Genomic DNA, 52168 nt, shown 5'->3' on the forward strand with positions numbered 1-52168 from the left:
CATTGATGGGTGCGAAGAGGATGTTCATGGACTCTTACGCACACATCTTTACTTGTACATACAAGCATATGCAAGGTTGTTGCCAACTCGACGCGTCGTTGAACAGAGAGGCCTGTAAGGCGCTGAAACACCTGAGTTGCGCGGCCAGCCCTCCGCGAACCCATCGCGCGAATCAACCTTGGCGAGGAACTTGCGCACGGTATTGAGGCACAAAGTAACAATCTGCCAGAAGCTGGTGCGCGCACGAGTAACATCCCACGGCATTGACCAGCGCGCGTGCACCTGTGGTCACAACCCGTTACTGTCGACCCTGGAAAGATCCGGCCCGCGGCGAAAACACGCACTCAAGGCTTTTGAGATTTTCGTGCCAAACCACGGTTTTTCGTACCCAGCCCAGAAATTTGAGAGAAAATGCAAACCCAGCACACGGTCCGTTGTCATTTGCCCCATGCGTAAACTTCTTGGCTTTACCCTCATCATGGCCCTGGTCGCCGCCGTTTCCGCCTATCTGGTCTGGACCCAGGAGCGCCCCGTGGGCCATTACCTGTCCGACCTGCGGATCAACCTGGCCGTCGACCAGGGCGTGCCCGCCGACCGCGGCAACCTGTTGGGCATCCAGCCGGAACTGTTCCCCGCCGACTACCAGAGCCTGGAACGCCTGCACCTCAAGCTGGCGGCCTATCTGCAAAACGCCCGTGACCAGGGCCTGATCAACGACAAGACCATCGTGGTACTGCCGGAACATATCGGCACCTGGCTGATGGTCAGCGGCGAAAAGAACGAGCTGTACCAGGCCACCAACCTCAAGGAAGCGATGAACTGGTTGTCGGCGAGCAACCCGCTGCTGTTCCTGCGGGCCTTGATCAGCGCCAAGGGTGACGACCGTATCGACGACGCCTACCTGCGTATGAAGGCCCCGGCCATGGCCCGCGACTATCAAGTGCTGTTCGGTGGCCTGGCCAAGGAATTCGGCGTGACCCTGGTGGCCGGCTCCATTGCCCTGCCCAACCCGAGCGTCAACCAGGGCCAGCTGCAGATCGGCCATGGCGCGCTGTACAACACCAGTGTGGTCTTCGACCGCGATGGCTTGCCGCTGGGCCAGCCGCAACGCCAGCTGTATCCGATTTTTGACGAGCGCGGTTTTATTGAGCCGGGCGATGAAAACAGCGTCAGCGTGGTCGATACCCCGGCCGGGCGCCTGGGCATCCTGATCGGCAGCGACAGCTGGTACCCGGACAACTACCGCAAGCTCAACGAGCAAGGCGCCCAGTTGGTGGCGGTGCCGGCCTTCGTGATTGGCCGCGAGACCTGGGACAAGCCGTGGCGCGGCTTCAAAAGCGTGTCGACGCCAGCCGAGATCAGCCTCAAGCCCGAAGAGCTCAGCGAAGGCGAAGCCTGGCACCGCCTGACCCTGATCAGCCAGCAACCCATCAGCCAGGCCACCGCCGGCATGAGCGTGTTCCTGCGCGGGCAGTTCTTTGACATGGGCAGCGCCGGGCAAAGCTTCCTCAGCAGCAACGGCCAGGTGTTCGCCGACGGCAATGCCCGTGGCGCGCGCCTGCTGAACGTGTGGCTGTAACTCAATGAAGCCGGTGCGGCTTGGGGATTTGTCGGTGGGCTTCGTCCACACCTTGGCCGATGCGATCCACAGCCATGGCCTGGACCCGCAACCGTTGCTGCTGCAATACGGCCTTGACCCGGCACGCCTGGCCGAGGCGGGTGCACGCTTGTCGATCCCGCGCTATATGCGCCTGGGCTTTGCGGCCATCCAGTTGACCGGCGATGCCAGCCTGGGCCTGCGCATGGGCCAGCTCAGCCGCCTGAGCCAGGCCGGGCTCGCCGGGGTCACCGCCGCCCAGGCGCCCACCGTGCGCGAAGCCGCCCGTACCCTGACGCGCTTCGAAGCCTTGTACGGCTCCAACTATCGCGGCCAGTCGAGCTTTCACGAGGACACGGATGGCGCCTGGTTGCGCTTCTATTCCATTAGCCCCTACAACGCCTACAACCGCTTTGTGGTGGATTCGATCATCGCCGGGTGGCTGCATCAGTTGTCGAGCCTGAGCCTGCAACCGGTGCAGGCGCAACGCATCGAAATCGAATTCGAAGCACCGGACTACAGCGAGCGCTACAGCGTGCTGGGGGACTGCCCGATCCAGTTTGGCGCCGAGCACAACCAACTGCGCCTGAGCCAGAAAACCCTGGCCCTGCGCAACCCGGAACACTGCCCGAGTACCTGGCAATTACTGGTGCAGTTGTGTGAACGGGAACTGGAGCAGTTGACGCGCACCCGCAGCCTGCGCGAGCGCATTACCCGCTTGCTCGGGCCGATGCTCAATGGTGGCCGGGAACCCGACCTGGAAGAAGTGGCGTCACGCTTGAAACTGCCGACCTGGACCCTGCGGCGCAAGCTGGCGGAAGAAGGGACTCAGTTCCGGGCGATTCTCAACGACACTCGCCGCGACCTGGCCATGACCTACATTCGCGATACCGAACTGGCGTTCGGTGAAATTGCCTATTTGCTCGGTTTTGCTTCAGCGGAAGCCTTTCAACGGGCGTTCAAGCGCTGGAACAGCCAGACCCCAGGGGAATTTCGCCGCAGTCAGCGGCATTCCGCCTGACGTCTGTCTTACAGCTCGGTGGCATCATCGGCCGGATCCAGCGGATCCAGTTCAAAGGCGTGGTACTCGAGCAATTCTTCCTGGTAATCGTCCATGGTTGACTCCTTGTTTTATGAAAAGGGGTTGCTTAGTGACCTGCACAACCAGCCTAAAGTGCCGTCATGACGAAAAAATGTCCGTGGCATGACGTTCCTGCACTTCAGGATTAAACGTAGCAGGATTGCCTTGATTTAGCCGGATGAATTTTAGATGCAACTGCAATCATTGCAATTGCAATCGTAAGCCGAATTCCTTTAGGGTATGGGCACCCGTTGCCAAGCGACCCTGCTCATGACTGCCAGCACCGAACGCTCTGCCCTGATCTGCATCGACGCCCTGAATGCAACGCAGCAGCCCCGCTGCTCGCCCCTGTATAGCGTGATGACCATGGCCAACACCCTGGAGTCCAGCCGGCAGGCGTGGGTGATTCGCGGCCAGTCGCGCTCACGCCGAGTGGTGAGCTGGCCCACCTGGTTCGCGCGCAATACCGGGGAAAAACCCATGCTGTACCTGCACACGGCCGCGTCATCGGCGCAGTTGCGCGCGCTGTCCGGCGAGACCCGTCAGCGGGGCATCCTGTGCAACGACAATGCAACCCAGCCCTCCCCTTCACTGCCCTTATGGCTGGCCAGCAATCCTCACTGCACACCTTATGACCCGGCCTCCGGCGAGGAAGCCCGGGCGATTGTGCTGGCGGGTTTGCAGGCGCTGTATGTCGACGGCGAGCCGGGGTTCTACTACCTGGCACTGCACGATCAACACGAAGGGCCAGGGCTGAGCCCGCAGGATAGTGAGCATGCGCTCAGGGGCATGTACCGGGTCCGGCGCTCATACACCAGTGAATTGAGGGTGCGGTTGCTGGGTGCGGGTCGAGCGTTTGAAGAAGTCGTGCACGCCGCGCAGTTGCTCGAGACGGATTGGAACGTCGAGGCGCAACTGTGGAGTTGCCCCAGCTATACACGGCTGGCCCGCGAAGCGAATGCGGCGCAACGCTGGAACCGCCTGCACCCGTTGGAACCGAAGCGCAGTTGTCATCTAAGGGATTGCCTGGCTGGGGATGGCGCGCCGGTGGTCGCGGTCACCGGGTATCCGCAGCCTATCGTTGACCAGTTGGCAGGGCATGTGGATGCGCGTTTTGTAGCGTTGGGTGCGGGCTCCGTGGAAACGTCAGCACCCAGTCGATATTGGGTAGCGGTGCTGGCATTGAAGGCGTTGGCGGATGACGGCTGGATCGAAGCAGAACAGGTGGAGACCGCCCTGAATCGATATCACCTGAAATGACGATCTGCAATCCATCGCAGATCAAATGTGGGAGCGGGCTTGCTCGCGAAGACGGTGTGCCTGTTGATATTACTGTTGCTGACACACCGCTTTCGCGAGCAAGCCCGCTCCCACACGGAATCCGCGTCGTCTGGAATATTTGCTTCAGGGCTTACGCCGCCCACGGGTCTGCACGCCCGCCTCCATCGCCAGCCCCGCGGTACGTTCCAATGCCTCGGCAAAAACCCGGCGTTGCTCGCTGTCGAGCTGCGACAAAAACAATTCATCCACGCTGCTTTCGTAGATTTTCCACATCTTTTTACGCAATACCCGGCCCGCGTCGGTGATCGAGACAAAGGCAGCACGCCCGTCACCGTCGGAGCGCGAACGCACCACCAGGCCGTCCTTTTCCAGGCGGTCGACCAGGCGCGTCAGGTTGTAGCGTTCGATGGCCAGCACATCGGCCAATTCGTGCATGCGCCGGGTGCCATCGGGGCCACTTTCCAGGCCCCACAAAGCGTCGTACCAGGCATACGGCGGCAGACCGGCATCGGCCAGGCGCCGTTCGATTTCACGGATGACCGTCCTGTGGGCCCGAACAAAACGGAACCAGACATCAGGCTCTTTCGACGACATGCAACACCATCCGGGGAATTTCAAGAAGGTTGCAATAGTAGCTCATCCCGCGCTAGATTCAGCCATGTAGTTGCAATTGCAACTACATTCGCAAAGCTCCCACAAGGAGCCCACACGCTGAAACCCGTCCACCCTGGAGCCTGACATGACCCCGAACACTGCAGTACGCCTCGACGACGATCCACAGGAAACCCGCGAATGGCTGGAGTCCATCGAATCGGTGCTGTCCACCGAAGGCCGCCCGCGCGCGCATTACCTGATTGATCAGTTGCTGGATTTCGACGTGGCGCGGCATGGCGACTTCTACGGGCGGGTGACCACCCCGTACGTCAACACCATCCCGGTAGACCGCCAGTTGCCCTACCCCGGCAACCTGGCCACCGAGCGCCGGCTGAATGCGTTTATTCGCTGGAACGCCATGGCCATGGTGCTGCGCGCGGGCAAACATTCCGGCGTGGGCGGGCATATCGCAACCTATGCGTCGGCTGCGGTGCTGTATGACGTAGGCTTCGACCATTTCTTCCGTGGCCGAACTGAAAGCTTCGATGGCGACCTGGTGTACATCCAGGGCCACTCCGCGCCGGGCATTTACGGGCGGGCGTACCTCGAAGGCCGGATCAGCGAAGCGCAGCTGGACAACTTCCGCCGGGAAGCCGGTGGCGACGGTTTGTCATCCTATCCGCACCCTCGCCTGATGCCGGACTTCTGGCAGTTTCCTACGGTTTCCATGGGCCTCGGACCGATTACCGCCGCGTATCAGGCGCGCTTCATGCGCTACCTGGAGTTCCGCGACCTCAAGCAGCACCAGGGCCGCAAGGTGTGGGCGTTCCTCGGTGATGGCGAGATGGATCAGCCGGAATCCCTGGCAGCCATTTCCCTGGCCGGGCGCGAGAAGCTCGACAACCTGATCTTCGTGGTCAACTGCAACCTGCAACGCCTGGATGGGCCGGTGCGCGGCAATGCCAAGGTGATCCAGGAGTTCGAAAGCCTGTACCGCGCCGCCGGCTGGAACGTGATCAAGGTAATCTGGGGCGGCGGCTGGGATGCGCTGCTGGAAAAGGATAAAAGCGGCTTGCTGCGCCAGCGCATGATGGAGTGCGTGGACGGCGACTATCAAAACTACAAATCACAAAACGGCGCCTACGTGCGGGAACACTTCTTCGGCAAATACCCGGAGTTGCTGGCGCTGGTGGCAGACATGTCCGACGACGATATCTGGAAACTCTCACGGGGCGGCCATGACCCGGACAAGGTCTACAACGCCTATGCCGCCGCCGTGCGTCACAGCGGCCAGCCGACGGTGATCCTGGCGAAAACCGTCAAGGGCTTCGGCATGGGCGAGGCCGGCGAAGGCCAGAACATCAACCACCAGCTGAAAAAGATGGGCGCTGAAGCCGTCAAAGCCTTCCGCGATCGCTTCGGGCTGGAAGTGGCCGACGACCAACTGGCTGAAATCCCGTATCTCAAACCGGCCGCCGACAGCGAAGAGGCCCGCTATTTCGCCGCCCGCCGCCAGTCACTGGGCGGCTACGTGCCGGCTCGCCATAGCGCGGTCGAGTCGCTGAAGATCCCGGAACTGGATGCCTTCGCCACCCAGCTCAAGGACACCGGCGAACGCGCGATCTCCACCACCATGGCCTTTGTGCGCATCCTCGGCACCCTGCTCAAGGACCCGAACCTGGGCAAACTGATCGTGCCCATCGTGCCGGACGAGTCCCGCACCTTTGGCATGGAAAGCCTGTTCCGCCAGATCGGCATTCACTCCGCCGTCGGCCAGCTCTACACCCCACAAGATGCCGGCCAGCTGTCCTACTACAAGGAGAGCAAGGACGGACAGATCATGCAGGAAGGCCTGAATGAATCCGGCGCCATTTCCTCGTGGATCGCAGCAAGTACGTCCTACGCCAACCACGGCTTGATGACCGTACCGTTCTACATTTTCTATTCGATGTTCGGCTTCCAGCGGGTCGGCGACCTGGCCTGGGCCGCAGGTGATGCACGGGCGCGGGGCTTTCTGCTGGGGGCGACGGCCGGGCGCACCACGCTGATGGGCGAAGGCCTGCAGCATGACGATGGCCACAGCCATGTGCTGTCGTCGGTGATCCCGTGCTGCATTTCGTACGATCCGACGTTTGCCTTCGAGCTGGCGGTGATCATTCGCGAAGGCATGCGCCGGATGTACGTCGAGCAAGAGGACATCTACTACTACATCACCCTGCTCAACGAAAACTACCCGCACCCGGCGATGCCCGAAGGCGTCGAGGACGGGATTCTCAAGGGTATGTATCGGTTGAAGGCGGCTGAAGACACCACGCAACCACGGGTACAGCTGATGGGCAGCGGTTCGATCCTGCGGGAAGTCATCGCCGCCGCGGACCTGCTGCGCGATGATTTTGCCGTGGCCAGCGATGTGTGGAGTGTCACCAGCCTGACCGAGCTGCGCCGGGAAGGCCATGCCGTGGAGCGCTGGAACCTGCTGCATCCTGAAAGCGAACCGCGTACCAGCTATGTCGAGCAGTGCCTTGAGGGCCAGCCTGGGCCCGTGGTGGTCGCCACCGACTACATGAAAATCTTTGCCGATCAGATTCGCCCGTTTGTACCGGGCCGGCGCTTTGTGGCGCTGGGCACCGATGGCTTCGGGCAATCGGATACCCGCGAAACCTTGCGCGAGTTCTTCGAGGTGGACCGGTATTTCATTGCCCTGGCGGCCTTGAAGGCGCTGGCGGATGACGGCCTGATCAGCCGCGCCAGGGTGGCGGAGGCGATCAGCCGCTACGGGATCAACGTCGACAAGGCCAACCCCGTAGCGGTGTAGTTACTGTGCAGGCGTCGGCAGAGGCGGAATCGCTTCGGTCGGCGCCGGCGGCGCAGGAGTGGTGGCCTCTGGCGCAGGTGCCGGGGCTTCCTTTGGTGCAATCGGCGCAGGTTCCGCCGGTGGTACTACCGACTCCGATGCCGCTGGCACCACCGCCGGTGTCACTGGGGCTGCCGGTGTGGCTGGCGCTTCTTTTGGCACTTCTTTCGGCGCTTCAACCTTATCGGCCTTATCGGCCGCCGGAGCTGCCTTAGGTTCCGGGATGCCCAGGTCAGCCTTGGGTTTCTCTGGAATATGCGCTGCCTTTTTCACTTCCTGGGGCAGGAAAACGTCCACCAGGGCGAAATAACGCTCATAAAATTTCGGCGCAGACACCGTCTCGCTGGCCACCTTGACCATGGAGTCGTCGGTGGAGCCAATCGGCATCGACACCGAACCCAACACACCCACACCGAGGCTGGCGGAGTTGTTGACCTTCTTCAAGGCGTAGCGATCCTGCAAGGCGTTGGCGAACATCGTCGAGTGATGATTGCCGCTGCCATCGTCGGCACACACCACGTTGAAGCTGATCTGCAGGTGAGTTTCGCCGGTCTGCTGGAAGCTCTTGTTACCCGCCACCAGCTTTGGATCGCTGCTGGTGATGATGTAACCCTGGCTCAACAGCGCACGCCGCGCCGCTTCGCAGGCCGCCGTGTCACTGACCGGGTAATCACGGGAAAACGTGCCGGAGTCGTCGAAGTTCTCATGTTCATAAATAGCGGTCTTGGGTGACGAGCAGCCCGCAGCGCCCGCCAGCACCAGCGCCAACCCGAGGCTACGCAAGTGAAATGATGTCGACATCGAAAATCCTGAGGAAAACAGTCAGGGCGGTATTGTGCAACAGAACGTGGCCTCGGCGCGCGAATTCCTGTCGGTAAAACGTCACAGCCTTACGGGACGGTGTCCGCAGGAAAAAGCCGCTCGCCCATATGGTCGATAAACACGCGCAATTTCGCCGAGGCATGGCGACTTGATGGCCAGAGCATCCAGAAGCTGCCGCTGTGCTCCAGGTAATAGTCCAGCACCCGTTGCAGCCGGCCCTGCTCCACCGATTCGCGGACCATGAAGTCTGGCAGGCAGGCAATCCCCAGGCCTTCATGGGCCACGTGCATCAGTGATTCGATGGTGGTGGAGACCAGCGGCGCACGCAGGGTCGGCTCCGGCAGGCCCGGCTCCGGGCGCAGTGGCCAGGTTTCCAGCTTGCCGGTGGCGCAGAATTTGTGGCGCAGGCAGGCGTGGTCGCTCAAATCCCGGGGCTGGCGCGGCGTACCGTGCAGGCGCAGGTACTCTGGGGACGCCACCAGCACCAGGCGGTAATACCCGAGGTGGCGCGCCATCAAGCGTGAGTCCTCGGGTTTGCCGGTGCGGATCACCGCGTCGAAACCCTCCTCGATCACATCCACCATGCGGTCGGAGAAGTCCACGTCCAGCTCGATCTCGGGATAGGCGCGCATGAAATCCGTCAGTACCGGCATCAACAAGCCGCGCACTTGCGGCAGGCTGACGCGCAACTTGCCTCTGGGGGTGGCGGATGCCTGGCTCAGTTCCTGTTCTGCGGCTTCGACTTCCGCCAGGATGCGCCGGGAGCGTTCGAGAAACAGTGCGCCCTCGCTGGTCAACGTGATACTGCGGGTGCTGCGATGGAACAGCCGCACCCCCAGGCGCTCTTCGATGCGCGCGATGCTTTTGCCAATCGCCGAGGACGACACCCCCAGCATGCGCCCGGCCTCGGTAAAGCTGCGGGTTTCGGCCACCTGCACAAACACTGTAATACTGCCCAGGCTGTCCATCGTCTCGCTCCCGAGGATTGCGGACATTGGCGTCCGATAAGTTCGGAACCTTAGCCTGTTTTTCTCCACCGTGCAGCACCCTACTCTGGCTCCCTGCCCTTTCGTCTGAAAACCGGAGCCAAAAAACATGAGCGACAGCGCCCTATCTTCCACGACCCCCACGGTGAGCCGTGAACGACTGCCTCTGGGCGGTCTGTTGGCATTGGCTACCGCCGGTTTCATCACTATCCTCACCGAAGCCATGCCGGCGGGCTTGCTCCCGCAAATGGGCGCCGGCCTCGGGGTGCCCGAAGCGTTGGTGGGCCAGTTGGTGACCCTGTACGCCCTGGGCTCGCTGTTGGCCGCGATTCCCCTGACCATCGCCACCCGGGGCTGGCGCCGGCGGCCATTGCTGATGATTGCCATCGGCGGGTTTGCCTTGGTCAACAGTGTGACGGCGTTTTCCAGCGATTACCTGCTGACCCTGGTGGCCAGGTTCTTCGCCGGGGTGTTCGCGGGATTGCTCTGGGCGCTGCTGGCCGGTTATGCCAGCCGCATGGTTGCGCCGCACCTGCAAGGCAGGGCCATTGCCGTGGCCATGCTCGGCGCGCCATTGGCGCTGTCACTGGGTGTACCGGCCGGGACATTCCTGGGCACCACGGTGGGCTGGCGCCTGAGCTTCGCGATCATGTCCGGCCTGACGGTTGTGCTGCTGGCCTGGGTGCGCTGGCAGGTCCCGGACTTTGCCGGGCAACAGGCGGAAAAACGCCTGGGGCTGCGCCAGGTGCTGGCACTGCCAGGGATTCGTCCGGTGCTGTTTGTGACTTTCACCTACGTGCTGGCTCATAACATTCTCTACACCTATATCGCGCCGTTCCTGGTACCTGCCGGGATTGCAGCGGACATCGACCAGGTGCTGCTGGTGTTCGGCCTGGCGGCGCTGCTGGGTATCTGGATCGTCGGCGCGCTGATTGATCAGCGACTGCGCGCGTTATTGGTGATCAGCTGCGCAATGTTCGCGCTGTCGGCCCTGGCGCTGGCGTTCTGGATCACCTCGGCGACGGTGATCTACACCACGGTGGCCTTATGGGGGCTGGCGTTTGGCGGTTTGCCGGCATTGCTGCAAACGGCGCTGGCCAAGTCGGCCGGGGATTCAGCCGATGCCGCACAGTCGATGCTGGTGACGGTGTGGAACCTGGGCATCGCCGGTGGCGGACTACTCGGCGGCATGTTGTTGCAAGGGTGGGGAGTGACATCGTTTCCATGGGCGGTCGCCGCGTTGGTCGTACTGGCGCTGATCGCGACGCTGCGTTTAACCGATGTTTAAACGAAACGTGACGTGATGTTTCTTAACTCTTATGATCGCACCGGGTGCGCTGCTGCATACGGCACAGCGCAGGTTAAAGGATAAGCATTGGTCGGGCCGCCAATGGAGACTTGTCGTGCCTGATAAACACCCTGCTATTCCGCGCCCCCAGGTTCTGGTCGAAGGCGCCCTGTCCGCATTGGAGCGGTTTTCAAGGATCGAAGCAGTCAGCGGTATCGTGTTGCTGCTGGCAGCGATCGTCGCGCTGGTCTGGGCCAACAGCCCCGTCGCAGATTCCTACGAACACTTCTGGAACACCCCACTCACTATCGGGCTGGGAGACTTCACAGTCTCGCGCTCGTTGCACTTCCTGGTGAACGATGGGCTGATGACCATCTTCTTCCTGGTGGTGGGCGCCGAGATTCGCCAGGAGATCAGGGACGGCGCACTCGCCAACCTGAAACTGGCCACCCTGCCCCTCGGCGCGGCACTGGGTGGCGTGCTGATGCCGGCGCTGATTTACACCCTGCTCAACCATGGCACGGTCGCGGCCAGTGGCTGGGCAGTGCCCACTGCCACCGACATTGCATTTGCCGTGGGCGTGCTGGCGCTGTTGGGTAAATCCATCCCCGCCGGCGTGCGCATCCTGCTGCTGGCGCTGGCGATCATTGATGACATCGTCGCCATCCTGATCATCGCGATTTTCTATACCGCCAGCCTGGACTACATGGGCCTGGTGATCGCGGCCTGCGGGCTGGCGCTGGTGCTGGTTTTTCAGCGGATGGGAATTGGCAAGGCGGTGGTGTACCTGTTGCCGGGGGCGATTGTCTGGTTTGGGCTGCTCAAGACCGGCGTGCATCCTACGCTTGCCGGCGTGATGCTGGGCATGATGACACCCGTCACGTCCAGGCCCACCCGGGAACGCCCTCTGGACACCATCGGGCGCACGTTCAACGAGCTGATGGAGCGGCTTTCACAATCGGCTGAAAGTGCCCATCAAGTCGCCAAACCGTTGAAGCAATTGAGACAGGCCCAGCGGGAAATGCTGCCGCCGGTGCAACGTATTCAAGCGGGCTTGCACCCCTGGGTGGCCTTTGGCGTCATGCCACTGTTTGCCCTGGCCAACGCCGGAGTGAGCCTGCAAGGGTTCAACCTGGACGATCCACTGCCCCACGGCGTGTTCATGGGGGTCATCCTGGCCCTGGTGCTCGGCAAGCCGCTGGGCGTGATGCTGGCGAGCGTGGTGCTGGTCAAACTGAACATCTGCCAACTGCCGGAGGGCGTGACCTGGAACGGCGTCGCCCTGGTGGGCCTGCTGGCGGGAATTGGTTTCACCATGTCGATTTTCATCTCGTCGCTGGCCTTCTCCGATCCGACGCTGCTGTCGGCTGCCAAGCTGAGTGTGCTGAGCGCTTCGACCCTGGCGGCTGTGATTGGCCTGAGTTGGGGCAAGCTCAAGTTTGCGCGTTGAATCAAGACTGGTTGAGTCAGCTGATTAGTGGATAAAAAAAGACCCCGGCCTCTTCAGGCCGGGGTCTTTTTATTCAGGCTGTTACGAGATCAGAACTTCTTGATCTCAGCCTTGGTTTCCAACTGCTTGCGATAGGCGGCGAAGTCTTGCTGGCCGACACGGGACGCGAGGAAGCGGCGGTACTGAGCCTTCTCGTCATCGGTCGGTGCAGCGGCTTCATTGACCGCGTTCAAGCGCACGATCACCAGGCTACCGTCTGGCAGTGTCACGCTGGTGAAGGTCGGCTTGTCCTTGGCCGCAGGCTTTGGCATGCGGAACAGGGCTTGCAGCACGGCTGGCTCGACGCCTTCCTGGCCACGGGTGGCCGCTTCGGTGACTTTCCAGGCCTGGCCATCCACCGGCTGGTTCAGCGGGGTCTTGCCATCACGCAGGTTGGCAATCAGCTCGTCCGCGTGAGTCTTCGCCGCAGCGCTCGCGCGCTCCTTGGTCAACTGGGCACGGATGGCAGTGGCAACGCTTTCCAGCGGCAGCTGGGTAGGCTTCAGGTGCTCTTTGGCACGCAGTACCACGATGGTTTCCGGGTCCAGCTCGATGGCGGTGCTGTTGGCACCCTCATCCAGTACTTCAGGGCTGAATGCAGCGGTCACCACGGCACGGTTGGCAGCGATGCCTTCGCCACCTTCACGGCCAAACGGCGCGGAGGTGTGCACGGTCAGCTTCAGATCCGACGCCGGCTGGGCCAGGTCGGAAGCTTCGAATGCAGCGTCTTCCAGTTGCTTGGTCGCGTCGACGAAACGCTGTTCAACCTGCTGGGTCTTGAGCTCGCGGGTCAGCTTGTCTTTCAGGCTGGCGAACGATGGCACTTCAGGTGCTTCAACGCCCAACAGCTTGATCAGGTGCCAGCCGAAGCTGGAACGCACCGGTGCCGAGACCTGGTCCTTGTTCAGTGCATACAGCGCTGTTTCGAAGGCAGGGTCGTAGACGCCAGGGCCAGCGAAACCGAGGTCACCGCCGTTGTTCGCAGAACCCGGATCCTGGGAGAACTCCTTGGCCAGGGCTTCGAACTTCTCGCCCTTGGCCAGGCGCGCCTGGATTTCTTCGATCTTGGCCTTGGCCTGCTCGTCAGTGGTCTTGTCGTTGACTTCAATCAGGATGTGCGCCGCGCGACGCTGTTCAGCGAGGTTGGCGGTTTCTTTCTGATAGAGGGCTTGCAGCTCATCGTCCTTGACCGCGACCTGGTCGAAGAAGGAAGCCTTCTTCAGCTCCAGATAGTCGATGACCACCTGGTCCGGGGTCATGAACTCCTTGGCGTGCTGGTCGTAGTAAGCCTTGACCTCGTCGTCAGTGATCTTCACTGCTGCAGGGTCGGCCTTGACGCTGACGGTGGCAAAATCGCGGGTCTGTTTTTCCAGACGGGCGAACGCGAGCACTTCGGCATCAGTCACAAAACCGCTGCCGGCAATGCCTGCACGAACCTGGCCGATCAGCATTTCCTGGCTCAGCATCTGACGGAATTGCATACGGCTGTAGCCCAGCTGACGGATCACCTGGTCGAAACGCTCAGCGTTGAACTGGCCATCCACCTGGAATTCCGGCGTCTGCAGGATCACTTGATCCAGCGCAGCTTCGGAGAAAGCGAATTTCGAATCGGCCGCGCCTTGCAGCAGCAGCTTGCGATCGATCAGGCCCTTGAGGGCGGCGTCGCGCAGCAGCTTTTCGTCCAGCAAGGAAGCATCGAAGTCCTTGCCCAGCTGTTGCATCAGCTGGCGACGTTGCATGTCGACGGCCTGGCCCAGTTCGCTTTGGGTGATTTCTTCACCGTTGACCTTGGCCACGTCCTGCTTGTTGTTGGTCGAAGCCTGAAAAATAGCCTCGATACCGGTGAACGCCATCAATGCGACGATGATCCCGATAATGGTCTTGGCAATCCAGCCTTGTGAATTGTCCCTGATATTCTGCAGCATGCGTCCCCCAGAAACGGTTGAACTTCAAAATTAGGCAACCGTGGAGCGTGGGTAGAGTCCGGATAGAAGAAAGGCGCATCCGAGGATGCGCCTTCTCGTAACTGGCGGAGCGGACGGGGGTTTGAACCCACACCCCCGGCGTGGCGACCCGATGGATACTCGGGTCAGCTGCCGCTCCGCTGCCAGGTCAGACCTGCGTCCGACCCGGATGGGTAAGGCTTGAGCGAAGCTTAGTTAACGGCTTCTTTCAGGGCTTTACCGGCTTTGAAACCTGGTTTTTTGGCAGCGGCGATTTGCAGAGCCTTGCCAGTCTGTGGGTTACGGCCAGTGCGAGCTGGACGATCGGTCACAGAGAAAGTACCGAAACCAACCAGTACCACAGAGTCGCCGGCCTTGAGAGCGCCAGTGACGGATTCGATTACTGCGTCCAGCGCACGGCCAGCAGCGGCTTTCGGGATATCAGCAGATGCAGCGATAGCATCAATCAGTTCCGACTTGTTCACTCTAAGTCCCCTTATATCTATTGAGTATGATTCTAAGTTTTTTGGTGAAAGCAAAAACCAGTGCTGAATGGCCTACAGACACTTAAGAGCCGCTTTATAACAAGGGCTCTAAAAAGCTGTCAAGGAAGCCCCCAGGCTTAAACGTATTAATGCGTGCTAATTCTTTCCTTAGAGTCAGTCTCGCGTTTTTCATCCTTTGCAACTATCTCAGGAGCCACATCCGGCAAGGGCTCCGGCGCGTATTGCAGCGCAATTTGCAGGACCTCGTCAATCCATTTAACCGGTTTAATCTGCAGATCCTGCTTGATGTTGTCAGGAATCTCCTTCAAGTCGCGGACATTCTCTTCAGGAATGATCACAGTCTTGATACCACCGCGGTGTGCAGCCAGCAATTTCTCTTTGAGGCCACCAATGGCCAGTACCTGGCCACGCAGGGTGATTTCCCCGGTCATGGCGACATCGGCGCGCACCGGAATGCCGGTCAGGGCTGATACCAGTGCCGTGCACATGCCTACGCCTGCGCTAGGACCGTCTTTCGGCGTTGCCCCTTCCGGCATGTGGATGTGGGTGTCGTGCTTCTCGTGGAAGTCCAGGGGGATCCCCAGGCTCTTGGCGCGGCTGCGCACCACGGTCTGCGCGGCGGTGATGGATTCAACCATCACGTCACCCAGGGAACCGGTCTTGATCAGTTGCCCTTTGCCCGGGATCACGGCGGCCTCGATGGTCAGCAATTCGCCGCCCACCTGGGTCCACGCCAGGCCAGTGACCTGGCCTACCTGGTCCTGCTGCTCAGCCAGGCCGTAGCGGAATTTGCGCACGCCCAGGAAGTGTTCCAGCAGGTCAGCGGTGACCTTCACCGAGAAGCGTTTTTCCAGCGCATGTTCCTTCACGGCCTTGCGGCAGATCTTCGCCAGTTGACGCTCAAGGCCCCGTACACCGGCCTCGCGGGTGTAGAAACGAATGATGTCGCGGATCGCGTCGGCATCAAATTCGATCTCGCCTTTTTTCAGGCCGTTGGCCGCAATCTGCTTGGGCGAGAGGTATTTGACGGCGATGTTGATCTTCTCGTCTTCGGTGTAACCCGGCAGACGAATCACCTCCATCCGGTCCAGCAAGGCTGGCGGAATATTCATCGAGTTGGAGGTGCACAGGAACATTACGTCGGACAGGTCGTAGTCGACTTCCAGGTAATGGTCGTTGAAATTGTGGTTCTGCTCGGGGTCGAGCACTTCCAGCAAAGCAGACGCCGGGTCGCCACGCATGTCGCTGCCCATCTTGTCGATTTCATCGAGCAGGAACAGCGGGTTGCGCACACCCACCTTTGTCATCTTTTGAATCAATCTTCCTGGCATCGAACCGATGTAAGTCCGGCGATGACCACGGATTTCCGCTTCATCACGCACACCGCCCAGGGCCATGCGCACGAATTTGCGGTTGGTGGCGTGGGCAATCGACTCCGCCAGCGAGGTTTTACCCACACCAGGAGGACCGACCAGGCACAACACCGGGCCACGAATCTTCTTCACGCGCTTTTGCACGGCGAGGTATTCGAGAATGCGTTCCTTGACTTCTTCGAGGCCGTAGTGATCGGCGTCGAGAATATCTTCGGCGCGGGCCAGGTCCAGGCGCACCTTGGTCTGGGCCTTCCACGGCACCTGCACCAGCCAGTCGATATACGAACGAACCACGGTGGCTTCGGCCGACATCGGCGACATTTGCTTGAGCTTGTTCAGCTCGGCAGTGGCCTTGGTCAACGCGTCTTTCGGCAGGCCGGCGGCATCGATGCGCTTTTTCAGCTCCTCGATTTCGTTGTGGCCTTCCTCGCTGTCGCCCAGCTCTTTCTGAATGGCCTTCATCTGCTCATTCAGGTAGTACTCGCGCTGGCTGCGCTCCATTTGCTTTTTGACACGGCCGCGAATGCGCTTCTCAACCTGCAGCAGGTCGATTTCGGCATCCAGCAGCGCCAGGACGTGTTCGACCCGGGCCGACAAATCGATGATCTCGAGAATGTCCTGCTTCTGCTCGATTTTCAGCGCCATGTGCGCGGCCATGGTGTCGACCAGGCGGCTTGGCTCATCAATGCTGTTGAGGGAGGAGAGGACTTCTGCGGGGACTTTCTTGCCCAGTTGCACGTATTGCTCGAACTGGGACAGCAGGCTGCGAACGAACACTTCGGATTCGCGCTCAGGGGCGTCGACTTCGTCGATCAGCGCCACTTCGGCACGCAGGTGGCCGTCCACTTCCATGAAGCGCTCGACCGCACCGCGCTGCTCGCCTTCCACCAGCACCTTGACGGTGCCATCAGGCAGCTTGAGCAGTTGCAGGACAGTTGCAACGGTACCAACGCGATACAGGGCATCTTCGCCCGGATCATCGTCAGCAGGATTTCTCTGGGCCAGCAGCAGAATCTGCTTGTCGCCCGTCATCGCGGCCTCGAGGGCTTCGATAGACTTCTCGCGCCCCACGAACAGCGGGATAACCATGTGCGGATAGACGACGACATCACGCAACGGCAGGAGAGGCAATTCGATGGTTGTCTTCATGATTTCGCCTCTATGACAGATGAAAGTAAGCTTGAAACCAAGATGGGGGCTGCCTGCAAAAAAAACAAGCGTAATGGCATCAGTTAAACGCAGTAAAAACAAAGGGGCCCCTTAAGGCCCCTTTATTTTGTACAGCTCGGCAGTGCAGCGCTTACGCGTCTGGCGCAGCCTTGGCAGCCGGCTCACTGTTTTCGTAGATATACAGTGGCTTGGACTTGCCTTCTATAACGCTTTCGTCGATCACCACTTTACTCACCTCGGACTGCGAGGGGATTTCGTACATGGTGTCGAGCAGTACGCCTTCGAGGATCGAGCGCAAACCACGGGCGCCGGTCTTGCGCTCCAGTGCCCGCTTGGCCACCGATTTGAGCGCGTCAGCACGGAACTCGAGGTCCACACCTTCCATCTCGAACAGCTTGGCGTATTGCTTGGTCAGGGCGTTTTTCGGCTCGGTGAGGATCTGCATCAACGCAGCCTCATCCAGCTCGTCCAGCGTCGCCAGGACCGGCAGACGGCCAACGAATTCCGGGATCAGACCGAACTTGACCAAATCGTCAGGCTCGACTTCACGCAGGGATTCACCGACTTTCTTGCCTTCTTCCTTGCTGCGTACTTCTGCACTGAAGCCAATGCCGCCACGGGTGGAACGGTTTTGAATAACCTTTTCCAGGCCGGAGAACGCACCGCCACAGATGAACAGGATGTTGCGCGTATCAACCTGAAGGAATTCCTGCTGCGGGTGCTTGCGGCCGCCTTGTGGCGGTACGGAAGCAACCGTGCCTTCGATCAGTTTCAACAGCGCTTGCTGCACGCCTTCACCGGAAACGTCCCGGGTGATCGACGGGTTGTCGGATTTGCGCGAAATCTTGTCGATTTCATCGATGTAGACAATGCCCATCTGGGCCTTCTCCACGTCGTAGTCGCATTTCTGCAGCAGCTTCTGAATGATGTTCTCGACGTCTTCACCTACGTAACCGGCCTCGGTAAGAGTGGTTGCGTCAGCGATGGTGAAGGGAACGTTCAGCAGGCGAGCCAGGGTCTCTGCAAGCAGGGTTTTACCCGAGCCTGTAGGGCCGATCAGCAAGATGTTGCTTTTGCCGAGCTCGACGTCGTCACTTTTCTTGTCACGCTGGTTCAGACGCTTGTAGTGGTTGTACACCGCTACGGCCAGAACCTTCTTTGCACGCTCTTGACCAATCACATACTGATCAAGGATGCCGCTGATTTCTTTAGGCGAAGGCAATTTATGCGCGCTGCTTTCGGCCTGGGCTTCCTGCACCTCCTCACGGATGATGTCATTGCACAGGTCGACGCACTCGTCGCAGATAAAGACCGAGGGGCCGGCAATCAACTTGCGTACTTCATGCTGGCTTTTGCCACAGAAGGAGCAATAGAGCAGCTTGCCGTTGTCCTCGCCGTTGCGGGTGTCAGTCATTCGTTCGATCCAAATCCGATAGGCTTGCAACACAAGATGAAGGCTATTGAGGGCTTTTTCAAGTCCACTGGTGGTCGGACCTGCCGACCAGCCCTATTTTGAGCTGCTTATATTAAGCGGGGCGCTTTTCGATCACTGCGTCGATCAACCCGTATTCACGAGCCGCTTCGGCGCTCATGAAATTGTCACGGTTGGTGTCGCGCTCGATCTCTTCCAGGGTATGCCCGCTATGTTTGGCCATCAGCGTGTTGAGACGCTCACGAATGAAGAGGATTTCCTTGGCATGGATTTCGATGTCCGATGCCTGGCCCTGGAAACCGCCCAGTGGCTGGTGAATCATCACGCGTGAGTTCGGCAGGCAGTAACGCTTGCCCTCAGCACCAGCGGTCAGCAGGAAAGCACCCATGCTGCACGCCTGACCGATACAGGTGGTCGATACGTTCGGCTTGATGAACTGCATGGTGTCGTAGATCGACATGCCCGCTGTCACCGAACCGCCCGGGGAGTTGATGTAGAGATGGATGTCCTTGTCCGGATTTTCCGCTTCAAGGAACAGCAGCTGCGCACAGATCAGGTTGGCCATGTAGTCCTCTACCGGACCAACCAGAAAGATCACTCGCTCCTTGAGCAGGCGCGAGTAGATGTCATAGGCGCGTTCGCCACGAGCAGATTGCTCGACAACCATCGGGACCAGGCCGCCAGCGGCCTGGATATCAGAGTTCTGCTGAATATACGAATTACGGAACATGCTCTGCAGTTACTCCCAAATAGTCATGTCTTGAATACGCATAAGCCAGCGCGAGGCTGGCTTATGGGTGTATTTTCAAACGAGTTGAGCGATCAGTCGGCTTGTGCTGCTTCAGCCGGCTTGACTGCTTCTTCGTAAGAGACCGCTTTATCGGTCACCTTAGCCTTCTGCAGAACAGTATCCACAACTTGCTCTTCCAGCACAACCGAACGCACTTCGTTCAGCTGCTGGTCGTTCTTGTAGTACCAGGACACAACAGCCTCAGGCTCCTGGTAGGCCGAAGCCATTTCCTGGATCATTTCGCGAACGCGGGTTTCGTCAGGCTTGAGGTCGAATTGCTTGACCACTTCAGCCACGATCAGACCCAGTACAACGCGGCGCTTGGCCTGTTCTTCGAACAGTTCGGCCGGCAGTTGGTCAGGCTTGATGTTGCCGCCGAACTGCTGAACAGCCTGCACGCGCAGACGATCAACTTCGTTGGACAGCAGGGCCTTCGGCACTTCGATCGGGTTGGCAGCCAGCAGACCGTCCATCACCTGGTTCTTGACCTTGGATTTGATGGCCTGGCGCAGTTCACGCTCCATGTTCTTGCGAACTTCGGTGCGGAAACCTTCGATACCGGTTTCCTTGATGCCGAACTGGTTGAAGAACTCTTCGTTCAGTTCTGGCAGCTTGGGCTCGGAAACGGTGTTGACGGTCACGGTGAACTCGGCGGTTTTGCCAGCCAAGTCCAGGTTCTGATAGTCAGCCGGGAAAGTCAGGTTCAGAACGCGCTCTTCGCCGGCTTTGGCGCCAACCAGGCCGTCTTCGAAACCAGGAATCATGCGGTTGGAACCCAGCACCAGCTGAGTACCCTTGGCGGAGCCGCCAGCGAATGCTTCGCCGTCAACCTTGCCTACGAAATCGATGTTCAGCTGGTCTTCGTTCTGGGCAGCACGATCGGCCACTTCAAAACGGGTGTTCTGCTTGCGCAGGATTTCCAGCATGTTGTCCAGGTCGGAGTCAGCAACATCAGCGCTCAGGCGCTCGATGGCGATCGAATCGAAACCGGCAACTTCGAACTCAGGGAACACTTCGAAGATTGCAACGTATTCCAGATCCTTGCCTGCTTCCAGGGACTTGGGCTCGATGGAAGGCGAGCCAGCCGGGTTCAGCTTCTGCTCGACAACGGCTTCGTAGAAGGAAGCCTGGATCACGTCACCTACAGCTTCCTGACGTGCATCAGCACCGAAGCGGCGCTTGATTTCGCTCATTGGCACTTTGCCTGGACGGAAACCAGCGATCTTGGCCTTTTGGGCAGTCTGCTGCAGACGCTTGTTGACCTGGGTCTCGATGCGCTCGGCCGGCACGGTGATGCTCATGCGGCGCTCAAGAGCAGAAGTATTTTCAACAGAAACTTGCATGGATATTCCTCGTTGCACAGACGTTAGCTGGCCGTTTCCGACCCCAGAATCAAGGGCATGCATTCTAGTGGGTCAAACTCAAGAAGTCACCCTACTGAAAACGGGTAAAAAAACAGCAGGCAATTTATAGGTGCGAATGCACGAGTGCAGCTCGCCCCGGTGGCAAATACATCCCATCATGCCAGGGCTCTGCGCCAACCCTTCTATATATAGAAGCGGTTGCCAATCATCTCCCTGACAACCGACCCTGCGGACAAGGCCGGCAAGCAGTGCGGCATCATCGCGAAACATAAATACGACGAAACGCCCTGCCCTGCAGCCCAACACCTGCGACTGCGTTGAAACTCAAACCGCTGAAACAAAAAAGGCGCCAGACTATTAATCTGGCGCCTTTCGAAATATGGGGTGGACGAAGGGGATCGAACCCTCGACAACGGGAGTCACAATCCCGTGCTCTACCAACTGAGCTACGCCCACCATATTGCGTGACCAAAAAGCCCGTCAAAAAGGCTATTTGTTGAGCTTCGCGCCGACCCGCAGGCCTTCACGAAACTTTATTTGGTGCGGATGAAGAGACTCGAACTCTTACACCTTGCGGCGCTGGAACCTAAATCCAGTGTGTCTACCAATTCCACCACATCCGCGCTTGAAGCTTTTAAAGCAAAGGCGCCAGACTATTAATCTGGCGCCTTTTTAAATATGGGGTGGACGAAGGGGATCGAACCCTCGACAACGGGAGTCACAATCCCGTGCTCTACCAACTGAGCTACGCCCACCATATTGCGCTACTTGTGCCAAAGCTGCCTAATGGCGCACCCGGCAGGACTCGAACCTGCGACCATCCGCTTAGAAGGCGGATGCTCTATCCAGCTGAGCTACGGGCGCCTTATTAATCTGTACTCTTGGAGGATTACAAACTAACCAGTGCTAGGCTGTGCCCGACAAGTGCGACGAATAGTATAGATGGACCCGAAACCCGTCAAATCCTTTTTATAAAAAATTCATTTTATTTAAGGGGTTAGGGGAATTTGCAGACCAAGCGCCTTTGCCCTCACGCCATGGCATGCGAGAATGCGCGCACTTTTCTTCCCCCTCTCGATGGTTAATCACGCGTAATGACTGCACAACTTATCGACGGCAAATCAATCGCCGCCAGCCTGCGCCAGCAGATCGCCAAACGAGTCGCCGAGCGCAGCCAACAAGGCCTGCGCACGCCGGGCCTCGCGGTGATCCTGGTCGGCAGCGATCCTGCCTCTCAGGTTTATGTCTCGCACAAGCGTAAAGACTGTGAAGAGGTCGGCTTTATTTCCAAAGCCTACGACTTGGCTGAAGACACCACCCAACAGGCCCTCACCGACCTGATCGACAGCCTCAACGACGATCCGGCCATCGACGGCATCCTGCTGCAACTGCCATTGCCCGAGCATCTGGACGCGTCGAAATTGCTCGAACGCATCCGCCCGGACAAGGACGTCGACGGTTTCCACCCTTATAACGTCGGCCGCCTGGCCCAGCGTATCCCGCTGCTGCGCCCGTGCACCCCGAAGGGCATCATGACCCTGCTGGAAAGCACCGGCGTCGATCTGTATGGCCTGGATGCCGTCGTCGTCGGCGCCTCGAACATCGTCGGTCGCCCGATGGCCATGGAACTGCTGCTGGCCGGCTGCACCGTGACCGTGACCCACCGCTTCACCAAGGACCTGGCCGGCCACGTTGGCCGCGCCGACCTGGTGGTCGTCGCCGCCGGCAAGCCGGGCCTGGTCAAGGGTGAGTGGATCAAGGAAGGCGCCATCGTCATCGACGTGGGCATCAACCGCCAGGACGATGGCAAGCTCGTGGGCGACGTGGTGTACGAAACCGCCCTGCCCCGTGCCGGCTGGATCACCCCGGTACCCGGTGGTGTCGGCCCGATGACCCGTGCCTGCCTGCTGGAAAACACCCTGTACGCCGCCGAAACCCTGCACGTCTAATAACCAGCCGTTCTGAAAGAGCCCTGCCTTATCGCAGGGCTTTTTATTGGCCGGATAAAAAGTACTTTTTTCTTTGTTTTTAAGGGGTTTCATCTGTTTTCAGAAGAACATTCGACAGTTTCTGATCCATACTCCTAAAATGTAACGGCATTTATCAGAAAGTCCGTGCAGAACGGTATATCCCTACTTTTTTTAGCGAGTTCATCCGCGTGAAAATTCATCTTTCCATTGTCAGCCTATTTTTTGCATTGACAGGCACCTTCGCGAGCGCAAGCGAAACCACCACCGCTCCCCGCGACATGTCCACCCTGCACATCGCCTCCGGCAGTGCGATGGTGGTAGACCTGCAGACCAACAAAGTCATCTATGCCAGCAACCCGGATGTCATCGTGCCGATCGCCTCGGTGAGCAAACTGATGACCGGCCTGATCGTGCTGGAAGCCAAGCAGAACATGGATGAATACATCGACATCAACATCAAGGACACGCCAGAGATGAAAGGCGTGTTCTCCCGGGTCAAGATCGGCAGCGAGATGCCGCGCAAGGAGATGTTGCTGATTGCCCTGATGTCCTCGGAAAACCGCGCCGCCGCCAGCCTGGCCCACCACTACCCGGGCGGCTACCCGGCCTTCATCGCAGCGATGAACGCCAAGGCCAAGGCACTGGGCATGACCAGTACCCATTATGTGGAACCTACCGGCCTGTCGATCCATAACGTGTCCACCGCCCGCGACCTGAGCAAGCTGCTGGCCGCCGCACGCAAGTACCCGATGCTCAGCCAGTTGAGCACCACCAAGGAAAAGACCGTCTCGTTCCGCAAACCCAACTACACCCTGGGTTTCTCCAACACTGACCACCTGATCAACCGCGCCAACTGGGACATCAAGCTGACCAAGACCGGCTTTACCAACCAGGCCGGCCATTGCCTGGTGCTGGTGACCAGCATGGGTAATCGCCCGGTGTCGCTGGTGATCCTCGATGCCTTCGGCAAATTCACCCACTTTGCCGATGCCGGGCGCATCCGCAGCTGGGTCGAAACCGGCAAGAGCGGCTCGGTGCCAGACGTCGCATTGCGCTACAAGGCTGACAAGAACCTGAAGAACCGCCCACGGGCGAATGTTCAGGTCACCGAGTCCCGCTGATCCGTAAATAGCGACATAAAAAACGGCGCCCTTGAGCGCCGTTTTTTTATTTGGCCTGACTGGCCAGTGCCTTGACTGCTTGGGCCGCGGCCTGTTCCTGGCCCGCCTGCGCGGTGGCGCTGGCAGCCTGCTGCCAGCGCTGGGCGTCGACCTTGACCGGCAACTGGGTGGGCCGCTGAATCAGTACCGCCCACTTGCCGCCGTCTTTCCACGCCGACTCAAACGCACTGAAATCCATCGGCATGCGTCGCGCCAAGCCTGAACGCAGCAGCACCATGCTCTTCTGCTTGTTGTAACCCACCACCACGACATACCGCGGCCCGGCCCAGAAGGTCGAGCCCTGGGTGATACGCGCCATCACCGGGTACCCGGCCGCGACCTGTGCCAGCAGCGCCGGCAGCTGATCTTCCAGCGGGTACACCAACATCCCGTATTCACGGGCCAGCACCTGCATGTTGCGCTCAAGGTCCGCTTCAGCGCCCGGCAAATGCAGTGGCTTATCCAATAGCCCCGGTGTAATCACAATGCCTTGTTGAGACAGCATGCTGGCAAGAGCGGCTGGGCCACCGAGGTAAGTCTCACCGCGAAACGCCGGCACGCCCTTGAGCTCGACACTCTCCGGCAGGCCCGGGATGCTCGTGGGTTTTGGATGCGTGGAACAGGCCGCCAGCCCCATGAAACAGGCGGCGACCCACCAGGAGGTTTTAATGTTCGAGGGAAACCGCAACTTCTTCACTCACTTGATCAACGGTCGACGTGGGCCCTGATCATAGGACGCTCCGGGGCGCGGGTATAGCCTTGCAGCGCAGTAAAAGGCCGGCGATAGAGCAAACAAGTTGGACGCACACGACCATTGGTCAATAGCAGGCAACCTGCGGATAGCTAGACTGTCCATTGAGAAGACAGTGTGTGCCCGGCACCGGGCGAAAGGAGGCACTTATGAGCCTGACAACAACGATTCTGCTTTTGATCTGTGGCTGGCTGGCCGTCGCCGCCGCCATGCTGTGGGGCGTGATGCGCGTGACCCGCCGGCACCATCACCCACACGTAAAACCCGCAGCACCCGGCAAGCTGCACAAACCCGCCGGGCACCACGCCTGACGCCTTAGCCAGGCATGCAACTGAAGTCTTCGGTCTGCGCCAATTCCTTGCCGTGGCTATCCTTCAACTCGGCACGCACCGTCGTACCCAGGCTGGATTCCACCAGGGTGTAATGCTCGCCGGCCTTGAAGTTGCCGTAGGTCACATGCCCGCGACAATCCTGCTGGTTATCATCCCCCGCCTCTTCTTCAAACAAGGTGACGTCCAGGCGATGCGCGCCGGGTTTCACTTCGAAGTAGCGGCCATCATTAATGTTTTTACCGTCTACCCGCTCGGCCATCAGGTCGTTGGGTGCCTCCTCTTGCAAGCCTATCCAGGCTTCGCTCGGGTCCGCCTTCGGCATCGGGCCGGCACACGCCGACAACAACAGGACCGCACTCAAGGCCGGGATCAACAACAAGGGTTTGAGAGACATGGCAGAACTCCAAATGGATAAAGAGTGAACAGGCGAAACAGCTCCCGTTCGATCGGTATCCAGCTTGTTACTGTCACCATTGTTGAACAAATGAATACATATGAAAGGATCTTCAGCCGTTAACTAAATCTTCCTTCACCTGGCTGAAAGGTGCGTGTTAGGTGGGTCCGTCAAGACTGCGAGCGTTTGCAATCCAACTCCTTTGGAGGTTACGGCATGCTCGGGCTGGTAAAGACCGCACTGCTCAAGCCCTACACGTTTATCGTGCTGGCAATTTTCATCTGCATCATCGGGCCCATGGCGGCCTTGCGTACCCCCACTGACGTATTTCCCGATATTGGCATCCCCGTCGTTGCGGTGGTTTGGCAGTACAACGGCCTGTCTCCGGACGCCATGGCCGGTCGCGTGATCTACACCTACGAACGCTCCCTGAGTACCACCGTCAACGACATCGAGCACATTGAATCGCAGTCGTTACCCGGCATGGGCATCGTGAAGATTTTCTTCCAGCCCGGCGTGGATATCCGCACCGCCAACGCCCAGGTAACAGCGGTGTCACAAACCGTGCTCAAGCAGATGCCACCGGGCATTACGCCGCCGCTGATCCTCAACTACAGCGCCTCTACGGTGCCGATTCTGCAGATGGCGTTCTCCAGCCCCAGCTTGTCGGAAGCGAAGATCCGCGACCTGGTGCAGAACAACATCCGCTTGCCCCTGAGCGCCCTGCCCGGCCTGGCCATGCCCACGCCAATGGGCGGCAAGCAACGCCAGATCACCCTCGACCTTGACCCCCAGGCGCTGGCCGCCAAAGGCCTCTCGGCACAGGACGTGGGCAACGCCCTGGCCCTGCAAAACCAGATCATCCCGGTGGGTACCGCCAAACTCGGCCCCAACGAATACACGATCTTGCTCAACAACAGCCCCAAGGCGATTGATGAGCTCAACGACTTGCCGATCAAGACAGTCGACGGTGCGATCATCACCATCGGCCAGGTGGCCCACGTGCGTGACGGCTCGCCGCCGCAGACCAACATCGTGCGCGTCGACGGCCACCGTGCGGTGCTGATGCCGGCCCTGAAAAACGGCAGCATCTCCACCCTGTCGATCATCGACGGCATCCGCCAGATGCTGCCGCGCATCAATGAAACCCTGCCGCCGTCGCTGAAGACCTCACTGCTCGGCGACGCCTCGGTGTTCGTCAAACAGTCGGTGGGCAGCGTGGCCCAGGAAGGCATCATCGCCGCCTTGCTGACCAGTGCGATGATCCTGCTGTTCCTCGGCAGCTGGCGCTCGACCATCATCATCGCCGCGTCGATTCCCCTCGCGGTGCTGTCGGCCATCGCCCTGCTGGCGGCCACCGGGCAAACCCTCAACGTCATGACCCTCGGCGGGCTGGCGTTGGCGGTGGGGATCCTGGTGGACGACGCCACAGTGACCATCGAGAACATCAACTGGCACCTGGAACAAGGCAAGGCGGTGAAGGACGCGATCCTCGACGGCGCCAAGCAAATCGTCGGCCCGGCGTTCGTGTCCCTGCTGTGTATCTGCATCGTATTTGTGCCGATGTTCATGCTGCAAGGCATCGCCGGCTACCTGTTCCGCCCGATGGCATTGGCGGTGATTTTCGCCATGGCCAGCTCGTTCATTCTGTCGCGGACCCTGGTGCCGACCCTGGCGATGTTCCTGCTCAAGCCGCACGTGCCGGAGCAAGGTGAAGGTCATCACCCGGAAGATGAATTCATCAACCATCACGAGGGCGACCAGCACAAACCGCAGCGCAACGCGGTGCTGCAATCGGTGCTGAATTTCCAGCAGGGTTTTGAGCGTCACTTCTCCAACGTGCGGGACGTTTATCACGGCCTGCTGACCCTGGCCCTCGGCGCCCGCAAGCGCTTCATCATCGGCTTCCTGGCGTGCATCCTCGCCTCGTTCCTGCTGCTGCCAAGCCTGGGCCAGGACTTCTTCCCGGCCACCGACGCCGGGGCCATGGCCCTGCACGTGCGCTTGCCGCTGGGCACACGCATCGAAGAGAGCGCGGCGGCCTTTGACCGGATCGAAGCGCGGATTCGCGAGATCGTTCCGGCCGACGAACTGGACACCATCGTCGACAACATCGGCATCCCGCTGAGCGGCATCGACATGGCCTACAGCAGCAGTGGCACCATCGGCCCACAGGACGGCGATATCCAGGTCACCCTGAAAAAGGACCATGCGCCCACCGCCGACTACGTGAAAAAACTGCGTGAAGCGTTGCCCGAAAGCTTCCCCGGCAGCCAGTTCGCATTCCTCCCGGCAGACATCAGCAGCCAGATCCTCAACTTCGGTTCGCCGGCCCCGCTGGACGTGAAAATCTCCGGGCGCAGCGATGAAGAAAACCGCGCCTACGCCATCGAACTGGAACGTCGCCTGAAACACATACCGGGCATTGCCGACCTGCGCATCCAGCAGTCCACCGGCTACCCGTCACTGCAAGTCAACGTGGACCGCATGCGTGCCAACGGCCTGGGCATCACCGAGCGTGACGTAACCAACAGCATGGTTGCGTCCCTGGCCGGCAGCTCGCAAACCGCACCAACGTTCTGGCTCAACCCGGCCAACGGCGTGTCGTATTCGATCGTGGCAGCCACCCCGCAATACCGCCTCGACAGCCTGCCGTCCCTGGAAGCGTTGCCGGTAACCGGTGCCGATGGTCAGTCGCAGATCCTCGGCGGCGTGGCGACCATCTCGCGGGTACAAAGCCCGGCGGTGGTGACCCACTACAACATCGAGCCGACCCTGGACCTGTACGCCAACGTGCAAGGCCGCGACCTCGGCGGCGTCGCCAGCGATGTGCAAAAAGTGCTGAACGACATGGCCCCGATGCGCCCCAAAGGCGCGACCATCAGCCTGCACGGGCAGATCGATGCGCTGCATGAAGCGTTCAACGGCTTGAGCTTCGGCCTGCTCGGTGCGGTGGTGCTGATCTACCTGCTGATCGTGGTCAACTTCCAGTCCTGGACCGACCCGTTCGTGATCATCACCGCACTGCCGGCAGCGCTCGCGGGAATCGTCTGGATGCTGTTCCTCAGCGGCACGTCATTGTCGGTGCCCGCACTCACGGGGGCCATCCTCTGTATGGGCGTGGCCACCGCCAACTCGATCCTGGTGGTGAGCTTCTGCCGAGAGCGCCTGGCCGAACATGGCGATGCACTCAAGGCCGCACTGGAAGCCGGCTACACCCGTTTCCGCCCGGTCTGCATGACCGCCCTGGCGATGATCATCGGCATGTTGCCGCTGGCCTTGTCCGAAGAACAAAACGCGCCGCTGGGACGTGCCGTGATCGGCGGCCTGATCCTCGCCACCACTGCCACTTTGCTGTTTGTACCCGTGGTCTTCAGCCTGGTCCACGGTCGTCACCCTACTCGCGCTGCTGCTGGAGAAACTTCACATGTCGTCTGATCACAAACCCTCGCGCAAGCGTCTGATGCTCATGGGTGTCGGCGGCCTGACACTGGCCGCCCTGTTGGTCGCCAACGGCCTGCACGCCCGTACGATGCATGAAAAATCCGTCACCGCCTGGACCGAAACCGCCGCCGTGCCGCAGGTGCTGGTGTTCCAGCCCAAACAGAACGCGGCCGGCGACACCCTGCGCCTGCCCGCGCATCTGGAAGCCTGGAGCAAGGCACCGATTCATGCGCGGGTCAGCGGTTACCTGAAAGACTGGAAAGTCGACATCGGCAGCCAGGTCAAGGCCGGGCAGATTCTCGCCGAGATCGACAGCCCCGACCTCGACCAGCAAGTGGCGCAAACCCACGCGCGCATGGTGCAGGAGCAGGCCAATGCACGCCTGGCGCAAACCACCGCCACCCGCTGGAAAAACCTGCTGGACAGCCATTCGGTATCGCGCCAGGAGGCCGATGAAAAAACCTCGAATGCCCTGGCCGCCAAGGCCAACGCCCAGGCCGCTGAGGCTGACTATGCGCGGCTCTCGGCGCTGGAAGACTACAAGACCATTCGCGCGCCATTCGCCGGTGTGATCACCGCGCGCAACACCGACATCGGCCAGTTGATCAAGGCTGACAGCGACAGCGATCCGGAACTGTTCGACATCGCCGACACCCACCAACTGCGCCTCTACGTGCCGGTGCCGCAGAACTACGCCGCGGTGATTCATCCCGGGCTGGCCGCCCAACTGACGGTACCCGAGCACCCCGGCGAACACTTCAGCGCGAAGCTGATGGGCGACTCCACCGCCATCGACCGCCGCTCCGGCACCCTGCTCGCACAGTTCGTGGCCGACAACCCGGACGGCAAGTTGCTGCCCGGCGACTACGCCGAAGCCACCCTGGCGATTCCGGCGGATACCCATGGCGTGAGCATCCCGGCCAGCGCCCTGATCTTCCGCGCCGAAGGCACCCAGGTCGCGGTACTGGACGCCAAGAACCACGTGCACCTGCAAGACATCCACATCGGCCTCGACCTCGGCGAGCGCCTGGTGATTGACCAGGGCCTGAAACCCGCCGATCGCGTAGTCGACAACCCACCCGACGCACTGCGCGAAGGCGACGCCGTGCAAATGGCCGATGCCGGAGGTGCCCATGCGTCCAAGGCTTAAACCCCTCGCGGCCCTGGTATTGGTGGCACTGCACGGTTGCTCGCTGGCGCCCACCTACAAGGCGCCGACCATCGACCTGCCGGCCAAGTACCGCGAACAGACCAGCGACGGCCCGTGGCACAGCGCGCAACCGTCCGACCAACTGGCGCCGAAGTGGTGGCAGCTGTATCAGGACCCGCACCTGAACGACCTGCAGGAACAACTGCTCAAGGCCAACCCGGACCTGGCGGCGGCGCTGGCGCATTTCGATGCGTCCCAGGCGTATGCCAGCCAGTTGCATGCCGGGCTGTTCCCGCAAATAACCGCCAGCGCGCAACCGTTGCGCCAGCGGCAATCGGACAATCGGCCACTGCGGGGTGATACCCAGCCTTCGGTGTACAACAGCAACACGGCGGGGTTCGCGCTGAGCTTCGATCTGGATCTGTGGGGCAAAATCCGCAACCAGGTGGCGGCTGGCGATGCACAGGCCCAAGCCTCCGGGGATGATTTGGCGGTGGCACGCCTGAGCCTGCAGCATCAGTTGGCGACGCTGTACGTGCAGCTCAACGGACTGGATGCCCAGAGCCGGATTCTCAGCAGTTCGCTGGATGATTTTGGCCAGGCGCTGAAACTGACCCGCAGCCGGTACGAGGGGCAGATCGCCTCGGAGCTCGACCTGACCCGGGCGCAGAATCAGCTGGCTGAAGCACAGGCGCAGCTTGACGATGTGCGCGGTCAACGCAATCTCACCGAGCATGCGATTGGTGAATTGGTGGGCGTATCCGCCAGTGAATTCCAGCTGCCGCCGAGCCAGCAATTGATCGCGCTGCCGGGGATTCCGCAACAACTGCCGAGCCACCTGCTGCAACGCCGGCCGGATATCGCGGCAGCCGAGCGACGGGTGTTTGCGGCCAACGCGAATATCGGCGTGGCCAAGGCGGCGTGGTACCCGGATTTCAGTTTGACCGGCTTGATTGGCGGGCAGACCCAAGGTGTGGGCAACTTGTTCTCCGCCGCCAATCGGTATTGGGCGCTGGGGCCGCTGGTGAATCTGCCGATCTTTGATGGCGGCCGGTTGAGCGCCAATGAGCGCCAGGCCAAGGCGGAGTTTGAAGAGGCTTCGGCGCACTATCGCAGCCAGGTGTTAAGAGCCGTGCGTGAGGTGGAAGACAACCTTGGGCAACTGCGCGACTTGCAGCAGGAGGCGATGGACGAACAAGCCGCCGCGAATGCCGCCGAACACACACAGGCACTGGCGATGAACAGTTACCAGGCGGGGGCTGTGAGCTATCTGGATGTGGTGACGGCGCAGACGGCGGCGTTGCAGGCGCAGCGCACGTTGCAGGCGGTGCAGACGCGGCAGTTGCAGGCGAGTGTGGGTTTGGTGACGGCGCTGGGCGGAGGCTGGAAGCCCGACGCCTGATACCTGTCTCAAGAACGACAGTGATCAACTGTGGGAGCGGGCTTGCTCGCGAAGGCGGTGGGTCAGCACCGGATATGCTGGCTGACACACCGCCTTCGCGAGCAAGCCCGCTCCCACATTTTATCGCAGTGACTGGACGTACTCAGGCAGCCAACTTACCGCTGGCGATTGCCACCGAAGCTGCCACCATCGCCCTCAGCAACACCGCACACCCCGCCGCCAAATCATCCGGCGCCGCGTTCTCGATTTCGTTATGGCTGATGCCACCTTCACACGGCACAAAGATCATCCCCGCGGGCCCCAGTTCCGCGACGAAAATCGCGTCATGCCCTGCCCCGCTCACGATATCCATGTTGGACAACCCCAACCCATTGGCCGCATCACGCACGGCATCCACGCAGCCTTTGTCGAAGTACAGCGGCGGGAAGTCAGCGGTGGGTGTCATCTCGAACGTGAGGCCGTGCTTGGCGCAGGTTTCGTCAATCACTTTGCGCACCTGGGCAATCATCGAATCCAGCCGCGCCGGTTCCAGATGGCGGAAGTCCAGGGTCATGCGCACTTCGCCAGGAATGACGTTGCGTGAGCCCGGATACGCTTGCAGGCAACCGACGGTGCCGCAGGCGTGAGGCTGATGACCCAACGCCGCCGCGTTAACTGCAGCCACCACGGCCGCGGCACCGACCAGGGCATCCTTGCGCAGGTGCATCGGGGTCGGCCCCGCATGCGCCTCGACACCCCGCAGTTTCAGGTCGAACCATTTCTGGCCAAGGGCGCCCAGCACCACACCGATGGTTTTCTTTTCATCCTCAAGAATCGGACCTTGCTCGATATGTGCTTCGAAATATGCGCCCACCTTGTGCCCGCTCACCGGGCGTGATCCGGCATACCCAATGGCATTCAGCGCATCGCCCACGGTCACGCCATCGGCATCCGTCTTGGCCAGCGTGTCGACCAGGGTGAATTTCTCGGCAAACACCCCGGAGCCCATCATGCAGGGAGGAAAGCGCGAGCCTTCTTCGTTGGTCCACACCACCACTTCCAGCGGCGCTTCGGTTTCCACCTTCAGGTCATTGAGGGTGCGCAATACCTCAACGCCCGCCAGCACGCCAAAACAGCCATCAAACTTGCCGCCGGTGGGCTGGGTGTCGATATGGCTGCCGGTCATCACCGGCGGCAACTGGGGATTGCGCCCCGGCCGGCGGGCGAAGATATTGCCGACGCCATCGATGGTCACGGTACAGCCCGCTTCCTCGCACCACTTCACAAACAGGTCGCGGGCCTGGCGATCGAGGTCGGTCAGGGCCAGGCGGCAGACGCCGCCCTTGGGGGTGGCGCCGAGCTTGGCGAGTTCCATCAGGGACAGCCACAGACGATCGCGGTTGATGTGCTGATGGGTGGATTGCAGAACGTCTATGGCAGCGTTCATGGGGGTCTCCTCAGGCAGTAGTTCTTATAAATTTGACCAGACTCTCACTGGAGGACTGCGATCAAAAATGTGGGAGCGGGCTTGCTCGCGAAGGCGGTGATTCAGCTAACACATCTGGCGACTGGCACACCGTATTCGCGAGCAAGCCCGCTCCCACATTTGATTGCATTCCACATCGATTAAAGCGGTGTTTTCACGGCGACCACACGAGCCCCGCGCTTCATGCAGAGGGCGTAATACAACAGGCCACCGAGCGCCGAGCCGGTGAACCAGCCATAGCTGTAGAACCAGCTGAACGCGTCGCTGCCCAGGGACAGCAACGTCAACACCACCGGCACGCCAAACGCCAGGAAGCCATGCCAGTTCCACGCCGGGTACACGTCATCGCGATACAAACCGGCGAGGTCCAGTTGCTGTTTCTTGATGATGAAATAGTCCACCACCATGATCCCGGCGATCGGCCCCAAGAGGCTTGAGTAACCCAGCAACCAGTTGGAATAGACGGTTTCCAGGCTCACGTCGGAAATGATCAGCCCGAGCTTTTTCAGCAGTTCGTGGGCCATCAGCGCCAGGCCCACCAGGCCGGTGAGCACCACCGCTGTGGTGCGGTTGATCAGCTTGGGGGCGATGTTCTGGAAGTCGTTGGTGGGCGAGACGATGTTCGCCGCGGTGTTGGTGGACAAGGTGGCGATGATGATCAGCGCCATCGCCACGGCCACCCACACCGGGCTCTGGATATGGCCGATCAGGGTCACCGGATCGGAGACGCTGACGCCCACCAGTTTTACCGAGGCGGCGGTCATGATCACGCCGAGGGCGGCGAACAGGAACATGGTCAGCGGCAGGCCGAAAATCTGCCCGAGGATCTGGTCTTTCTGGCTTTTGGCGTAGCGGCTGAAGTCGGGGATGTTCAACGACAAGGTGGCCCAGAAACCCACCATCGCCGTCAGGCCCGCCATGAAGTAGCCGGTGAGGCTGGCGCCTTCGGGACGTTTGGGCGGGATCGCCATCAGCTCGGTCAGCGACACATTCGGCAGCGCCCACACCAGCAGCCCGATACCCACCGCCACCAGCAGCGGTGCCGACAGGGTTTCCAGCCATTTGATCGACTCGGCGCCACGCAATACCACCCACAGGTTCAGGGTCCAGAAGATCATGAAGCCGATCACTTCACCGGTGCCGCCAAGGGATTTCCAACCCTCGAAAATCGACCCCAGGAACAGGTGGATCGCCAGGCCGCCAAACATCGTCTGGATACCGAACCAGCCACACGCCACCAGCGCGCGGATCAGGCACGGCACGTTGGAGCCGAGCACGCCGAAGGACGAGCGCAGCAACACCGGAAACGGGATGCCGTACTTGGTACCGGGGAAGGCGTTGAGGGTCAGCGGGATCAGCACCACGATATTGGCCAGCAGGATCGCCATCAGCGCCTCGCCCACCGACAACCCGAAGTACGCGGTGAGCACGCCGCCCAGGGTGTAGGTCGGCACACACACCGACATGCCGATCCACAGCGCGGTGATGTGCCACTTGTTCCAGGTGCGTTCGCGCACCTTGGTCGGTGCCATGTCGTGGTTGTAGCGGGGGCTGTCGAGGACGTCGGGGCCGGCGTCGAGTTCGTACAGGCCGTTGCGCTCAATGACTTGCGATCTGTTCTGTTGCATGGCCGCTCCACGGTTTTTTCGAATTATTTTTGCTCATCCCGTGACGTGCACGGGATGGCCGGAGTACCTCGTTGACAACATGACATCCGGGACCCGGCCAACCGCCACCGCACTCAATAACCGTGCCGTAAACCGTCAACCTGCCCGCACCGCTTGTATAACTTGCTGATGTTTATCAGCTTTATTGTCTCGACCGAAGAGCCCCTCGTTACTTTCAGCGTTACTCAGGCCAAATAACGCAGAAGTTGTCCGAACCATCAGGACTCAATCTGGTGCAACACAATTATTTTTATTTACCGGCCCCGTCAAGAGGCATGTCTCAAGCGTCTGATTTGCAATAGGAAATGTTGCTCATATTGGGAACCTGTCAAGTGCGTCAAAATGGTGAGAGGCCGCTACATTTTGGTGATTTTGATTTTTTATCGTTAAAATTCAATAAGTTATTACAGACATAAGCTTATAAAAAATATTCTTGCTCATTCGAAAAACTCGGGCTAGTTTCTATTCCTGTCACCGCTGACAGGAATTAATTTTCAAGCGGCGCGATGCATGACAACACTTAGAACTGGCACAAGCCGGTCAAGCCTGTGAGGAACTCGACATGTCGCTGTTGATCCGTGGCGCTACCGTTATTACCCATGATGAAAGTTACCGAGCCGATGTTTTATGCGCAGACGGTCTAATTCGCGCCATTGGCACTGATCTGGATATTCCCGCCGGCACCGAGATACTCGACGGCAGCGGTCAATACCTGATGCCCGGCGGCATCGACCCCCACACCCATATGCAGTTGCCCTTCATGGGCACCGTGGCCAGTGAAGATTTTTTCAGTGGCACGGCCGCCGGGTTGGCGGGCGGTACCACGTCGATCATCGACTTCGTGATTCCCAACCCGCAGCAATCCCTGTTGGAAGCCTTCCATCAGTGGCGCGGCTGGGCCGAGAAGTCGGCGTCCGACTACGGCTTTCACGTCGCCATTACCTGGTGGAGCGAGCAGGTCCGCGAGGAAATGGCCGAGCTGGTGAGCCAACACGGCATCAACAGCTTCAAGCATTTCATGGCGTACAAGAACGCGATCATGGCCGCCGACGACACCTTGGTGGCGAGCTTCGAACGCTGCCTGGAACTGGGTGCGGTACCGACGGTGCATGCCGAAAACGGCGAGCTGGTGTATCACCTGCAACGCAAGCTGATGGCCCAGGGCATTACCGGGCCTGAAGCGCATCCGTTGTCGCGGCCTTCGCAGGTGGAAGGTGAAGCCGCCAGCCGGGCGATCAGGATTGCCGAAACCATCGGCACGCCGCTGTACCTGGTGCACGTGTCCACCAAGGAAGCGCTGGATGAAATCACCTACGCCCGCAGCAAGGGCCAGCCGGTGTACGGCGAAGTATTGGCCGGGCATCTGCTGCTGGACGACAGCGTGTATCAACACCCCGACTGGCAGACCGCCGCCGGCTATGTGATGAGCCCGCCCTTCCGCCCGCGCGGGCATCAGGAGGCACTGTGGCATGGCTTGCAATCGGGCAACCTGCACACCACCGCCACCGACCATTGCTGCTTCTGCGCCGAGCAAAAAGCCGCCGGGCGGGATGACTTCAGCAAAATTCCCAATGGCACTGCCGGTATCGAAGACCGCATGGCGCTGTTGTGGGATGAGGGCGTGAACACTGGGCGCTTGTCGATGCAGGAATTCGTTGCGCTGACGTCTACCAACACCGCGAAGATCTTCAACCTGTATCCACGCAAAGGAGCGATCCGCGTGGGGGCCGATGCTGACCTGGTGCTGTGGGACCCGCAAGGCACACGGACCATTTCCGCGAAGACTCACCACCAGAAAGTCGACTTCAACATCTTCGAAGGCAAGACCGTGCGCGGCGTGCCGAGCCATACCATCAGCCAGGGCAAGCTGGTCTGGGCGGATGGGGATTTGCGCGCCGAACGGGGTGCGGGTCGGTATATCGAACGGCCGACGTATCCGCCGGTGTTTGAGCAGTTGGGCAAGCGGGCGGAGCGTTCCAGGCCGGTTGCTGTGAAACGCTGAGGCCGCCATTCGCGAGCAAGCCCGCTCCCACATTCGCCCCCATTCCAACAGGATAAATGCAGTCGAATGTGGGAGCGGGCTTGCTCGCGAAGAGGCCGGTACCGGCAACAAAAAAACCACTGCCCACCAGAGGCAGCACCTCAAAAACCGTGAGGCCAATACCGTGATCCAGACCCTGAACCATCTTCCCCACCCCCATGAAGATGCGGCGGCCCTCGCCGCGCATTTCACCGACCTGGCGCCGCCGCTCAATGCCCGGCAAGCCCAACTGGAAGCCTCGCGCTGCCTCTACTGCTACGACGCGCCGTGCGTTAACGCGTGCCCCAGCGAGATCGATATCCCGTCGTTCATCCGCAATATCCACACGGAGAACGTCCAGGGCGCCGCGCAGAAGATTCTCTCGGCGAATATCCTCGGCGGCAGTTGCGCCCGGGTCTGCCCGACGGAAATCCTCTGCCAGCAAGCCTGCGTGCGCAACAATGCCGAGGAATGCGCCCCGGTGCTGATCGGCCTGTTGCAGCGCTACGCGGTGGACAACGCGCACTTCAGCGAACACCCGTTCCAGCGCGCCGCGCCCACTGGCAAACGCATCGCGGTGGTCGGCGCCGGGCCTGCGGGGTTGTCCTGCGCCCATCGCAGCGCCTTGCACGGCCATGACGTGGTGATTTTCGAAGCCCGGGAAAAAGCCGGCGGCCTGAATGAATACGGGATCGCCAAGTACAAGCTGGTGGATGACTTCGCGCAAAAGGAACTGGATTTCCTCCTGCAAATTGGCGGCATCGAGATCCGTCACGGCCAGCGCCTGGGCGACAACCTGACCTTGAGCGAACTGCACCAGCAGTTCGATGCAGTGTTCCTCGGCCTTGGCCTGGCTGCCAGCAAACAGCTCGGCCTGCCACACGAGGACGCCCCCGGCCTGCTCGCCGCCACCGACTACATCCGTGAACTGCGCCAGGCCGACGACCTCAGTCAACTGCCCCTGGCCGACCGTTGCATCGTGCTCGGCGCCGGCAACACGGCCATCGACATGGCGGTGCAAATGGCCCGCCTCGGTGCTCGTGACGTCAACCTGGTGTATCGCCGTGGCCTGGCTGAAATGGGCGCCACCGGCCATGAGCAGGACATCGCCAAGGCCAACCAGGTACGCCTGCTGACCTGGGCCCAGCCCGAAGAAGTGTTGCTCGACGACCAGGGCCATGTGCGCGGCATGCGTTTCGCCCGCACCCGCATGGTCGATGGCCGCCTGCAAGCCACCGGCGAGACCTTCGAACTGGCCGCCGACGCGATCTTCAAGGCCATCGGCCAAGGCTTCGACGACGAGGCGCTGCACGACCCGCTGGCCCACCAACTGCAACGCCAGGGCGATCGGATCTTCGTCAACGAACAGCTGCGCACCAGCATCCCCGGTGTGTACGCCGGCGGCGATTGCGTCAGCCTCGGCCAGGACCTCACCGTCCAGGCCGTGCAACATGGCAAGCTGGCCGCGCAAGCCATGCACGCCCAACTCATGCTGAATGTGGAGGCTGCGTAATGGCCGATCTCTCGATTGTATTCGCCGGTATCAAAGCCCCCAATCCGTTCTGGCTGGCCTCCGCGCCGCCTACCGACAAGGCCTACAACGTGGTCCGCGCCTTTGAAGCAGGCTGGGGCGGCGTGGTCTGGAAAACCCTCGGCGAAGACCCGGCCGCGGTCAACGTCTCATCGCGCTACTCGGCGCACTTTGGTGCCAACCGTGAAGTGCTCGGCATCAACAATATCGAGCTGATTACCGACCGCTCCCTGGAGATCAACCTGCGGGAAATCACCCAGGTGAAAAAGGACTGGCCGGACCGCGCGCTGATCGTGTCATTGATGGTGCCGTGTGTTGAGGAGTCGTGGAAGCACATCCTGCCACTGGTGGAAGCCACCGGCTGTGACGGCATCGAGCTGAACTTCGGCTGCCCCCACGGCATGCCGGAACGCGGCATGGGCGCGGCGGTGGGCCAGGTGCCGGAGTATGTGGAACAGGTGACGCGCTGGTGCAAGACCTATTGCTCGCTGCCGGTGATCGTCAAGCTCACGCCGAACATCACCGACATACGCGTGGCGGCGCGGGCAGCGTATCGCGGGGGCGCGGATGCGGTGTCGCTGATCAACACCATCAACTCCATCACCAGTGTCGACCTGGAGCGCATGGTCGCCCTGCCGATGGTCGGCACCCAAAGCACCCACGGGGGTTACTGCGGCTCGGCGGTGAAACCGATTGCGCTGAACATGGTGGCGGAGATTGCCCGGGACCCACAGACACAAGGCTTGCCGATCTGCGGGATTGGCGGGATTGGCAACTGGCGCGATGCAGCGGAATTCGTCGCGCTGGGCTGCGGCGCGGTGCAGGTGTGCACGGCGGCGATGCTGCATGGGTTTCGGATTGTCGAAGAAATGAAGGACGGGCTGTCGCGGTGGATGGACAGCCAGGGTTACAGCAGCCTGCAGGAATTTTCCGGGCGGGCGGTGGGCAATACGACGGATTGGAAGTACCTGGATATCAATTACCAGGTGATCGCCAAAATTGACCAGGCGGCATGTATTGGCTGTGGGCGTTGCCATATTGCCTGTGAAGATACGTCGCACCAGGCGATTGCCAGCTTGAAGCAGGCGGATGGGACACATAAATACGAGGTGATCGATGATGAGTGCGTGGGGTGCAACCTGTGCCAGATCACCTGCCCGGTGGCGGACTGTATCGAGATGGTGCCGGTGGATACCGGGAAGCCGTTTTTGAACTGGACGCAGGATCCGAGGAACCCCTACCGCGAGGCGGTGTAGCCTGAATGATCGTTCCCACGCTCCGCGTGGGAATGCATCCGTTGACGCTCCGCGTCACGACCTTAAGAGCGGACGCAGAGCGTCCAGGCGGCATTCCCACGCGGAGCGTGGGAACGATCTAGGGCTCCAACCCGATCCCCCGCAGGATCACACTCGTCACCGTCTGCACCGCCCGCTCAAACTGCATGTCCGACAACGGCTGATGGTCATTCAGGATCTTCACCTGATGATCAAAGTCGGCATAGTGCTGGGTCGACGCCCAGATCATATACAGCAGGCTCGACGGCTCCACCGGCAAAATCCGCTTGTCCTCCACCCACTGGCGAATCTTCGCTTCCTTCATCTTGGCCCAGTCATACAGGCTCACATCCAGCGCCTCCCCCAGGGTTGGCGCGCCGTGGATGATTTCATTCGCCCAGACTTTCGAACCATAAGGCCGGCTGCGGGAATGTTGCATCTTGGCGCGGATGTAGCTGCTGAGCACCACCCGCGGGTCGTCGAACATCTCGAAGCACAAGGCGTCCTGCTTCCACACCTCCAGCAGGTCGAACAACACCGCGCTGTACAGCTCGCTCTTGGTACTGAAGTAGTAATGCAGGTTGGAGCGCGGCAGTTGCACTTCTTCAGCGATGTCGGCCATGGCGGTGCTGCCATAGCCCTTCTCGGCGAAGACCTTTTCAGCCGCCAGCAGAATCTTTTCGACGTTGACCCGACGAATACCGATCTTGTGATTGCCCATAAGGGCTCCCTGACAACAACATGACTTCAAGACTACCATCCGCTCTAGATCGCGGCGACACGCCACTGTGAAACTTCGTACAAGAACCTTCCCCGCCGATAGCGGATTGGTTAGCATCGCCATCCCCTCGAAGGATCATCCCCCATGACTATTCGACAGCGAAGCGCGTGCGACGACCCGGTGCTGGGTGCACTGTGGGAACGCTCGGTGCGCGCCACCCATGACTTTCTCAGCGAAGACGACATCCAGCGCCTGCTGCCCCTGGTACGCGACTGCTACCTGCCGATGCCCGCACTTGAAGTGTGGGTGTACGAAGATACCCAAGGCATTGGCGGCTTCGTCGGCACCGGCGGCAATAATGTCGAGATGCTGTTTATCGACCCGAACCGACGCGGCCAGGGCATCGGTCGCCAGTTGCTGGACTTCGTACGCGCCCGCCACGACACCCTGCGGGTCGACGTGAACGAGCAGAATCCACAGGCCGTGGGTTTCTACCTGCACTATGGTTTTATCCAGACCGGCCGCTCGCCCGTCGATGGCGAAGGCAAGCCCTTCCCCTTGTTGCACATGGCACTACCGAACGACTGACTCTCACCTGAAGGTATTGAACAATGTTGATCAAGAAGACCCTCACCACCGTTGCCCTGCTCGCTTCCCTGCTGGGCGCCTCGGCCGCGTTTGCCCACGCCCACCTGAAAAGCTCGGAGCCTGCCGCCGACAGCAGCGTCGCCGCGCCCAAGGACCTGCGCCTGACGTTCAGCGAAGGCGTTGAAGCGACCTTCACCAAGGTATCCCTGAGCAAGGACGGCACCGAAGTCGCGATCAAGGGCCTGGAAACCCCGGACGCCGACAAGAAAGTATTGGTGGTGACACCGGCCGCACCCTTGGCCGCCGGCACCTACAAAGTGGTGTGGAACGCGGTCTCGGTGGATACCCACAAGAGCAACGGTGAATACAGCTTCAAGGTCGGCCAATAATCCATGGCCACCCTGCTGGTGCTGTGCCGTTTCCTGCATTTCATCGTCGTGCTGTTGATGTTCGGGGCCTGTGTGTTCAGGCCCTGGCTGCTGGGCGCGGGACCGCAACCGGTGCTGGACCGCCAACTGTCGCGCATCACCCAAGGGTTGGCGTGGCTGGCATTGGTGTCGGGGGTGGCGTGGCTGCTGTTGATCAGCGCGAGCATGGCCGGTGTCGGGCTGGGCGCGCTGGAATGGTCGACCGTGCAATTGGTGCTGGGCAAAACCTTCTTCGGCCAGGTCTGGACCTGGCACTTGCTACTGAACGTGCTGCTGGTGCTGGGCCTGATGACGCCGTGGAAGGCGTTGCGCCTGCCGCTCTGTGCATTGCTGCTGGCGACACTGGCACCGGTGGGCCATGGCGCCATGCTCAATGGCATGGCCGGACAGTTGCTGATCCTCAATCAGGTGGTGCACCTGGTGTGTGTCGGTGCCTGGCTGGGCGGCCTGCTCCTGCTGGTGTTGATCCTCAGGCAATCGCCCCGCTATCCGTTGGAACCGATCCTCAAGCGCTTCAGTGGCATCGGTTATGGCCTGGTGACAGGGCTGCTGGTGACCGGATTGATCAACGTGCGGGTGCTCACCGGGCAGTTCTGGCCGACGCCCTTGTTCACAGGGTTCGCCCTGATCCTGTTGATCAAGGTGCTGCTGGTGTTCGGCATGCTCGCCCTGGCGCTGCTGAACCGCCTGCGGATTCACAACTGTGAGCAGCGGCTGCCTGCCTTGAAGGCCAGCGTGATGATTGAATGGTTACTAGGTGTTTCAGCGGTAGCCGCCGTTTCGCTGCTTGGCACCTTGCCGCCCATGGTTGCAGCGGGATAACTCCTTCCCCACTGACTCCCTTCACGCAGGGAGTCATCGTATAACTTTCGATTGACAACCCCCTGAAACCTCGCAAATATCGTCCTCAATGTTGTACGACAACGTATAACAAAAAATAAAAACAACAAAAAGACAAGGGAGCGTCACTGTGAGCCAACACGTCCGCCATTTCTCCGGCACCACCCGTTTTGCCGCCATCGGTTTGAGCAGCCTGGCCTTTACCCTCCCCGCCACCGCCTCGGCAGAAGGCTTCATCGATGACGCCACCGCCACGCTCAACCTGCGCAACGCCTACTTCAACCGCAACTTCACCAACCCCGCCTACCCCCAGGGCAAGGCCGAGGAGTGGACGCAAAACTTCATTCTCGATGCCAGGTCCGGCTTCACCCAAGGCACCGTCGGTTTCGGCCTGGACGTGCTGGGCCTGTACTCGCAGAAACTCGACGGCGGCAAAGGTACCGCCGGCACCCAACTGCTGCCGACCCGCAGCGATGGCCGCCCTGCCGATAACTTCGGGCGCCTGGGCGTGGCGCTGAAAACCAGGCTGTCGAACACCGAATTGAAAGTCGGCGAATGGATGCCGGTACTGCCGATCCTGCGCTCGGATGACGGCCGCTCACTGCCGCAAACGTTCCGTGGCGGCCAGGTAACGTCCAGGGAAATCGCCGGCCTGACCTTGTATGGCGGCCAGTTTCGCGGCAACAGCCCGCGCAACGACGCGAGCATGGATGACATGTTTCTCAACGGCAAAGCCGCATTCACCTCGGACCGCTTCAACTTCGGCGGCGGCGAATACACCTTCAACGACAAGCGCACCCAGGTTGGCGTGTGGTACGCCGAACTCAGTGACATCTACCAGCAACAGTATTTCAACCTCACCCACAGCCAGCCCGTGGGCGACTGGACCCTGGGCGCCAACCTCGGGTTCTTCACCGGCAAGGAAGACGGCAAGGCCCTGGCCGGCGACCTCGACAACAAAACCGCGTTCGCCCTGCTCTCGGCCAAATACAAAGGCAACAGCTTCTATATCGGCCTGCAGAAACTCACCGGCGACAGCGCCTGGATGCGGGTCAACGGCACCAGCGGCGGCACCCTGGCCAACGACAGCTACAACGCCAGCTACGACAACGCCAAGGAAAAGTCCTGGCAGGTGCGGCACGACTTCAACTTCGTGGTACTGGGCATTCCCGGGTTGACCATGATGAACCGCTACATCAGTGGCGATAACGTGCACACCGGGGCGATCACCAATGGCAAGGAGTGGGGCCGTGAGTCGGAGCTGGCCTACACGGTACAAAGCGGTCCACTGCGGGACCTGAATGTGCGCTGGCGCAACGCAACGATGCGCCGGGATTTCAGTACCAACGAGTTTGATGAGAACCGGATATTCATCAGTTACCCGCTGTCGTTGTTATAGCGGTTTACAAACAACCGGAAAGGCTTTTGTGGCGGGGGAGATTGCTGTGGGGGGAGCTTGCCGTGGGGAGGTAGATTGCTGTGGCGAGGGAGCTTGCTCCCGCTGGGCTGCGCAGCGGCCCCAAAATCTTGGGAGCGCTTCGCACTCCAGCGGGAGCAAGCTCCCTCGCCACAGCAAGCTCCCTCGCCACAGCAAGCCCTCTTGCCACAGCAAGCTCCCTCGCCACAGGACAGCGATGAGCCTCTATCAACTTCGACCAATAGTGCGTTGACAAGTGTAGGAAACCCTAAGGATACTTCGGATCAGTCATACGACAACCTACAACAATAACGGGATCACCATGACCACCACAACCGCCCCTACCCCGTTCAACCGCTTGCTGCTCACCGGTGCCGCCGGTGGCCTGGGCAAAGTCTTGCGCGAACGCCTGCGTCCTTACGCCAAGGTACTGCGCCTGTCGGATATCGCCGACATGGCCCCGGCCGCTGACGACAGCGAAGAAGTATTGCCTTGCGATCTTTCCGACAAACAAGCCGTGCACCAACTGGTGGAAGGCGTCGATGCGATCCTGCATTTCGGCGGCGTATCGGTGGAACGCTCGTTCGAGGAAGTGCTGGGCGCGAACATCTGCGGGATCTTCCACATCTATGAAGCGGCGCGCCGCCATGGGGTCAAGCGCGTCATCTTCGCCAGCTCCAACCACGTGATCGGCTTCTACAAGCAGGACGAAGCCCTCGACGCCCACTCCCCGCGCCGCCCCGACAGTTACTACGGGCTGTCCAAATCCTACGGCGAGGACATGGCCAGTTTCTACTTCGATCGCTATGGCATCGAGACCGTCAGCATCCGCATCGGCTCCTCGTTCCCGGAACCCCAGAACCGCCGGATGATGCACACCTGGCTGAGCTTCGACGACCTCACCCAACTGCTCGAACGCTCGCTGTACACACCGAATGTCGGGCATACCGTGGTCTACGGCATGTCGGATAACCTCGATGTGTGGTGGGACAACCGCTTCGCCGCGCACCTGGGCTTCACCCCGCGGGACTCTTCCGAAGTATTCCGCAAACAGGTGGAAGCCCAGCCGATGCCCGCTGCCGACGACCCGGCGCGGGTGTACCAGGGGGGCGCGTTTTGCGCCGCCGGCCCGTTCGGTGACTGACCACAGACCAACCCAAGGGAATGAGTGGCCATGCAAGCAGAACTGATTGTCGACGCCCGCAACGCCGTGGGTGAATGCCCGGTGTGGGTACCCGGGGAAAACGCCCTGTACTGGGTGGATATTCCCACAGGCGAACTGCAACGCTGGAACGCCACCAGCGGCCAGGCGCAGGCCTGGAAAGCTCCGCAGATGCTTGCCTGCATCGCCCGCACCTCGGCGGGCGATTGGGTTGCGGGCATGCAAACCGGGTTTTTCCGGCTGACGCCCCACAACGATGGCAGGCTCGACACTGCGCCCCTGGCCAGCGTCGAGCACGCCCGCCCGGACATGCGCCTGAACGATGGCCGCTGTGATCGCCAGGGCCGGTTCTGGGCCGGCAGCATGGTGCTGAACATGGCCGAGAATGCAGCCGACGGTGCACTGTACCGCTACGAAACAGGCCGGGCGGTTCACACCGCACTCAACGGCTTCATCACCCCCAACGGCCTGGCCTTCAGCCCGGACGGGCGCACGATGTACCTCTCGGATTCGCACCCGTTGGTCCAGCAGGTCTGGGCCTTCGACTACGACATCGACAGCGGCACACCGTCCAATCGGCGGCTGTTTGTGGATATGCACCAGTTCCTCGGCCGCCCCGACGGAGCCGCCGTGGATGCCGAAGGTTGCTACTGGATCTGCGCCAACGATGCCGGGCTGGTCCACCGCTTTACCCCCGACGGCCGTCTCGACCGCTCACTGGCCGTGCCGGTGAAAAAACCCACCATGTGCGCCTTCGGTGGCAACCGCCTGGACACCCTGTTCGTCACCTCGATCCGCGACGACCACAGTGCCCAGTCGCTGGCCGGCGGCGTGTTTGCCCTCAACCCCGGGGTCACCGGATTGCCGGAGCCGACCTTCATCCTCTAGCTGCATCGCTGTGCCTTGAATAAAACAATAACAAGACTGGAGAGACACCCCATGGACTTCAAACGCACTTTGCTCCTCGCCGCACTCCCCTTCACCTTCGTCTTCGCCGGTGCCGCCCACGCGCTGGAAATCAAATTCGCCGACATCCACCCCGCCGGCTACCCCACCGTCGTCGCCGAAGAACAGCTGGGTAAAACCCTGGTGGCCGAAAGCAACGGCGGCCTGACCTTCAAGATGTTCCCCGGCGGCGTGCTGGGCTCGGAAAAGGAAGTGGTGGAACAGGCCCAGGTCGGCGCGATCCAGATGGCCAGGGTCAGCCTCGGCATCGTCGGCCCGGTGGTGCCGGACGTGAACGTGTTCAACATGCCGTTCGTGTTCCGCGACCAGGTGCATATGCGCAAGGTCATCGACGGCGAGATCGGCGATGAAATCCTCGCCAAGATCACCGACTCCGAATTCAACCTGGTGGCGCTCGCCTGGATGGACGGCGGCACGCGCAACCTCTACACCAAGAAACCGGTGCGCAAGATCGAAGACCTCAAGGGCATGAAGATCCGCGTGCAGGGCAACCCGATCTTCATCGAAACCATCAACGCCATGGGCGGCAACGGCATTGCCATGGACACCGGCGAGATCTTCAGCGCCCTGCAGACCGGCGTGATTGACGGCGCGGAAAACAACCCGCCCACCCTGCTGGAACACAACCACTACCAGAACGCCAAGTTCTACAGCCTGACCGGCCACCTGATTCTGCCCGAGCCCATCGTGATGTCGAAAATCACCTGGAACAAGCTCACCCCCGAGCAACAGGTGCTGGTGAAGAACACCGCCAAGGCCGCGCAGATCCAGGAGCGCGAGCTGTGGGACGCCAAGTCTGCCAGCAGTGAAGCCAAGCTCAAGGCTGCTGGCGTCGAGTTCATCGACATCGACAAAAAACCGTTCTATGAGGCCACCGCTTCGATTCGCGACAAGTACGGCGCGCCCTACGCCGACCTGATCAAGCGCATCGAAGCCGTCGAGTAACCCTTTTTCCTCTCATAGATAAGGCCCGGCGCGGTCGGCATCGACGCGCCCGGTTACGGTGAACGCCATGAAGAATTTACTGCTGCGCATCAACGACCGCATTTACATGAGCTGCATCTGGATCGCCGGCCTCGCCGTTCTCGGCGTCGCGCTGATCATTCCCTGGGGCATCTTCGCCCGCTACGTGCTCGGCACCGGCTCCAGCTGGCCGGAGCCCACCGCCATCCTGCTGATGCTGGTGTTCACCTTTGTCGGCGCCGCCGCCAGCTACCGCGCCGGGGCGCACATGTCGGTGGCCATGGTCACCGACCGCCTGCCGCCCGGCCAACGCCGAATCGTCGGCATCGTCTCGCAATTGCTGATGGCAACCATCTGCCTGTTCATGACGATTTGGGGCAGCAAATTGTGCCTGTCGACCTGGAACCAGTTCATGAGCGCCATGCCGACCTTGCGGGTGGGCATCACCTATATGCCGATCCCGATCGGTGGCTTGCTGACCCTGGTTTTTGTGCTGGAAAAACTCCTGCTGGGTGACCAGAGCAACCGTCGGGTCGTGCGCTTCGACCTGGTTGAAGAAAGTGAAGGGGCTGCCTGAATGGACGCATTGATTCTGTTGGGCAGCTTTATCGCCCTGATCCTGATTGGCATGCCGGTGGCCTACGCCCTGGGGCTTTCTGCGCTGATCGGCGCGTGGTGGATCGACATTCCGTTCCAGGCCCTGATGATTCAGGTGGCCGGCGGGGTGAACAAGTTTTCGCTGATGGCGATTCCGTTCTTCGTGCTGGCCGGGGCGATCATGGCCGAGGGCGGCATGTCGCGCCGGCTGGTGGCGTTTGCCGGGGTGCTGGTGGGGTTTGTGCGCGGCGGCCTGTCCCTGGTGAACATCATGGCCTCGACGTTTTTTGGCGCGATCTCCGGCTCGTCGGTGGCCGATACGGCGTCTGTCGGTTCGGTGCTGATTCCGGAAATGGAACGCCAGGGCTATCCCCGTGAATTCGCCACCGCCGTCACCGTGAGCGGCTCGGTACAAGCCTTGCTGACGCCTCCGAGCCACAACTCGGTGCTCTACTCCCTGGCGGCGGGCGGCACCGTGTCCATCGCCTCGCTGTTCATGGCCGGCGTGGTCCCGGGCCTGCTGATGAGCGCCTGCCTGATGGTGCTGTGCCTGATCTTCGCGAAAAAGCGCAACTACCCCAAAGGCGAAGTGATCCCCCTGAAACAGGCACTGAAAATCTGCGCCGACGCATTGTGGGGCCTGATGGCCATGGTGATCATTCTTGGCGGGATTCTGTCGGGCATCTTCACCGCCACCGAGTCGGCGGCGATTGCGGTGTTGTGGGCGTTCTTCGTGACCATGTTCATCTACCGCGACTACAAATGGAGCGAGCTGCCCAAGCTGATGCACCGCACGGTGCGCACGATCTCCATCGTGATGATCCTGATCGCGTTCGCCGCCAGCTTCGGCTACATCATGACCCTGATGCAGATCCCGGCGAAGATCACCACGATGTTCCTGACCCTGTCGGACAACCGCTACGTGATCCTGATGTGCATCAACGCCATGCTGCTGTTGCTGGGTACGGTGATGGACATGGCGCCGCTGATTTTGATCCTCACGCCGATTTTGCTGCCGGTGATCCTGGGGATTGGCGTCGACCCGGTGCACTTCGGCATGATCATGCTGGTGAACCTGGGGATCGGCCTGATCACCCCGCCGGTGGGTGCGGTGTTGTTTGTGGGGGCGGCGGTGGGCAAAGTCAGCATCGAGAAGACCGTGAAGGCGTTGCTGCCGTTTTATGGCGTGCTGTTTTTGGTGCTGATGGCCGTGACCTACATTCCGGCGTTGTCGTTGTGGTTGCCGGGGTTGGTGTTATAAGCCCCACACTGCGTGTAGCGAGGGAGCTATTGTGGAGAGGGAGCTGCTGTGGCAAGGGAGCTTTCTGTGGCGAGGGAGCTTGCTCCCGCTGGAGTGCGAAGCGCTCCCGCTTTTTTTGGGGCCGCTCCGCAGCCCATCGGGAGCAAGCTCCCTCGCCACACAAGCATTCATCATTCAATAGGTCTGCTGACACTCATGATGCTTGAACTCGAAGACAACCTGACCCACCTGACGCTGGCGCCAGCGTTGGGCGGGAGTATCGTCAACTGGACAGTACGCAGCAGCGGCCAGCCGTTGCTACGCCACACCGATCAACAGGCGCTGGCCAGCGGCCTGCCGGGGAAGCTTGCGTGCTTCCCGCTGGCGCCCTGGTCGAACCGGGTTGCCGAAGGTGGCTTTGATAACCCATCAGGGTGGTTGGGACTTGAGCCCAACAGCCCGCTGGACCCGCTGCCAATTCATGGCAGTGCCTGGCAACAGGTGTGGCAGGTGGTCAGCCAGACGTCAGACGAAGTGGTGTTGCAACTGGACAGCAGCACACCCTTTGCGTATCGCGCCGAGCAGCGAGTTCAGTTGAAGGGCGGCAAGTTGAGCATCACCTTGCGCGTCACGCACCTGGCGGAAACGGCGACGTGGCATGGGCTGGGATTGCATCCGTATCTACCCCGCAGGCCGGGCACGCAATTGCAGGCAAAGGCTTCGCAGGTATGGATGAGTGATGCGGCGAAATTGCCGACAGGCCTGGCTGCCGTACCCGCCGAGTGGGATTTTCAACACCCAGAATCGTTGCCCGAGACACTGGTGGACAACGGTTTTTGCCCGTGGGACGGGCGCTGCGTCATCCAGCAGCCAGACCTGGGTTACACCCTGGAATGCCAGGCCACCGGCAGCGACTATTACCTGCTGTATTGCCCGCCGGGGCTGGATTTTTTCTGCTTCGAGCCGGTGAGTCATCCGGTGAATGCCCATCACCTGCCGGGTAGGCCGGGATTGAAGCTGTTGGAACAAGGCCAGTCGGCAGAACTCAGTTTCAGCCTGCAATACAAAACCCTCTAACAACACAAAGCCCGCTCCCACATTTTTGATCTCCATTGTGTCTTAGGGAGGGGTGTTTTTCAGGCGCCCCGCCGTGTCGATACTCACCACCACCGATAACCCCGGTCGCAGCCGTTCACTCTGCTCCTGCCCCGGATCCACGGTAATCCGCACCGGCACCCGCTGGGCGATCTTGACGAAGTTGCCGGTAGCATTGTCCGCCTGCAACAGGCTGAACTCCGACCCGGTCGCCGGGGAAATGCGCTGCACCGTGCCGTGAAACTTGCGGTGGTCCAGGGCATCCACGGTAAAGGTCACCGGCTGGCCAACCTGCACGTTGTCCATCTGGGTTTCTTTCATGTTGGCGATCACCCACAGCTGGTTCGGCACCAGCGCCATCAACTGCGCGCCGCTGTTGACGTAGGCCCCGAGGCGCACGCCAATCTGGCCCAGTTGCCCGTCACGCGGGGCGATGATCCGGGTGTTCGACAGGTCGATACGCGCCAGCTCCACTGCCGCATCGGCACTGGCCACCGCCGCCTCCAGCGAACCGCGATTGACGATCACTGTCTGCAAATCCTGCCGGGCGATTTCCAGGTTGGCCTGGGCCTGGGCCACGGCCGCAATGGTTTGCGCATTGGCGGCGCGGGTCACGTCCAGCTCGCGTTTGGACACCGACCCATCGCTGATCAACTCCTCATTGCGGCGCAAATCCGCGGTGCTTTTGCGGGCCTGGGCCTGGCTGTCCATCAAGGCCGCCTGACGCAGCTTGATGGTCGCCTCGGCGCTGTTGCGTTGCTGCACCACATTGGCCAGGGACGCCTGCTGCACCGCCAGTTGCGCCTGGGCCTGATCAAGGCGCTGCTTGTAGATACGGTCATCGAGGCGCACCAGCAAATCCCCGGCCTTGACGTACTGGAAGTCCGTCACCGGCACTTCATACACGTAGCCGCTGAGCTGCGGCCCGATGATCGTCACCTGGCCGCGCACCAGGGCGTTTTCGGTGGTTTCCACGGCGCTGCTGAAGGGCGGCAACTGCCAGGCGTAGAGCACGATCAGCACGCCGATAATCGCAATCGCGGCAAAGCCCATGGAAGAGATGATGCGCACCCGCAAGGAGCGCGGTTCGGTGGCCGGCATGCTCGGCGGCGCGGTGCCTTCCGGCGTGGAAGCGATGGCGTTGGTGGTGGTCGTGGTCGGTTCGGTCATGAAGAAAGTGCGCCGCTGGGTTGAACGGGAGGCGCTGCACTGGCGGCAGCTTTAGTGGTACTCATCAGCCAGAGGCTGCGGATAAAGATCCAGATCATGGTGAGTATGGCGATGATCGCGATCAGCATGAACACATCGTTGTAGGCCATCACATTCGCCTCGCGTGTGGCGGCCGTGGCCAGGCTGCGAATGCCCATGAGGTTGCGCAGCTCGGGGTCGGCGATCACCCCGCCATAGGCCGAGCCGCCGCTGGCCACCCGTGCGGCCACACGCGGGTCGAGCAGGGTCAGGTGTTCGACGATCATGCTGGAATGGAATTTCTCCCGCACGATCTGGAACGTACCGAGCAATGCCGCACCGATGAGGCCGCCGAGGTTCTGGCAGATCCCGAACAGCACCGAGAAACTCACCAGGTTCCTGGGGTTGGTCAGTACGTTCTTCGTGCCCAGGACCATGGTCGGCCCGAGGAAGAACGTGCCGCCAAAGCCTAGCAGGAACTGGCTGATGTACATGTTTTGCGGACGCGTGAGGTTGCTGGAGAAACTGTCCATCACCGAGCCCACTGCCATGAAGGCCAGGGAGATGATCAGCGGCATCAGCAAATGCGCGGGGTTGATGGTCAGCGCGCTCACGGCCAGGCCGGCAATCGCCCCCGCCAGCATCACCCAATACAGCGTGCGCATCTGCTCGTTGCTCATGTTCAGCATCTGCATGAAGCCCACGGCGCCGGTGGACTGCTCCGAGAGCACCATGCGAATCAGCACCACCGCCAGCGCCAGGCGAATCATCGCCCCGCTGCCCAGCCAGCGGGTCATCAGCAACGGGTTGGAGCGGTTATGCTCGATGGCCAGGCCGGCCATGATCAGCACCAGCGAGCAGGCCGAGGCGATACCGATCCACGGCGCTTCCAGCCACCAGTCGATACGGCCCAGGGACAGCACCGCGCAGAGCAAGGCGACGCCGGTGGCGAGGATGGCGAAGGTCAGGAAGTCGAGTTTTTCGAAGGTCTTGAAGCGGTCGCCCGGTGGCAGCTTGAGCAGGAACACACAGCCCAGGCAGGTCAGCGCCATGCCCAGTTCGAACAGGTACAGGCCGCGCCATTCGGCGATTTGCAGCAGGTCTTCGGAGAACAGTCGGGCCAGGGGCAACGCCAATTGCGCGGTGCCCAGGCCGAGCACCAGGGCTTTCATCCGCCACTTTGCGGGAAAGGCCTGGATCATGTAGTAAAGGCCCAGGGAACTGAGGGCGGCGCCGACCATGCCGTGGGCCGCGCGTACGGCGATGGCCGAGCTGAGGTCGTTGACGAACAGGTGGCCGAAGGTGACCAGGGCGTAGAGCACCAGGAACACTTCGGTGAACGCACGCAGGCCGAATTGCTGACGGAATTTTACCAGCAGCAGGTTCATGGAGACGTTGGTCATGACGTAGGCGGCGGGGAGCCAGGCCATCTCGGCCGTCGTGGCCCCCAGGGCGCCCTGGAGGTACACAAGGTTGGCGATCACCAGCGAGTTGCCGAGGCCACCGGTGATTGCCACCAGTACGCCAACGAGGGCGTAGGCCCAGCGCTTGCGGGTGGAATGCAGCGGCGTCGACGGCGAGCCCGGCAGGCTCGGGCGCTCGTGGGGCTGCCAGGTGTGGGGGGTGTATTTGTCCATTCGGTGGCCTTGATGACCGGCGTTTGGGGCCGGTGGAACGGTTACTCAGGGAGTAGTAAACCTGAGTGGAGTTCAACTTGCCATCTTGGGAGGGATTTGGGCGGTTGGGGTGCATATCCGTTGCTGCGGTAACGGCTGCTTATGGTTCCGCTCTTACAGCGGCTCACTTCTTAACAGCGCAAAAGTAAGCAAAACG

Annotated in this window: 41 protein-coding genes and 4 tRNA genes; 25 read left to right on the plus strand and 20 right to left on the minus strand. The window is 60.8% G+C overall.

Annotated elements, in window-relative coordinates:
- The first annotated feature begins 448 nt into the window (after positions 1-448).
- From HYE77_RS26030 to HYE77_RS26040, 3 genes are all read left to right on the plus strand, one after another.
- On the plus strand, positions 449-1579 hold the full coding sequence (locus HYE77_RS26030; protein ID WP_008431963.1) for a carbon-nitrogen hydrolase family protein: 1131 nt from the start codon (positions 449-451) through the stop codon (positions 1577-1579).
- 4 nt (positions 1580-1583) lie between these two features.
- On the plus strand, positions 1584-2618 hold the full coding sequence (locus HYE77_RS26035) for an AraC family transcriptional regulator (RefSeq protein WP_008431962.1): 1035 nt from the start codon (positions 1584-1586) through the stop codon (positions 2616-2618).
- Positions 2619-2918: 300 nt separating this feature from the next.
- Positions 2919-3938 (plus strand): pyruvate dehydrogenase, encoded by a 1020-nt coding sequence (locus HYE77_RS26040; protein WP_134327008.1) that lies wholly within the window; start codon positions 2919-2921, stop codon positions 3936-3938.
- Positions 3939-4082: 144 nt separating this feature from the next.
- Here HYE77_RS26040 and HYE77_RS26045 read toward each other — a convergent pair whose 3' ends face one another.
- Positions 4083-4553: a MarR family winged helix-turn-helix transcriptional regulator gene (locus HYE77_RS26045; RefSeq protein WP_177069800.1), complete on the minus strand. Its 471-nt coding sequence runs from the start codon at positions 4551-4553 to the stop codon at positions 4083-4085.
- Positions 4554-4698: 145 nt separating this feature from the next.
- Here HYE77_RS26045 and aceE point away from each other — a divergent pair, with 145 nt between their 5' ends.
- Complete coding sequence (gene aceE, locus HYE77_RS26050) at positions 4699-7368, plus strand: pyruvate dehydrogenase (acetyl-transferring), homodimeric type (RefSeq protein WP_003207866.1); 2670 nt, start codon at positions 4699-4701, stop codon at positions 7366-7368.
- Here the strand turns inward: aceE and HYE77_RS26055 are convergent, their stop codons facing one another.
- Entirely contained in the window at positions 7369-8208 is an 840-nt protein-coding gene (locus HYE77_RS26055; RefSeq protein ID WP_177069803.1) for a DUF2242 domain-containing protein, read from the minus strand.
- A gap of 89 nt (positions 8209-8297) precedes the next feature.
- Entirely contained in the window at positions 8298-9197 is a 900-nt protein-coding gene (locus tag HYE77_RS26060; RefSeq protein WP_177069805.1) for a LysR family transcriptional regulator, read from the minus strand.
- 127 nt (positions 9198-9324) lie between these two features.
- Between HYE77_RS26060 and HYE77_RS26065 the strand changes: the two genes are divergently transcribed.
- Both HYE77_RS26065 and nhaA read left to right on the plus strand, forming a co-directional pair.
- Positions 9325-10503, plus strand: a complete 1179-nt coding sequence (locus HYE77_RS26065) for an MFS transporter (protein ID WP_102369539.1) — start codon at positions 9325-9327, stop codon at positions 10501-10503.
- A gap of 115 nt (positions 10504-10618) precedes the next feature.
- Positions 10619-11953 carry a Na+/H+ antiporter NhaA gene (gene nhaA, locus HYE77_RS26070; protein WP_177069806.1) on the plus strand — a complete coding sequence of 445 codons (1335 nt, stop codon included), beginning with the start codon at positions 10619-10621 and terminating at the stop codon, positions 11951-11953.
- An 89-nt stretch (positions 11954-12042) separates the two neighbouring features.
- On the opposite strand, the gene HYE77_RS26075 is transcribed toward nhaA, so the two are convergent.
- The 10 genes from HYE77_RS26075 to HYE77_RS26120 all read right to left on the minus strand — a co-directional run bounded on the left by HYE77_RS26075 (position 12043) and on the right by HYE77_RS26120 (position 21434).
- The gene (locus HYE77_RS26075) at positions 12043-13917 is read right to left on the minus strand and encodes a SurA N-terminal domain-containing protein (protein WP_003207860.1); all 1875 of its coding nucleotides are present in this window, start codon (positions 13915-13917) and stop codon (positions 12043-12045) included.
- A 230-nt stretch (positions 13918-14147) separates the two neighbouring features.
- On the minus strand, positions 14148-14420 hold the full coding sequence (locus HYE77_RS26080) for an HU family DNA-binding protein (protein WP_003174819.1): 273 nt from the start codon (positions 14418-14420) through the stop codon (positions 14148-14150).
- 146 nt (positions 14421-14566) lie between these two features.
- On the minus strand, positions 14567-16963 hold the full coding sequence (gene lon / locus HYE77_RS26085) for an endopeptidase La (RefSeq protein ID WP_003207858.1): 2397 nt from the start codon (positions 16961-16963) through the stop codon (positions 14567-14569).
- A gap of 151 nt (positions 16964-17114) precedes the next feature.
- Positions 17115-18398, minus strand: coding sequence for an ATP-dependent Clp protease ATP-binding subunit ClpX (gene clpX, locus HYE77_RS26090; protein ID WP_003207856.1), 1284 nt, complete (start codon positions 18396-18398; stop codon positions 17115-17117).
- Positions 18399-18510: 112 nt separating this feature from the next.
- Complete coding sequence (gene clpP, locus HYE77_RS26095) at positions 18511-19146, minus strand: ATP-dependent Clp endopeptidase proteolytic subunit ClpP (protein WP_003174822.1); 636 nt, start codon at positions 19144-19146, stop codon at positions 18511-18513.
- Positions 19147-19238: 92 nt separating this feature from the next.
- Positions 19239-20549: a trigger factor gene (tig, locus tag HYE77_RS26100; protein ID WP_003207855.1), complete on the minus strand. Its 1311-nt coding sequence runs from the start codon at positions 20547-20549 to the stop codon at positions 19239-19241.
- Positions 20550-20950: 401 nt separating this feature from the next.
- A tRNA-His gene (locus HYE77_RS26105) sits at positions 20951-21026 on the minus strand.
- A gap of 82 nt (positions 21027-21108) precedes the next feature.
- Positions 21109-21193, minus strand: a tRNA-Leu gene (locus HYE77_RS26110).
- A gap of 56 nt (positions 21194-21249) precedes the next feature.
- Positions 21250-21325: transfer RNA gene (locus HYE77_RS26115), tRNA-His, on the minus strand.
- 32 nt (positions 21326-21357) lie between these two features.
- Positions 21358-21434, minus strand: a tRNA-Arg gene (locus HYE77_RS26120).
- Positions 21435-21664: 230 nt separating this feature from the next.
- Between HYE77_RS26120 and folD the strand changes: the two genes are divergently transcribed.
- Both folD and pbpG read left to right on the plus strand, forming a co-directional pair.
- Positions 21665-22519, plus strand: a complete 855-nt coding sequence (folD, locus tag HYE77_RS26125; RefSeq protein WP_003207853.1) for a bifunctional methylenetetrahydrofolate dehydrogenase/methenyltetrahydrofolate cyclohydrolase FolD — start codon at positions 21665-21667, stop codon at positions 22517-22519.
- A 209-nt stretch (positions 22520-22728) separates the two neighbouring features.
- On the plus strand, positions 22729-23661 hold the full coding sequence (gene pbpG, locus HYE77_RS26130; protein WP_003207851.1) for a D-alanyl-D-alanine endopeptidase: 933 nt from the start codon (positions 22729-22731) through the stop codon (positions 23659-23661).
- 46 nt (positions 23662-23707) lie between these two features.
- On the opposite strand, the gene HYE77_RS26135 is transcribed toward pbpG, so the two are convergent.
- Positions 23708-24337, minus strand: coding sequence for a peptidase C39 family protein (locus tag HYE77_RS26135; protein WP_177069840.1), 630 nt, complete (start codon positions 24335-24337; stop codon positions 23708-23710).
- Between the two features lie 263 nt (positions 24338-24600).
- On the opposite strand from HYE77_RS26135, the gene HYE77_RS26140 reads away from it, so the two are divergent.
- Positions 24601-24762, plus strand: a complete 162-nt coding sequence (locus HYE77_RS26140) for a hypothetical protein (RefSeq protein ID WP_003207847.1) — start codon at positions 24601-24603, stop codon at positions 24760-24762.
- Between the two features lie 4 nt (positions 24763-24766).
- Here the strand turns inward: HYE77_RS26140 and HYE77_RS26145 are convergent, their stop codons facing one another.
- Entirely contained in the window at positions 24767-25177 is a 411-nt protein-coding gene (locus HYE77_RS26145) for a hypothetical protein (protein WP_003207845.1), read from the minus strand.
- 216 nt (positions 25178-25393) lie between these two features.
- Here HYE77_RS26145 and HYE77_RS26150 point away from each other — a divergent pair, with 216 nt between their 5' ends.
- Genes HYE77_RS26150 through HYE77_RS26160 form a run of 3 tightly spaced genes read left to right on the plus strand, consistent with a single transcriptional unit; the run spans position 25394 to position 31173 of the window.
- On the plus strand, positions 25394-28615 hold the full coding sequence (locus HYE77_RS26150) for an efflux RND transporter permease subunit (RefSeq protein ID WP_087693205.1): 3222 nt from the start codon (positions 25394-25396) through the stop codon (positions 28613-28615).
- Complete coding sequence (locus tag HYE77_RS26155) at positions 28605-29771, plus strand: efflux RND transporter periplasmic adaptor subunit (RefSeq protein ID WP_177028348.1); 1167 nt, start codon at positions 28605-28607, stop codon at positions 29769-29771. The genes HYE77_RS26150 and HYE77_RS26155 overlap by 11 nt, the downstream gene beginning before the upstream one ends.
- Positions 29755-31173, plus strand: coding sequence for an efflux transporter outer membrane subunit (locus tag HYE77_RS26160; protein ID WP_177028347.1), 1419 nt, complete (start codon positions 29755-29757; stop codon positions 31171-31173). The genes HYE77_RS26155 and HYE77_RS26160 overlap by 17 nt, the downstream gene beginning before the upstream one ends.
- Positions 31174-31315: 142 nt before the next feature.
- Here HYE77_RS26160 and HYE77_RS26165 read toward each other — a convergent pair whose 3' ends face one another.
- Entirely contained in the window at positions 31316-32599 is a 1284-nt protein-coding gene (locus HYE77_RS26165) for a Zn-dependent hydrolase (RefSeq protein ID WP_003207837.1), read from the minus strand.
- Between the two features lie 179 nt (positions 32600-32778).
- A complete protein-coding gene (locus HYE77_RS26170; protein WP_003207834.1) occupies positions 32779-34266 on the minus strand; it encodes an NCS1 family nucleobase:cation symporter-1 in 1488 nt (495 codons plus the stop codon).
- A gap of 601 nt (positions 34267-34867) precedes the next feature.
- Between HYE77_RS26170 and hydA the strand changes: the two genes are divergently transcribed.
- The 3 genes from hydA (at position 34868) to preA (ending at position 39112) form a co-directional block, all read left to right on the plus strand.
- Positions 34868-36307 carry a dihydropyrimidinase gene (gene hydA, locus HYE77_RS26175; protein ID WP_177069807.1) on the plus strand — a complete coding sequence of 480 codons (1440 nt, stop codon included), beginning with the start codon at positions 34868-34870 and terminating at the stop codon, positions 36305-36307.
- Between the two features lie 163 nt (positions 36308-36470).
- Positions 36471-37838: an NAD(P)-dependent oxidoreductase gene (locus tag HYE77_RS26180; protein WP_087694481.1), complete on the plus strand. Its 1368-nt coding sequence runs from the start codon at positions 36471-36473 to the stop codon at positions 37836-37838.
- Complete coding sequence (gene preA, locus HYE77_RS26185; protein ID WP_003207829.1) at positions 37838-39112, plus strand: NAD-dependent dihydropyrimidine dehydrogenase subunit PreA; 1275 nt, start codon at positions 37838-37840, stop codon at positions 39110-39112. The genes HYE77_RS26180 and preA overlap by 1 nt, the downstream gene beginning before the upstream one ends.
- A gap of 118 nt (positions 39113-39230) precedes the next feature.
- Here preA and HYE77_RS26190 read toward each other — a convergent pair whose 3' ends face one another.
- A complete protein-coding gene (locus HYE77_RS26190; RefSeq protein ID WP_003207828.1) occupies positions 39231-39851 on the minus strand; it encodes a TetR/AcrR family transcriptional regulator in 621 nt (206 codons plus the stop codon).
- Positions 39852-39995: 144 nt separating this feature from the next.
- Here HYE77_RS26190 and HYE77_RS26195 point away from each other — a divergent pair, with 144 nt between their 5' ends.
- From HYE77_RS26195 to HYE77_RS26240, 10 genes are all read left to right on the plus strand, one after another.
- Positions 39996-40439: a GNAT family N-acetyltransferase gene (locus HYE77_RS26195; RefSeq protein ID WP_003207827.1), complete on the plus strand. Its 444-nt coding sequence runs from the start codon at positions 39996-39998 to the stop codon at positions 40437-40439.
- A 23-nt stretch (positions 40440-40462) separates the two neighbouring features.
- The gene (gene copC, locus HYE77_RS26200) at positions 40463-40828 is read left to right on the plus strand and encodes a copper homeostasis periplasmic binding protein CopC (protein WP_003207825.1); all 366 of its coding nucleotides are present in this window, start codon (positions 40463-40465) and stop codon (positions 40826-40828) included.
- Between the two features lie 3 nt (positions 40829-40831).
- Positions 40832-41689 (plus strand): copper homeostasis membrane protein CopD, encoded by an 858-nt coding sequence (gene copD, locus HYE77_RS26205; RefSeq protein WP_003207822.1) that lies wholly within the window; start codon positions 40832-40834, stop codon positions 41687-41689.
- A 148-nt stretch (positions 41690-41837) separates the two neighbouring features.
- Positions 41838-43106 (plus strand): OprD family porin, encoded by a 1269-nt coding sequence (locus HYE77_RS26210; protein ID WP_177069808.1) that lies wholly within the window; start codon positions 41838-41840, stop codon positions 43104-43106.
- 340 nt (positions 43107-43446) lie between these two features.
- Entirely contained in the window at positions 43447-44268 is an 822-nt protein-coding gene (locus HYE77_RS26215) for an NAD(P)-dependent oxidoreductase (RefSeq protein WP_003207819.1), read from the plus strand.
- A gap of 30 nt (positions 44269-44298) precedes the next feature.
- A complete protein-coding gene (locus HYE77_RS26220) occupies positions 44299-45174 on the plus strand; it encodes an SMP-30/gluconolactonase/LRE family protein (protein ID WP_177041568.1) in 876 nt (291 codons plus the stop codon).
- Positions 45175-45225: 51 nt separating this feature from the next.
- Positions 45226-46197 carry a TRAP transporter substrate-binding protein gene (locus tag HYE77_RS26225; RefSeq protein WP_003207815.1) on the plus strand — a complete coding sequence of 324 codons (972 nt, stop codon included), beginning with the start codon at positions 45226-45228 and terminating at the stop codon, positions 46195-46197.
- A gap of 67 nt (positions 46198-46264) precedes the next feature.
- A complete protein-coding gene (locus tag HYE77_RS26230; protein ID WP_003207813.1) occupies positions 46265-46792 on the plus strand; it encodes a TRAP transporter small permease in 528 nt (175 codons plus the stop codon).
- Entirely contained in the window at positions 46793-48073 is a 1281-nt protein-coding gene (locus HYE77_RS26235; RefSeq protein WP_003207810.1) for a TRAP transporter large permease, read from the plus strand.
- A gap of 195 nt (positions 48074-48268) precedes the next feature.
- The gene (locus HYE77_RS26240) at positions 48269-49129 is read left to right on the plus strand and encodes an aldose 1-epimerase (protein ID WP_177069809.1); all 861 of its coding nucleotides are present in this window, start codon (positions 48269-48271) and stop codon (positions 49127-49129) included.
- A 42-nt stretch (positions 49130-49171) separates the two neighbouring features.
- Here HYE77_RS26240 and HYE77_RS26245 read toward each other — a convergent pair whose 3' ends face one another.
- On the minus strand, positions 49172-50317 hold the full coding sequence (locus HYE77_RS26245; protein WP_003207807.1) for an HlyD family secretion protein: 1146 nt from the start codon (positions 50315-50317) through the stop codon (positions 49172-49174).
- Positions 50314-51972, minus strand: a complete 1659-nt coding sequence (locus HYE77_RS26250) for an MFS transporter (protein WP_003207803.1) — start codon at positions 51970-51972, stop codon at positions 50314-50316. The genes HYE77_RS26245 and HYE77_RS26250 overlap by 4 nt, the downstream gene beginning before the upstream one ends.
- Between the last annotated feature and the right edge of the window lie 196 nt (positions 51973-52168).

The organism is Pseudomonas sp. IPO3774, from assembly GCF_013386835.1.
Taxonomy (GTDB): Bacteria; Pseudomonadota; Gammaproteobacteria; order Pseudomonadales; family Pseudomonadaceae; genus Aquipseudomonas.

Bases quoted from the DNA above. Each gene is read 5' to 3' on its own strand.
- tig (WP_003207855.1), bottom strand. From the start codon at position 20,549: ATGCAAGTTTCTGTTGAAAATACTTCTGCTCTTGAGCGCCGCATGAGC.
- HYE77_RS26145 (WP_003207845.1), bottom strand. From the start codon at position 25,177: ATGTCTCTCAAACCCTTGTTGTTGATCCCGGCCTTGAGTGCGGTCCTG.
- HYE77_RS26245 (WP_003207807.1), bottom strand. From the start codon at position 50,317: ATGACCGAACCGACCACGACCACCACCAACGCCATCGCTTCCACGCCG.
- HYE77_RS26170 (WP_003207834.1), bottom strand. From the start codon at position 34,266: ATGCAACAGAACAGATCGCAAGTCATTGAGCGCAACGGCCTGTACGAA.
- clpX (WP_003207856.1), bottom strand. From the start codon at position 18,398: ATGACTGACACCCGCAACGGCGAGGACAACGGCAAGCTGCTCTATTGC.
- HYE77_RS26190 (WP_003207828.1), bottom strand. From the start codon at position 39,851: ATGGGCAATCACAAGATCGGTATTCGTCGGGTCAACGTCGAAAAGATT.
- HYE77_RS26045 (WP_177069800.1), bottom strand. From the start codon at position 4,553: ATGTCGTCGAAAGAGCCTGATGTCTGGTTCCGTTTTGTTCGGGCCCAC.
- HYE77_RS26250 (WP_003207803.1), bottom strand. From the start codon at position 51,972: ATGGACAAATACACCCCCCACACCTGGCAGCCCCACGAGCGCCCGAGC.
- HYE77_RS26195 (WP_003207827.1), top strand. From the start codon at position 39,996: ATGACTATTCGACAGCGAAGCGCGTGCGACGACCCGGTGCTGGGTGCA.
- HYE77_RS26040 (WP_134327008.1), top strand. From the start codon at position 2,919: ATGGGCACCCGTTGCCAAGCGACCCTGCTCATGACTGCCAGCACCGAA.
- HYE77_RS26030 (WP_008431963.1), top strand. From the start codon at position 449: ATGCGTAAACTTCTTGGCTTTACCCTCATCATGGCCCTGGTCGCCGCC.
- HYE77_RS26155 (WP_177028348.1), top strand. From the start codon at position 28,605: ATGTCGTCTGATCACAAACCCTCGCGCAAGCGTCTGATGCTCATGGGT.
- HYE77_RS26140 (WP_003207847.1), top strand. From the start codon at position 24,601: ATGAGCCTGACAACAACGATTCTGCTTTTGATCTGTGGCTGGCTGGCC.
- HYE77_RS26065 (WP_102369539.1), top strand. From the start codon at position 9,325: ATGAGCGACAGCGCCCTATCTTCCACGACCCCCACGGTGAGCCGTGAA.
- aceE (WP_003207866.1), top strand. From the start codon at position 4,699: ATGACCCCGAACACTGCAGTACGCCTCGACGACGATCCACAGGAAACC.
- HYE77_RS26240 (WP_177069809.1), top strand. From the start codon at position 48,269: ATGATGCTTGAACTCGAAGACAACCTGACCCACCTGACGCTGGCGCCA.
- HYE77_RS26235 (WP_003207810.1), top strand. From the start codon at position 46,793: ATGGACGCATTGATTCTGTTGGGCAGCTTTATCGCCCTGATCCTGATT.
- hydA (WP_177069807.1), top strand. From the start codon at position 34,868: ATGTCGCTGTTGATCCGTGGCGCTACCGTTATTACCCATGATGAAAGT.
- copD (WP_003207822.1), top strand. From the start codon at position 40,832: ATGGCCACCCTGCTGGTGCTGTGCCGTTTCCTGCATTTCATCGTCGTG.
- HYE77_RS26215 (WP_003207819.1), top strand. From the start codon at position 43,447: ATGACCACCACAACCGCCCCTACCCCGTTCAACCGCTTGCTGCTCACC.
- HYE77_RS26055 (WP_177069803.1), bottom strand. From the start codon at position 8,208: ATGTCGACATCATTTCACTTGCGTAGCCTCGGGTTGGCGCTGGTGCTG.
- HYE77_RS26075 (WP_003207860.1), bottom strand. From the start codon at position 13,917: ATGCTGCAGAATATCAGGGACAATTCACAAGGCTGGATTGCCAAGACC.
- HYE77_RS26225 (WP_003207815.1), top strand. From the start codon at position 45,226: ATGGACTTCAAACGCACTTTGCTCCTCGCCGCACTCCCCTTCACCTTC.
- HYE77_RS26230 (WP_003207813.1), top strand. From the start codon at position 46,265: ATGAAGAATTTACTGCTGCGCATCAACGACCGCATTTACATGAGCTGC.
- copC (WP_003207825.1), top strand. From the start codon at position 40,463: ATGTTGATCAAGAAGACCCTCACCACCGTTGCCCTGCTCGCTTCCCTG.
- HYE77_RS26035 (WP_008431962.1), top strand. From the start codon at position 1,584: ATGAAGCCGGTGCGGCTTGGGGATTTGTCGGTGGGCTTCGTCCACACC.
- preA (WP_003207829.1), top strand. From the start codon at position 37,838: ATGGCCGATCTCTCGATTGTATTCGCCGGTATCAAAGCCCCCAATCCG.
- clpP (WP_003174822.1), bottom strand. From the start codon at position 19,146: ATGTTCCGTAATTCGTATATTCAGCAGAACTCTGATATCCAGGCCGCT.
- HYE77_RS26220 (WP_177041568.1), top strand. From the start codon at position 44,299: ATGCAAGCAGAACTGATTGTCGACGCCCGCAACGCCGTGGGTGAATGC.
- HYE77_RS26160 (WP_177028347.1), top strand. From the start codon at position 29,755: ATGCGTCCAAGGCTTAAACCCCTCGCGGCCCTGGTATTGGTGGCACTG.
- HYE77_RS26165 (WP_003207837.1), bottom strand. From the start codon at position 32,599: ATGAACGCTGCCATAGACGTTCTGCAATCCACCCATCAGCACATCAAC.
- HYE77_RS26135 (WP_177069840.1), bottom strand. From the start codon at position 24,337: ATGGGGCTGGCGGCCTGTTCCACGCATCCAAAACCCACGAGCATCCCG.
- lon (WP_003207858.1), bottom strand. From the start codon at position 16,963: ATGAAGACAACCATCGAATTGCCTCTCCTGCCGTTGCGTGATGTCGTC.
- HYE77_RS26150 (WP_087693205.1), top strand. From the start codon at position 25,394: ATGCTCGGGCTGGTAAAGACCGCACTGCTCAAGCCCTACACGTTTATC.
- HYE77_RS26060 (WP_177069805.1), bottom strand. From the start codon at position 9,197: ATGGACAGCCTGGGCAGTATTACAGTGTTTGTGCAGGTGGCCGAAACC.
- folD (WP_003207853.1), top strand. From the start codon at position 21,665: ATGACTGCACAACTTATCGACGGCAAATCAATCGCCGCCAGCCTGCGC.